At 58.0% G+C, this 57671-nt stretch carries 48 protein-coding genes and 1 pseudogene (1 of these 49 only partly in view); 22 read left to right on the forward strand and 27 right to left on the reverse strand.

Translation table 11 applies throughout. The annotated features are described in order from the left end of the window. The 3 genes from BY447_RS12765 to ubiU form a co-directional block, all read right to left on the reverse strand. Positions 1 to 25, reverse strand: the 5' end (the start) of a protein-coding gene (locus BY447_RS12765; RefSeq protein WP_013359916.1) for a luciferase-like monooxygenase. 986 nt of this gene lie to the left of the window's left edge; 25 of the gene's 1011 nt are visible here — the first part of the coding sequence; its start codon is at positions 23 to 25; the stop codon falls past the left edge of the window. 115 nt (positions 26 to 140) lie between these two features. Next, complete coding sequence (locus BY447_RS12770; RefSeq protein WP_110331243.1) at positions 141 to 1019, reverse strand: U32 family peptidase; 879 nt, start codon at positions 1017 to 1019, stop codon at positions 141 to 143. A gap of 9 nt (positions 1020 to 1028) precedes the next feature. Beyond that, the gene (ubiU, locus tag BY447_RS12775) at positions 1029 to 2024 is read right to left on the reverse strand and encodes a ubiquinone anaerobic biosynthesis protein UbiU (RefSeq protein ID WP_013359918.1); all 996 of its coding nucleotides are present in this window, start codon (positions 2022 to 2024) and stop codon (positions 1029 to 1031) included. A 204-nt stretch (positions 2025 to 2228) separates the two neighbouring features. Between ubiU and ubiT the strand changes: the two genes are divergently transcribed. Together ubiT and BY447_RS12785 are read left to right on the forward strand one after the other, a co-directional pair. Then, entirely contained in the window at positions 2229 to 2753 is a 525-nt protein-coding gene (gene ubiT / locus BY447_RS12780; RefSeq protein WP_013359919.1) for a ubiquinone anaerobic biosynthesis accessory factor UbiT, read from the forward strand. Next, positions 2747 to 3253: a GNAT family N-acetyltransferase gene (locus BY447_RS12785; protein WP_013359920.1), complete on the forward strand. Its 507-nt coding sequence runs from the start codon at positions 2747 to 2749 to the stop codon at positions 3251 to 3253. The genes ubiT and BY447_RS12785 overlap by 7 nt, the downstream gene beginning before the upstream one ends. On the opposite strand, the gene BY447_RS12790 is transcribed toward BY447_RS12785, so the two are convergent. Then, positions 3237 to 3530 (reverse strand): GIY-YIG nuclease family protein, encoded by a 294-nt coding sequence (locus BY447_RS12790; protein WP_013359921.1) that lies wholly within the window; start codon positions 3528 to 3530, stop codon positions 3237 to 3239. The genes BY447_RS12785 and BY447_RS12790 overlap by 17 nt on opposite strands. Before the next feature lie 76 nt (positions 3531 to 3606). On the opposite strand from BY447_RS12790, the gene BY447_RS12795 reads away from it, so the two are divergent. Then, the gene (locus BY447_RS12795; RefSeq protein WP_013359922.1) at positions 3607 to 4035 is read left to right on the forward strand and encodes a YhbP family protein; all 429 of its coding nucleotides are present in this window, start codon (positions 3607 to 3609) and stop codon (positions 4033 to 4035) included. A 35-nt stretch (positions 4036 to 4070) separates the two neighbouring features. Here the strand turns inward: BY447_RS12795 and BY447_RS12800 are convergent, their stop codons facing one another. Further along, positions 4071 to 4592 (reverse strand): type 1 glutamine amidotransferase domain-containing protein, encoded by a 522-nt coding sequence (locus tag BY447_RS12800; RefSeq protein WP_033731332.1) that lies wholly within the window; start codon positions 4590 to 4592, stop codon positions 4071 to 4073. Between the two features lie 146 nt (positions 4593 to 4738). Here BY447_RS12800 and BY447_RS12805 point away from each other — a divergent pair, with 146 nt between their 5' ends. After that, the gene (locus tag BY447_RS12805) at positions 4739 to 5374 is read left to right on the forward strand and encodes an NAD-dependent epimerase/dehydratase family protein (protein ID WP_110331244.1); all 636 of its coding nucleotides are present in this window, start codon (positions 4739 to 4741) and stop codon (positions 5372 to 5374) included. Here BY447_RS12805 and nrdG read toward each other — a convergent pair. Both nrdG and nrdD read right to left on the reverse strand, forming a co-directional pair. Further along, entirely contained in the window at positions 5366 to 5833 is a 468-nt protein-coding gene (gene nrdG, locus BY447_RS12810; RefSeq protein ID WP_110331245.1) for an anaerobic ribonucleoside-triphosphate reductase-activating protein, read from the reverse strand. The two genes, BY447_RS12805 and nrdG, sit on opposite strands and share 9 nt — an antisense overlap. Beyond that, positions 5830 to 7968 (reverse strand): anaerobic ribonucleoside-triphosphate reductase, encoded by a 2139-nt coding sequence (gene nrdD, locus BY447_RS12815; protein ID WP_110331246.1) that lies wholly within the window; start codon positions 7966 to 7968, stop codon positions 5830 to 5832. The genes nrdG and nrdD overlap by 4 nt, the downstream gene beginning before the upstream one ends. Before the next feature lie 161 nt (positions 7969 to 8129). Between nrdD and BY447_RS12820 the strand changes: the two are divergent. Continuing rightward, positions 8130 to 8399: pseudogene (locus BY447_RS12820) on the forward strand (beta-N-acetylhexosaminidase); the annotation flags it as partial. A 33-nt stretch (positions 8400 to 8432) separates the two neighbouring features. On the opposite strand, the gene galR reads toward BY447_RS12820, so the two are convergent. Beyond that, a complete protein-coding gene (gene galR, locus BY447_RS12825) occupies positions 8433 to 9434 on the reverse strand; it encodes an HTH-type transcriptional regulator GalR (protein ID WP_003851033.1) in 1002 nt (333 codons plus the stop codon). A 191-nt stretch (positions 9435 to 9625) separates the two neighbouring features. Here galR and BY447_RS12830 point away from each other — a divergent pair, with 191 nt between their 5' ends. The 8 genes from BY447_RS12830 (at position 9626) to lplT (ending at position 26692) form a co-directional block, all read left to right on the forward strand. Next, positions 9626 to 11899 carry a molybdopterin guanine dinucleotide-containing S/N-oxide reductase gene (locus BY447_RS12830; protein WP_110331939.1) on the forward strand — a complete coding sequence of 758 codons (2274 nt, stop codon included), beginning with the start codon at positions 9626 to 9628 and terminating at the stop codon, positions 11897 to 11899. 278 nt (positions 11900 to 12177) lie between these two features. Next, entirely contained in the window at positions 12178 to 13917 is a 1740-nt protein-coding gene (locus BY447_RS12835) for a penicillin-binding transpeptidase domain-containing protein (RefSeq protein WP_095706306.1), read from the forward strand. Between the two features lie 427 nt (positions 13918 to 14344). Beyond that, a complete protein-coding gene (locus BY447_RS12840) occupies positions 14345 to 15553 on the forward strand; it encodes an efflux RND transporter periplasmic adaptor subunit (protein WP_110331247.1) in 1209 nt (402 codons plus the stop codon). Then, positions 15550 to 18777 carry an efflux RND transporter permease subunit gene (locus BY447_RS12845; protein ID WP_110331248.1) on the forward strand — a complete coding sequence of 1076 codons (3228 nt, stop codon included), beginning with the start codon at positions 15550 to 15552 and terminating at the stop codon, positions 18775 to 18777. The genes BY447_RS12840 and BY447_RS12845 overlap by 4 nt, the downstream gene beginning before the upstream one ends. Continuing rightward, entirely contained in the window at positions 18774 to 21875 is a 3102-nt protein-coding gene (locus tag BY447_RS12850) for an efflux RND transporter permease subunit (protein ID WP_110331249.1), read from the forward strand. Before BY447_RS12845 ends, BY447_RS12850 begins: the two co-directional genes overlap by 4 nt. Positions 21876 to 21878: 3 nt before the next feature. Continuing rightward, complete coding sequence (locus BY447_RS12855) at positions 21879 to 23264, forward strand: efflux transporter outer membrane subunit (protein ID WP_110331250.1); 1386 nt, start codon at positions 21879 to 21881, stop codon at positions 23262 to 23264. Positions 23265 to 23354: 90 nt separating this feature from the next. After that, positions 23355 to 25505, forward strand: a complete 2151-nt coding sequence (aas, locus tag BY447_RS12860; protein ID WP_110331251.1) for a bifunctional acyl-ACP--phospholipid O-acyltransferase/long-chain-fatty-acid--ACP ligase — start codon at positions 23355 to 23357, stop codon at positions 25503 to 25505. Beyond that, positions 25502 to 26692 carry a lysophospholipid transporter LplT gene (lplT, locus tag BY447_RS12865; protein ID WP_013359936.1) on the forward strand — a complete coding sequence of 397 codons (1191 nt, stop codon included), beginning with the start codon at positions 25502 to 25504 and terminating at the stop codon, positions 26690 to 26692. The genes aas and lplT overlap by 4 nt, the downstream gene beginning before the upstream one ends. A gap of 49 nt (positions 26693 to 26741) precedes the next feature. On the opposite strand, the gene ridA is transcribed toward lplT, so the two are convergent. The 4 genes from ridA to argF form a co-directional block, all read right to left on the reverse strand. Continuing rightward, positions 26742 to 27128: a 2-iminobutanoate/2-iminopropanoate deaminase gene (ridA, locus tag BY447_RS12870; RefSeq protein WP_110331252.1), complete on the reverse strand. Its 387-nt coding sequence runs from the start codon at positions 27126 to 27128 to the stop codon at positions 26742 to 26744. Positions 27129 to 27200: 72 nt separating this feature from the next. Then, on the reverse strand, positions 27201 to 27665 hold the full coding sequence (gene pyrI / locus BY447_RS12875; RefSeq protein WP_010251684.1) for an aspartate carbamoyltransferase regulatory subunit: 465 nt from the start codon (positions 27663 to 27665) through the stop codon (positions 27201 to 27203). Positions 27666 to 27676: 11 nt separating this feature from the next. Next, positions 27677 to 28612, reverse strand: a complete 936-nt coding sequence (gene pyrB, locus BY447_RS12880; protein WP_033781687.1) for an aspartate carbamoyltransferase — start codon at positions 28610 to 28612, stop codon at positions 27677 to 27679. 317 nt (positions 28613 to 28929) lie between these two features. Next, complete coding sequence (gene argF / locus BY447_RS12885) at positions 28930 to 29937, reverse strand: ornithine carbamoyltransferase (protein ID WP_110331253.1); 1008 nt, start codon at positions 29935 to 29937, stop codon at positions 28930 to 28932. A gap of 160 nt (positions 29938 to 30097) precedes the next feature. On the opposite strand from argF, the gene rraB reads away from it, so the two are divergent. From rraB to BY447_RS12905, 4 genes are all read left to right on the forward strand, one after another. Beyond that, positions 30098 to 30520: a ribonuclease E inhibitor RraB gene (rraB, locus tag BY447_RS12890; RefSeq protein WP_013359940.1), complete on the forward strand. Its 423-nt coding sequence runs from the start codon at positions 30098 to 30100 to the stop codon at positions 30518 to 30520. A gap of 54 nt (positions 30521 to 30574) precedes the next feature. Continuing rightward, positions 30575 to 31336 carry a tRNA isopentenyl-2-thiomethyl-A-37 hydroxylase MiaE gene (gene miaE / locus BY447_RS12895; RefSeq protein ID WP_033781691.1) on the forward strand — a complete coding sequence of 254 codons (762 nt, stop codon included), beginning with the start codon at positions 30575 to 30577 and terminating at the stop codon, positions 31334 to 31336. 291 nt (positions 31337 to 31627) lie between these two features. Continuing rightward, positions 31628 to 33043 (forward strand): hypothetical protein, encoded by a 1416-nt coding sequence (locus BY447_RS12900; RefSeq protein ID WP_323859488.1) that lies wholly within the window; start codon positions 31628 to 31630, stop codon positions 33041 to 33043. Positions 33044 to 33056: 13 nt separating this feature from the next. Then, positions 33057 to 33845 carry a histidine phosphatase family protein gene (locus BY447_RS12905; RefSeq protein ID WP_110331255.1) on the forward strand — a complete coding sequence of 263 codons (789 nt, stop codon included), beginning with the start codon at positions 33057 to 33059 and terminating at the stop codon, positions 33843 to 33845. On the opposite strand, the gene BY447_RS12910 is transcribed toward BY447_RS12905, so the two are convergent. From BY447_RS12910 to pepA, 4 genes are all read right to left on the reverse strand, one after another. Next, positions 33840 to 34352, reverse strand: a complete 513-nt coding sequence (locus BY447_RS12910) for a GNAT family N-acetyltransferase (RefSeq protein WP_013359944.1) — start codon at positions 34350 to 34352, stop codon at positions 33840 to 33842. The genes BY447_RS12905 and BY447_RS12910 overlap by 6 nt on opposite strands. Before the next feature lie 76 nt (positions 34353 to 34428). Next, the gene (locus BY447_RS12915) at positions 34429 to 37284 is read right to left on the reverse strand and encodes a valine--tRNA ligase (protein ID WP_033781700.1); all 2856 of its coding nucleotides are present in this window, start codon (positions 37282 to 37284) and stop codon (positions 34429 to 34431) included. Between the two features lie 5 nt (positions 37285 to 37289). Next, positions 37290 to 37748 (reverse strand): DNA polymerase III subunit chi, encoded by a 459-nt coding sequence (locus BY447_RS12920; protein WP_008925453.1) that lies wholly within the window; start codon positions 37746 to 37748, stop codon positions 37290 to 37292. 65 nt (positions 37749 to 37813) lie between these two features. After that, positions 37814 to 39325, reverse strand: a complete 1512-nt coding sequence (gene pepA, locus BY447_RS12925) for a leucyl aminopeptidase (RefSeq protein ID WP_009092357.1) — start codon at positions 39323 to 39325, stop codon at positions 37814 to 37816. Between the two features lie 268 nt (positions 39326 to 39593). Between pepA and lptF the strand changes: the two genes are divergently transcribed. Both lptF and lptG read left to right on the forward strand, forming a co-directional pair. Beyond that, positions 39594 to 40694: an LPS export ABC transporter permease LptF gene (gene lptF / locus BY447_RS12930; protein WP_033731353.1), complete on the forward strand. Its 1101-nt coding sequence runs from the start codon at positions 39594 to 39596 to the stop codon at positions 40692 to 40694. Next, a complete protein-coding gene (gene lptG, locus BY447_RS12935) occupies positions 40694 to 41770 on the forward strand; it encodes an LPS export ABC transporter permease LptG (RefSeq protein WP_033781702.1) in 1077 nt (358 codons plus the stop codon). Before lptF ends, lptG begins: the two co-directional genes overlap by 1 nt. Positions 41771 to 41866: 96 nt before the next feature. Here the strand turns inward: lptG and BY447_RS12940 are convergent, their stop codons facing one another. From BY447_RS12940 to BY447_RS12965, 6 genes are all read right to left on the reverse strand, one after another. After that, entirely contained in the window at positions 41867 to 42976 is a 1110-nt protein-coding gene (locus BY447_RS12940; RefSeq protein ID WP_110331940.1) for a M20 family metallopeptidase, read from the reverse strand. Beyond that, positions 42976 to 43731 carry a glutamine amidotransferase gene (locus BY447_RS12945; protein ID WP_110331256.1) on the reverse strand — a complete coding sequence of 252 codons (756 nt, stop codon included), beginning with the start codon at positions 43729 to 43731 and terminating at the stop codon, positions 42976 to 42978. Before BY447_RS12945 ends, BY447_RS12940 begins: the two co-directional genes overlap by 1 nt. Before the next feature lie 12 nt (positions 43732 to 43743). Beyond that, on the reverse strand, positions 43744 to 44823 hold the full coding sequence (locus BY447_RS12950; protein ID WP_110331257.1) for a phosphotriesterase family protein: 1080 nt from the start codon (positions 44821 to 44823) through the stop codon (positions 43744 to 43746). 3 nt (positions 44824 to 44826) lie between these two features. Next, the gene (locus BY447_RS12955; RefSeq protein ID WP_187266233.1) at positions 44827 to 45828 is read right to left on the reverse strand and encodes an ABC transporter permease; all 1002 of its coding nucleotides are present in this window, start codon (positions 45826 to 45828) and stop codon (positions 44827 to 44829) included. A 22-nt stretch (positions 45829 to 45850) separates the two neighbouring features. Further along, positions 45851 to 46597 carry an ATP-binding cassette domain-containing protein gene (locus BY447_RS12960; protein WP_162470140.1) on the reverse strand — a complete coding sequence of 249 codons (747 nt, stop codon included), beginning with the start codon at positions 46595 to 46597 and terminating at the stop codon, positions 45851 to 45853. 376 nt (positions 46598 to 46973) lie between these two features. Continuing rightward, positions 46974 to 47996 carry a LacI family DNA-binding transcriptional regulator gene (locus BY447_RS12965; RefSeq protein ID WP_110331259.1) on the reverse strand — a complete coding sequence of 341 codons (1023 nt, stop codon included), beginning with the start codon at positions 47994 to 47996 and terminating at the stop codon, positions 46974 to 46976. Between the two features lie 325 nt (positions 47997 to 48321). Here BY447_RS12965 and BY447_RS12970 point away from each other — a divergent pair, with 325 nt between their 5' ends. Next, the gene (locus BY447_RS12970; protein ID WP_110331260.1) at positions 48322 to 49272 is read left to right on the forward strand and encodes a substrate-binding domain-containing protein; all 951 of its coding nucleotides are present in this window, start codon (positions 48322 to 48324) and stop codon (positions 49270 to 49272) included. On the opposite strand, the gene BY447_RS12975 is transcribed toward BY447_RS12970, so the two are convergent. Next, positions 49265 to 50146, reverse strand: a complete 882-nt coding sequence (locus BY447_RS12975) for a ribokinase (RefSeq protein ID WP_110331261.1) — start codon at positions 50144 to 50146, stop codon at positions 49265 to 49267. The genes BY447_RS12970 and BY447_RS12975 overlap by 8 nt on opposite strands. Before the next feature lie 29 nt (positions 50147 to 50175). Here BY447_RS12975 and BY447_RS12980 point away from each other — a divergent pair, with 29 nt between their 5' ends. Continuing rightward, positions 50176 to 51021, forward strand: a complete 846-nt coding sequence (locus BY447_RS12980; RefSeq protein WP_033781718.1) for a BtpA/SgcQ family protein — start codon at positions 50176 to 50178, stop codon at positions 51019 to 51021. 315 nt (positions 51022 to 51336) lie between these two features. Here BY447_RS12980 and BY447_RS12985 read toward each other — a convergent pair whose 3' ends face one another. Next, positions 51337 to 51966 (reverse strand): NADPH-dependent F420 reductase, encoded by a 630-nt coding sequence (locus BY447_RS12985; RefSeq protein ID WP_110331262.1) that lies wholly within the window; start codon positions 51964 to 51966, stop codon positions 51337 to 51339. Positions 51967 to 52068: 102 nt separating this feature from the next. Here BY447_RS12985 and BY447_RS12990 point away from each other — a divergent pair, with 102 nt between their 5' ends. Continuing rightward, the gene (locus tag BY447_RS12990) at positions 52069 to 52977 is read left to right on the forward strand and encodes a LysR family transcriptional regulator (protein ID WP_110331263.1); all 909 of its coding nucleotides are present in this window, start codon (positions 52069 to 52071) and stop codon (positions 52975 to 52977) included. Positions 52978 to 52986: 9 nt separating this feature from the next. On the opposite strand, the gene BY447_RS12995 is transcribed toward BY447_RS12990, so the two are convergent. From BY447_RS12995 to BY447_RS13005, 3 genes are all read right to left on the reverse strand, one after another. Then, a complete protein-coding gene (locus BY447_RS12995; RefSeq protein ID WP_110331264.1) occupies positions 52987 to 54267 on the reverse strand; it encodes a DUF445 domain-containing protein in 1281 nt (426 codons plus the stop codon). A gap of 26 nt (positions 54268 to 54293) precedes the next feature. Continuing rightward, entirely contained in the window at positions 54294 to 55796 is a 1503-nt protein-coding gene (locus tag BY447_RS13000; RefSeq protein WP_110331265.1) for a helicase HerA-like C-terminal domain-containing protein, read from the reverse strand. Between the two features lie 121 nt (positions 55797 to 55917). Next, complete coding sequence (locus tag BY447_RS13005; RefSeq protein ID WP_110331266.1) at positions 55918 to 57495, reverse strand: ABC transporter substrate-binding protein; 1578 nt, start codon at positions 57493 to 57495, stop codon at positions 55918 to 55920. Positions 57496 to 57671 lie beyond the last annotated feature (176 nt).

Below are 57671 nucleotides of genomic sequence, written 5' to 3' on the forward strand. Positions count from 1 at the left end.
GGCGAAGAGGTTTTTTATCAGACATGACTACTCCCGTTGTATGGCGCAGGCGTAAAAACCTGCACCATTTAGTATTACGCATCATTCCTTATATTAAAACTGCTAACCTCAGCAGGAATATAGCCGGTATGTGCTTTTACTCAGGATGCCAGCGTCATACCTGCCAGTTTGCGCCAGTAACCGTTACAATCGCAGCCTTTCGCGACCATAAGCGGGGCCTGACCGTTTTCATTAGCGCGGAAACGGTCAATCTCCGCCAGCGTCGACGTATCCTGCGGCGAGAGTCTCACGCAATCGACCTGGCCACGCATTCCCGCCAGATCGTTACCCAGGTTATAGCAGTAGCCGCTCATGGTCTGAATGCCATTGAGGACGAACACCTGCTGTCCCTCCTGAGAGTTGACGCGGCGGCCTGTCGGATAGTTGATGCAGCAGGTTTCACAGTCATCTTTCGCGCGGTTTTCAGAGCGGGCGGTGAAGCAGCGCGCTGACAGCGCCAGCGGCAGATGACCGTAGCCCATCACCTCCACTTCAAACTGCTGCCGGATACCCCGTGTTTCGCACTGCGCCAGCAGCTGTAGCAGCCAGTCACGCGACATCTCCACCGGCATACACCAGCGCGTCATGCCCTCTTTGACCAATAGTTGCAGCGTGTCGGCGTTATAGACATTCAGCGTCGGCCCGGCAACAAACGGCAGATGGCGCTCAGCGGCCATATTGACCGTGCCGATATCATTGGCTTCAATCAGGAACTCGCCGTTTTCTACATAGCGCTGCAGCTCTTTCAGCTCAGAAGGGGATTGCAGCAGCGCCAGCGTGCTGAGTACGACCTGTTTGCCGCTGGACGCCACGTCACGCGCCAGCGCCATCCAGCGGGCATAGGGCGTGGCGCGGCGTTTACTGCACACCGCCTCGCCGAGATAAATAATATCCGCACTACTGCGGACAGCCTGCTGGTAGAAATCTTCCAGCGTATCGGTCGGCCAGTACCAGAGCACCGGCCCAAGGGCATATTGCATCATGACTCCTTATTGCCATTCACGGTGATAAGCACCCAGCGTGGTTTGCGTGCCTTCGGAGAGATCGCCCAGCGTCTGCATCCACTGTGGCGCGACGTCAAACTGTTCCGGCTGCGCCTTGCAGCGATCGATCGCCTGACGCCAGACGCGCGCCACATCAGCGACGTAGGCGGGACTGCGCTGGCGGCCTTCGATTTTCACCGAGGCAATGCCTGCCCGCAGCAGCTCCGGCAGCAGTTCCAGTGTGTTCAGACTGGCAGGCTCCTCCAGCACGTGATAACGCTGATTGTTAACCTCATAGCGTCCTTTGCAGAGCGTCGGGTAACCGGCGCTCTCATCGGGCGCGTAGCGATCGATTAGCACCTCATTCAGGCGTGACTCCATGCCCTGTGGCGTCTGCTGCCAGCGCACAAATTTAGCCGGGGAGCAGGCACCTGCGCTGTTAGGCGATTCGCCGGTCATCCAGGAGGAGAGATAGCAGCGGCCTTCCGCCATAATGCACAGGCTGCCAAAGGCGAACACCTCCAGCGGCACCGGCGTGCTGCGCGCCAGTTGTTTAACCTGATGAATCGACAACACCCGCGGCAGCACCACGCGCTGCAGATTGAAGTGGCGATGATAAAAGCGAATCGCCTCAAGATTGGTTGCCGAAGCCTGCACAGAGAGATGACGTTCAACCTGTGGATAATGCTTCGCGGCATACTCCAGCGTGGCAATATCGGCCAGAATCAGCGCGTCGGCTCCGTTTTGCGCCGCCACATCAATCGCCCGCTGCCAGCGTCCCATGCCATCCGGGTGGGCAAACGTGTTGATCGCCACATGCAGTTTGCGCCGATGCTGATGAAGATAGCGCGCCGCTTCAGCCAGCTTTTTATCGGTGAAGTTCAGGCCCGCAAAGTGACGGGCATTGGTGTCATCTTTCAGCCCCACATAGACCGCATCCGCGCCATTCTCTGTAGCGGTGCGCACTGCGGGTAAGTTTCCTGCCGGGCAGAGCAGTTCCATAGGTGTTCCTCTCAACATGCGATGGGCGTCGAGTCTAGGCATCTGGTCCGGCGAGCGTGTTGATTTGGGGCAGTGAAATTCCAGTTCATCCGGCCTGGCGGCGCTTTTTTTCCCTCTATAGCCGCGTTTTTTATTGATCCCGGATGAGGCGCGCAGAAAAGGATATGGCAATATACGTAAAATTTTCTGAAGGGAGTGACGAAAGTGTTAGAGCGGATACATGCCCATTGTGTGAAAAATGGTCCAAAAATCTTAGGGTTACCCGTAGCGCTTACCCCATTCCCGGTCAAAAAGTTGCTGCTGCAACAACTCTTAAACTGGCAATTTCGCCATGCTTTGGCTGAAGGTGAGTTAGACTTTCTGAACGGTCGCCTGCTGGGTATCGGGATTGCCGATCTCAATCTGCAATGGATAACCACGCTGCAGGATGGCCGACTGGCGGTATTGCAACAGTCCGAAGCGGATGTCTGGTTTCGGGGCAATGCCAACGATCTGTTGCTGGTGGCAGCACGTAAAGCAGATCCCGACATGCTGTTCTTTCAACGCCGTCTGGTGATTGAAGGCGACACAGAACTGGGACTTGAGGTGAAGAACGTAATGGATGCTATTGAACCCGAGGCTATGCCCACCGCGTTACGCACGGCTATTGAGCAGATGGCGGCATTTGTCGACGCCGGCATGAAACAGGACGCGAAGGCCGCACAGGCACGCGCGGGTGCCGCATGTTGATCCGTAGCGAAATTGGTGTTGATGCCGCAGGCATCGACGTACTGCTCAGACGCTGCTTCAGTACCTCCGCCGAGGCGGAACTGACTCAGGCGCTGCGTGAAGATGGCCTGCTGACCCTGGGCGTGGTCGCCACGGATGATGAGGGACAGGTGCTGGGTTATGCTGCATTCAGTCCGGTCAGCGTTCAGGGCGACGATCGCGGCTGGGTGGCGCTGGCACCGCTGGCCGTTGATGAGACGCTGCGCGGTCAGGGCATTGCCAGCAAGCTGATTTATGAGGGGCTGGATACGCTTAATGAATTTGGCTACAGCGCGGTCGTGGTGCTGGGCGATCCGGCGCTGTTCAGCCGGTTTGGTTTTGAATCGGCTGCACGCCATGGCCTGCGCAGTCGCTGGCCGGGAACAGAGACAACGTTCCAGGTCTACCGTCTGGCGGACAATGCTTTTGACGGCGCGGAAGGGCAGATCGACTACGCCGAACCTTTTAATCGCCAGCCGTAATACCCAGCCAGCTCTCCAGACTGATCGGCTGACCCGCCACCAGCAGTAACTTCTGCTGACGGGTCAGTTGTTTAACCTGATACTCCAGTCTGGAGGCGCTGGCGCGATCGCCCGCCTCACAGTGAAACACCAGGTCCAGCGGACCTTTGCCCCGTAGCGCGCGGGCGCCGCGTCCGCTCTGGTGCTGAGCAACCCGGCGCACCACATCCGTGGTAATGCCGGTGTACAGGCTCCCTTTCGCCGTCCGGACGATGTAGAGTTGCCACTGCTGAGCCATACGTAATCTATTCCCAAAAAAAGGTGCCGGGCAGTGTAGCGCGCTTCACGCTCCGGTGCACCGCCAGGAGTTTATCTTGTCCGATCACGCCCATCTTGTTCGCTACCTCCGAAAGCAGCATGTGCTTTCACTCTGCTGTACCGCCGACGATCAACTCTGGTGCGCTAACTGCTACTACGTCTTTGATGAGACGCGCATGGCCTTCTGGATCATGACCGAACCTGATACCCGCCACGGTGAACTCATGGTGCTGAATCCGCAGGTTGCAGGCACCGTAAATGGTCAGCCCAGAACTGTCCTGCTGATTAAAGGGGTGCAGTATCGTGGCCGGGTCACACGGCTGGATGAAGCATCAGAGCAGATCGCCAGAGCGGCTTACCAGAAACGTTTTCCGGTCTCACGCAAAGTGTCGGCCCCGCTGTGGGAGATTGAGCTGGATGAGGTGAAGATGACGGATAATGCGCTGGGATTCGGCAAGAAAATTGCCTGGCAGCGGGAGAAATAGATACGCCCCTTTCAGCAGAAAAGGGCGTGGCGGATTTACAGCGCTTCGAGGATCCGCAGGGATTCACGGTTAAAGGCCGGTAAATCGTCCGGCGTACGGCTGGTGACCAGCTTATCGCCATCCACGACCACTTCCTTATCATGGAAGTCAGCACCGGCATTGATCAGGTCAATGGCAACGGCTTTAACGGTAGTCATCTTGCGACCGCGCACGCCGTTCGCGCTAATCAGCAGCTGTGGACCGTGGCAGATGGCAAAGATCGGTTTGCCGCTGGCGACAAACTCTTTGGTAAAGGCAACAAAACGATCGTCGCCGCGCAGCGCGTCAGGCGAGTGGCCGCCTGGCAGCAGCAGGGCATCAAATTCCGCCGGGCTGACGTCATCAATGCTGCGGTCGATGGTCACTTCCGCTTCGCCTTTCTTGCCTTTAACGACATTACCAGCCTGTTTCTCAATGGTCACCACCTCAAAACCAGCGCCTTTGTAGGCTTCCGCAGGTGAGGTAAATTCTGAGTCTTCAAATTCATCGGTAATCAAAACCGCAACTTTCTTGCTCATCTTTTTTCCTCCTTAAATTTGTGGAGCGCGAGGCGCGCTATCCGGATATCGTTGTAAGCCTGGTCGCTGAGCGTGAGAACGCAAGCCAGCCCGTTAAGATCAGCTATCTTTTAAGCTGTCAGCAGTGAAATAAGGACGAATCTGAGATGAATCGCGTATTACTGACCGGTGCCACCGGCTTAGTCGGGTCGCATCTGCTGCGCTTACTGATTGAGGATCCGCGTGTTGATGAGATCATCGCGCCCACCCGCCGGCCACTGCCCGTAATGCACAAAGTGGTGAATCCGGTAGAGGCCGATCTCACCGATGTGCTGGAGCCGCTGCAGAGTTCGCTGGATACGGTGTTCTGCTGCCTGGGCACCACACGTAAGCAGGCGGGCAGCAAGCAGGCCTTTATTCACGTCGATTACACGCTGGTGGTGGACAGCGGGTTATGCGGATTACGTCTGGGGGCGAAGCAGATGCTGGTGGTCAGCGCGCACGGTGCCAGCCGTCACTCACCGTTTTTATACAATCGCGTCAAAGGCGAAATGGAGAATGCGCTGCGCCATCAGGGCTGGCCGCGCCTGACGCTGGTGCGGCCTTCACTGCTGCTGGGGGATCGCGCGCAGAAACGACAGGGCGAAAGCCTGGCGGGACCGCTGTTTTCGCTGCTGCCGGGCAACTGGCGGGCGGTTCACGCACGCGACGTGGCACGCTGTCTGCATCAGCAGGCATTCATGCCGGGTAGTGAGAGCGTCAGCATCATTGAGTCGGGCGATATCACGCGTCATTCAGCGTAACTGCCAGACGATCTGATTTCGGCTGCCGCGCCATTGCAGCGTGGCATCCTTCTCCTCTTCGACAAAGCGGCCATCGATCAGCACGTCGAGATAGTCCAGCACGGCACGCTGTGCCGCATTCAGCTCCTGCATCCGGTAGCCGGTCCAGAGCCAGATATCTTTACCGGGGCATGTCTTTCGCACCCGTTTCACCAGACGGCGAATGTGCGGCACGTTATGCGGATGAAGGGGATCGCCACCGCTCAGCGACAATCCCTGGCGCGGAATGCGTGTGTCCTGCAAATCCGCCAGCAGTTGCTCTTCCATCGCCAGCGTAAAGGGCACGCCGGAGTCAGTGCGCCACGTACTCTGGTTGTAGCAGCCGCGACACTGATGTTCGCAACCGGCGACAAACAGCGAGCAGCGGGTGCCGGGGCCATTCACGATATCTACATCGTAGTAGCGGTGAATATGCATCATCCCAGCGGTCCTTCGGCCAGATGCTTAACGCGACGCTGCACTTCCTGCTGCTTACCGACGTTAAAAGGTCGCGCATCCGGGCTGCCCAGATAGCCACAGACCCGCCGTGTCACAGAGACGCGTGCCGGATCGTGATTGCCGCAGTTCGGACAGGTAAATCCACGGCTGGTACAGGTGAACTCGCCGTTGAAGCCGCACTCGTAGCACTCATCAATCGGCGTATTGGTACCGTAATAGGGCACGCGGTCGTAGCTGTAATCCCAGACATCCTCCAGCGCTTTGAGGTTGTGCTGTACGTTCGGGTATTCGCCGTAACAGATGAATCCACCATTCGCCAGCGGCGGATAGGGCGCTTCAAAGTCGATTTTATCGTAAGGATTCACCTTCTTCTCGACGTCGAGATGGAAGCTGTTGGTGTAATAACCCTTGTCGGTAACGCCCGGTACCACGCCAAACTGCGCCGCATCCAGTCGGCAGAAGCGGTCACACAGATTCTCACTCGGCGTGCTGTAAAGGCTGAAGCCGTAGCCTGTTTCCGCTTTCCAGCGGTCGGTGGCGGCGCGCAGATAGGCGATGATCGCTACGCCTTTGGCGCGCAGTGCCGCGTCATCGTAAGGGTGCTGGTGGCCGCCGCTGAGCGCATTCAGGGTTTCGTGCAGGCCGATGTAGCCCAGCGACAGTGACGCCCGGCCATTACGGAAAATAGGGCCGACTTCATCATCAGCATTCAGCCGGACGCCGCAGGCCCCTTCCATGTAGAGGATGGGCGCGACGCGTGCTTTGGTCTTCTCCAGACGCGCCACCCGCGTCATCAGCGCCCGCTTAGCCAGCAGCAGGCGGGCATCAAGCAACGTCCAGAATCGGGCTTCATCCCCAGCCGCCTCAAGCGCAATGCGCGGCAGGTTCAGGCTAATCACGCCGATGTTGTTGCGGCCCTCATGAAGCTGCTCGCCATTCTCTTCATAAACGCCCAGGAAGCTGCGGCAGCCCATGGGCGTTTTGAACGAGCCGGTGACTTTCACCACCTGATCGTAATTGAGGATGTCGGGATACATCCGCTTGCTGGCACACTCCAGCGCCAGCTGCTTGATATCGTAGTTAACGTCGCCCGTCCGGCGGTTGACGCCTTCACGAATGCTGAACACCAGTTTAGGGAATACCGCAGTTTTACGATTTTTGCCCAGTCCGGCCAGCCGGTTGCGCAGAATCGACTGCTGAATCAGCCGCGCCGCCCAGTCCGTTCCCAGGCCGAAACCAAAGGTGACAAACGGCGTCTGGCCGTTGGCGGTGTGCAGGGTATTCACCTCGTACTCCAGCGACTGAAAGGCGTCGTAGCACTCTTTCTCCGTACGCTGACGTGCATACTGTTCAGCCTGCGGAATCTGCCACTGTTCAGCGATCGCCAGATGCCGGGCATAGCTCTGCTCAACAAACGGGGCCAGCACTTCATCAATGCGGTTAATGGTGGTGCCGCCGTAAATGTGGCTTGCGACCTGGGCGATGATCTGCGCCGTCACAGCAGTGGCGGTGGCGATCGATTTAGGCGGCTCGATCTCAGCGTTGCCCATTTTAAAGCCATTGGTCAGCATGCCTTTCAGATCGATCAGCATGCAGTTAAACATCGGGAAGAAGGGTGAATAGTCGAGATCGTGATAGTGGATCTCGCCGCGCTCGTGCGCCAGAACGATATCCCGCGGCAGGATCTGCTGCTGCGCGTAGTGCTTCGCCACGATCCCGGCCAGCAGATCGCGCTGTGTCGGGATCACTTTGCTGTCTTTGTTAGCATTTTCGTTCAGCAGCGCCGCGTTGGTCTGATCGACCAGACCGCGAATGGCGTGGTGTAACTGGCTCTGGCGATCTCGGGCGACATCGCGATCGTGGCGGTATTCAATGTAGGCGCGTGCCAGCTGCGGGTAAGGACCCGCCATCAGCGTCTCTTCTACCGCACACTGAATCTCACTAATATCCACTTCGGGACGATCCGCCAGCCGCAAAGCAACGCGCTCGGCGACCTGCGCGCACCAGGCCGCATCGTCGACCTCTGCTGCCCGTGCCGCCGCCATGACAGCCTGCTCGATACGCTGCGCATCAAAGCCTGTCCGGCATCCATCGCGCTTGATTACCACCGTCGCCATTTCTCTCTCCGTAAACTACATATGGGGTTCGGGAGGATTCTATTCCCTACATGTAGTGATTGCTGAGAATTAATGCGCTCTGATTTGACCTGAAGCAAGGAAGCCTCAACCCGGCAGAAAATTCCGACCGACGTAAAAAATCGGGTTCGGGTTCAGGTTTCCTGCAGCGCTGGCAGGCCAATGCGACGGCGGTAATGCCGATCGTCACCAGCAGCGCGACGCTGAAGCCGCTGGCACACAGCGTGCAACAGACTGAAATGCTCAGCGCCATGGGCTTCGCGCTGGTGAATGCTTACGTCCGTAATCAGGCATCTGGTGCCACTGAAGTGGCCGGGATGCAGGCGACACTGGATGCCGCCGCAGAGATGCAGGATGAAACGGTGATAGCGCTGGTCAGGCCGCTGGAGACGCTGCTGCGTGCCTTTCAGTAAACGCGATGGCTGGATGAACCGGCCACCGCGGCGTCAGGCCGGGCCGCTGACCGAGTGACGGCGCACCAGCGTCGGGCTGAACATGTGAGTGACTTCCGGCAGCGGCAGATCGTTGGCCAGGGCCAGGGCGAGCTGAGCGGCCTGCTGCGCCATGGTGACAATCGGATAGCGGACTGTCGTGAGGCGTGGTCGCACATAGCGCGACACCAGCACATCATCGAAACCGATCAGCGACATCTCTTCCGGCACGCGGACGCCGTTATCGCTCAGCACCGCCAGCGCGCCCGCCGCCATGGAGTCGTTGTAGCAGGCGACGGCGGTGAAATTTCTGCCGCGTCCCAGCAGTTCTGTCATCGCCTGCTCACCGCCCACTTCGTCCGGTTCGCCCCAGGTCACCAGCCGATCGCTGCACGGCAGACCGTGCTCTTTCAGCGCATCGTAGTAACCCTGCAGGCGATCTTCGGCATCAGAGATGGTGTGGGTTGAGCAGATAAAGGCGATATTCTGGTGGCCGAGCTGGATCAGATGGCGGGTCGCCAGCCAGGCACCGTAGCGATCGTCGAGCGCAATACAGCGCTTTTCGAAGCCTTTGATCAGGCGGTTCAGCAGCACCATACCCGGCACCTGCTTCATCAGCACTTCCAGTTCTGCGTCGGGAATTTTCTTGGCGTGCACTACCAGCGCCGCGCAGCGGTGACGCATCAGCTGTTCAATCGCCTGCCGCTCTTTTTGCTCATTATGGTAACCGTTACCAATCAGCAAAAAGTTACCGGTGTCGCCTGCCACCTCATCCACGGCTTTCACCATTGCGCCAAAAAAGGGATCGGAGACGTCGCCGACAATCAGGCCGAGTGTTTCGGTCGATTGCTGCGCCAGCGCGCGTGCGTTGGCATTCGGGTGATACTGAAGCTGCTCCATCGCCTGGCCTACGGCCTGTCGGGAGCTGTCGCTGGCTTTGGGAGAATTATTGATTACACGGGAGACTGTGGCGACAGAAACGCCAGCCAGTCGCGCAACATCCTTTATGGTAGCCATGCGTTGACCTGCTTTGGGGAAAACGTTTACACATCGCATCAGTGTTACGGAAAAGGGCGGACACATCAACCCGACAGAATGCCAGCGTTGTCGCAAAAAGGGGCAAAATCAGACCCACAGGCACATCTTCTGCTGAGACGTCGCCCCATGTTATGCTCAGTTCCCCACCTGGCTACCGTGAAAAAACAACGATGAAAACCAAAGTGCCACATCTGGCGCACTGGGGCGCGTTTACCGCCGTCACTGAAAACGATCGTCTGACTGGCTGCGAACCTTTCTTCGCCGATGCCGATCCGTCGCCGATGATCCACACTATTCCCGAGCTGGTCTATTCCGACAAACGCATTCGCCAGCCGATGGTGCGCCGCTCGTGGCTGAAGTCACGCGAGAAGAGCGACCGCACGCTGCGTGGCCGGGAAGATTTTGTCGCCGTGGACTGGGAAACCGCGCTGGATCTGGTGGCGGAAGAGAATCGCCGCGTCCGCGATCGCTACGGTGCATCGGGTATTTTCAACGGCTCCTACGGCTGGTCATCGGCCGGACGCGTCAATCACGCCCGCACGCTGGTGCGTCGCTTCTACTTTCAGGGTGGCGGGGGCGTCGATCAGCAGGGTAACTACAGCTGGGGCGCGGCGCAGTTCTTCCTGCCCTATGTGATCGGCACCTATATGCCGCTGACCGGGCGCGTTACCGAGTGGCCGCAGGTGGTGGAGCACGCCGAAATATTTGTCGCCTTTGGCGGGCTGGCGCTGAAAAACGCCCAGGTCGCCTCAGGAGGCGCAGGGCAGCACAGCCTGAAACCGGCGCTGATGCAGCTGGCGGCTAAAGGCACGCCGGTCATCAACATCAGCCCAATGCGCGATGACTGCCCGGAATTTGTGAACGCCGAATGGATCCCGATTCGCCCCAACACCGACGTGGCGCTGATGCTGGCGCTGGGTCATGAGATCACCCAGCGCGGCGTGGTTGACGAGGCGTTTCTCGCCAGCCACTGCACCGGCTGGCCGCAGCTGCGCGCCTATCTGCTGGGCGAAACCGACGGCGTGGCGAAAACCGCCGGCTGGGCCAGCCGTATCACCGGCATTCCGGCTGACCGCATCGTGCAGCTGGCGCAGCAGCTGACCGGCAAACGCAGCTTTATTACCTGCTCCTATTCCGTGCAGCGCGCCCATCGCGGTGAGCAGCCTTACTGGATGATGATTGCGCTCTCCTCAATGCTCGGTCAGCCTGGCCTGCCGGGCGCAGGGTTCTCCTTTGGTCACGGGTCGATGAACAGCGTCGGCAACCCGCGTCAGGAAGGGCCAGCGCCGATGATGAGCACCGGCCCGAATCCTTCGGGACTGTCGATTCCGGTGGCGCGCATCAGCGATATGCTGCTCAATCCCGGCCAGCCCTATCGCTTCCAGGGCGAAACGCTGCACTATCCCGACATCCACATGGTGCACTGGGCGGGCGGCAATCCGTTCCACCATCACCAGCAGCTGAACCGGCTGGTGGAGGGCTGGCAACGGCCCGATACGGTGGTGGTGCAGGATATCGTCTGGACGCCAGCGGCGCAGATGGCGGACATCGTGCTGCCCGCGACGACCACACTGGAGCGCAACGACATCGGCGGCTCCTCACGTGACCGCTTTGTGCTGGCCATGCATCAGGCGATTAAGCCGCAACATCAGGCGCGCAACGACTTCGATATTTTTGCCGATTTAGCAGAGCGTCTCGGCTATCGCGACACCTTTACCGAAGGACGAAACGAGATGCAGTGGATCGCGCATCTCTATCAGCAGTGCGCCACCGCGCATCAGCGCAAAGGCATCGATTTCCCCGAGTTTGATGAATTCTGGCAGCGCGGCTTTGTGGAAATTCCGGAAGGCGGCAAGCCCTATCAGTTTATGGAGGATTTCCGTGCCGATCCGCAGGCGAATCCGATCAAAACCGCCAGCGGCAAAATCGAGCTGTTCAGCCAGACCATTGCGGACTACCAGCTGGACGATTTCGCCGGTCATCCGGAGTGGCGTGAACCGCAGGAGTGGCTCGGTTCGCCCGTGAGCCGTGACTATCCGCTGCACATGATCTCCATTCAGCCGTCCGACCGGTTACACAGCCAGCTGGATGCCACCGACACGGTGCAGAGCAACAAAACCGCCGGCCACGAAACGCTCTGCATGCATCCAGTGGATGCGGCCGCGCGCGGACTGGTGGAAGGCGATGAGATTGAGGTGAGCAACGCCCGTGGTGTGATGCTGGCGGGTGTGCGCATCACTGAGGGTGTAACGCAGGGCGTGGTGATTATCGCCACCGGTGCCTGGTTTGATCCTGGCTTCGGCAGGGCATGGCAGCCTTTCGATCGCGCGGGTAACCCCAACGTGCTGACGCTCGACATCGGCACCTCGTCGCTGACGCAGGGGCCAAATGCCATGAGTTGCCTGGTGGAAATCAAAAAACATCAGGATTGCACAATAGCGTAAGGATCTCATGGCTGGTTACATTTTGCGGGTAACTGTTGCGTTTAGGCGATGGCAGCCGATCAATCCCCTTTGCTACATTCAGGGTCCCAGAGGTATTGATGGGTGAACATCAATAGATTTTCTTGATTACACCAACCTGCGCAGATGCGCAGGTTTTTTTTGCCCGCAATCTGCCGTCGATAACGAACTGATACACAGTTTTCCTGTTATACGGCCAGCGCTTTCTTTATAACTGCTGGCACCAGCCCCTTTCTCTTTATTTTGCGCAGCGGAATGCCATGCCCCGGATTAAAAAACTACTGGGAAAAGACCAGATAAAAGCGCCCTTTAACCCTTTTCGTTTTCGGCTGATCTGCCTCGGTGTCACGACCTGCCTGGTGGTGCTGCTGGCGCGCGTCGCGGACCTGCAGTTCCTGAATCAGCCGATGCTGGAGCACGAAGCGGATCAGCGATCGCTGCGAACCGTCACGCTGCCCACCAGCCGCGGCACCCTGCTGGATCGTAACGGCGAAGCCCTGGCGCTCAGCGTGCCATCGCGCGACGTGATTGCCGATCCACTTCGCGTGCTGGAGAGCAACCCCGATTTTACCAGTGCCAAATGGGCCTATCTTGCAGCGGCGCTGAACACCCGTCCTGAAGAGCTGGCGGCGCAGATCACCGCCAACCCGAAACGTCGCTTCCTCTATCTGGGGCGTAAAGTCGAACTGGGTATCGCCAAAGACATTAAAGAGCTGAAGCTGAAAGGCATCAGTGAAGTTTATGACGACAGCCGTTTCTATCCGATGAGTGAAGCCTCTGCGCCGCTGATCGGCATCGTTGGCGCGGATAACGTCGGCCTGAACGGGCTGGAAAAAGGCTTTGATAAGGTGTTGCAGGGCGAGCCGGGTAAAGAAGTTTATCGTCAGGATGCGGCGGGCAATATCATCGCGATGATCAACTATCAGCCGCCGACCCAGCCACCAACGGTGCAGCTCAGCATCGACAAATATGACCAGTACACGCTTTACAGCAAACTGCGCGACGGCGTGCTGATCAACAAGGCGGACTCGGGTGCTGCCGTGCTGGTGAAGATCGACACCGGCGAGATTCTGGCGATGGCCTCTTATCCGTCGTTCAACCCCAACAACTATGAAGGGGCCACTCCGGCGCAGATGCGTAACTCGGCCATCAACGACAGCTACGAACCGGGATCGACCGTGAAGCCACTGGTGGTGATGGAAGCACTCGAGCGCCATCTGGTTCGTCCGGACTCGGTGATCGACACCACGCCTTACAGCGTGAACGGCCACCTGATCCGCGACGTTGGCCACTGGCCGCGCCTGACCATGACCGGTATTCTGCAAAAATCGAGCGACATCGGGGTCTCTCACCTCGCGCTGGCGATGCCCGCGGAAGCGCTGGTGAATACCTATCATGCGTTTGGCCTGGGCAAACCCACCGGATTAGGGCTGACCGGCGAAAGCGTCGGTTACTTCCCGCTGCACCGTGCCCGCTGGGCTGACATTGAGCGGGCCACCTTCTCCTTTGGTTATGGCCTGCGCGTCACGCCGCTGCAGATTGCACGCGAATACGCCACGCTCGGCTCTTATGGCGTTTACCGTCCGCTGTCGATCACCCGCGTCACGCCACCGGTTATGGGACGGCAGGTTGCCAACCCTGAAACGGTGAAAGAGGTGGTGCATATGCTGGAGAGTGATGTCCTGCCGGGCGGAACCGGACTGAAAGCGGCGGTGCCGGGCTACCGTCTGGCAACCAAAACCGGTACGGCGGAAAAGATGGGCACCAGCGGCAAGTATGATGGCGGCTACGTCAACTACACCGCCGGTATCGCGCCCGCCAGCCATCCTGAAGTGGCGCTGGTGGTGATGATCAACCATCCGACGGCGGGCGATCACTTCGGTGGTTCGGTTGCTGCGCCGGTATTCGGCAACATCATGGGGCCGGTACTGAAACATATGAACGTTGCGCCGGATGCCATCTACACCAAACCTGCGGCCAGCCCTTCGGATAAATCTTAGTTAGATCAGAGTGTAAGCGAGGCGTGAAGGATAGTCACACCTCGTTGCACTTCCCCGAATTCGGTTGCGTTTTCCCGCTGTCTCCGCGCGGTCAATTAGTGCGAGTATAGCCATCCCAGAGGTATTGATGGGTGTGAAAACAACACCGCTTCGGCAGTGAGACCCTGTTATTACACCGACCCACGCAGATGCGTGGGTTTTTTTTGCCTGCGCACCGGACCCCTGCCTTTTCGGCTGTATCAACCGCCGTTAAATCATCATCGTTCTTAACGAAACCCTGACAGTTTGCCGGTAGAAACGCGCGTCGCCTTTCACCGATAATGGCCGCCGTGACGCCTGGCGTTTTTTTGCTCGCCACAGCCGGTTTTCACTGCCGCATTCCGCACGTTCCGGGATTTCTTTTTCTGCTTATCTGAAGAGTTCGACGATGACTCACCTTTCTCGCCCCGCGCGTTCCTTTGGGCTTAAATGGCTGCTCCTGTTGCTGGTTATTGCGATTGTCGCGGGCGTTATCTGGCGTCTGCTCTCTTCGGGGCACGGGCCGGGTGAGGGAATGCCGCCGGGCAGACCGGGTGCGCCTGGCATGATGGGCGGCGGGGCGACGCTGGTTCACAGCGGGGTTGCCAGCACGGCGGATGTACCAGTATGGCTGAATGCGCTCGGCACGGTGATCCCCAACGCCAGCGTGACGGTGACCAGCCGCGTTGACGGTCAGCTGGAGCAGGTTTTCTTCACTGAAGGGCAAAAGGTCAGCGCCGGGCAACTGCTGGCGCAGATCGATCCGCGCAGCTATCAGGCGACGCTGAACCAGTATCAGGCTGAACTCAGCGAAAACCAGGCGCTGCTGAAAAGTGCCGAGCTGACGCTGGCGCGTTACCGCAAACTGGCGGCGCAGGATGCGCTGGCGCGTCAGGATCTGGACAGTCAGATTGCCACCGTCGGGCAGTATCGCGGCGCTGTCGCCGCCGATCAGGCGCAGATTGCCAGTGCGAAGCTGAGCATTGAGTATGCCCGGATCACCGCTCCGATCAGCGGGCGCGTCGGCCTGCGTCAGGTCGATCCCGGCAACATGGTACAGAGCTCCAGCAGTACCGGCCTGGTCACCATTACGCAGATGCAGCCCGCTGCCGTGACCTTCAGCGTGCCACAAAGCGACATCCCGGCGCTGGTCAGCGTGCTGCATCAGGGACAGAGCCTGCCCGCCACGCTGTTCGATCAGGACAATCAGCATCCGCTCGCCAGCGGCGAAGTGAAGTTCATCAGCAACCAGATCGACACCGCCACCGGCACCGTGGCGCTGAAGGCGATGTTTGCCAACCAGGATGAAGCGCTGTTTGCTAACCAGTTTGTGAATATCAGGCTGCAGACCCGGGTGCTGAAAGGCGTGACGGTGATCCCGGCGCAGGCGCTGCAGCTCAGCAGCGATGGCAGCTTCGTCTTTGTGATCAACAAAGATCACACCGTCACGCGCAAAGCGGTCACCACCGGCCCGGCGTTCGGCGACGATCAGCAGGCGATCCTCAGTGGCGTTTCGCCGGGCGAGCGGCTGGTAACGGAAGGGATCGATCGTCTGACCAGCGGCAGCAAAGTCACGCTGGCGGATGAGACGTCCGCTGCCGGTGCTGTATCGAAATGAACCCGTCTCGCCTGTTTATTCTGCGTCCGGTCGCCACCATTCTGCTGATGGTCGGCGTGCTGATCGCGGGCATCTTCGCCTATAAATTCCTGTCGACCTCGGCGTTGCCGCAGGTCGACTATCCGACCATTCAGGTCACCACGCTCTATCCTGGCGCCAGCCCGGATGTCATGGCGTCGTCGGTCACCTCACCGCTGGAGCGCCAGCTAGGGCAGATGGCGGGGCTGAGCCAGATGAGCTCCACCAGCGCCAGCGGCTCGTCGATCATTACTCTGAAGTTCAGCCTGGATCTGTCGCTGGATGTCGCCGAGCAGGAGGTGCAGGCGGCCATTAACGCGGCAAATAACCTGCTGCCTGACGAGCTGCCTAATCCGCCGACCTACAAAAAGGTCAATCCGGCGGACAGCGCGGTGGTGACGCTGGCAGCCAGTTCAGACACGCTGCCGCTGACAGAGGTGCAGGATCTGGTGAATACCCGGGTGGCGCTGAAGCTGTCGCAGATTTCCGGCGTCGGTATGGTGACGCTGGCGGGCGGTCATCAGCCCGCGATTCGGGTGCAGATGAACCCGCAGGCGCTGGCGGCGCATCATCTGACGCTGGAGGCGGTGAATACGCTGATCGGCAACAGCAACGTCAATGGCTCCAAAGGCGGCTTTGACGGCAAATATCATTCGGTCACCATCGACGCCAACGATCAGCTGCGCACCGCCGAAGAGTACGGCAACCTGATCCTCACTTACGAGAACGGCGCGGCGCTGCGCCTGAAAGATATCGCCCATATTGAGCAGGGTCCGGAGAACAGCTTCCAGTCCGCATGGGCCAATAACCAGCCCGCGATTGTCATCAGCGTGCAGCGCCAGCCCGGCGCAAACGTTATTCAGGTGGTGGACAACATCAAGGCGCAGCTTCCCGCACTGCAGGCGGCGCTGCCGGACGGGGTAAAGATGACCATTCTCTCCGACCGCACCCAGACCATTCGCGCCTCAATCAGCGACGTGCAGTTTGAGCTGATGCTGTCGATTGCGCTGGTGGTGATGGTGACCTTCCTGTTCCTGCGCAACGTGGCCGCCACGCTGATCCCGAGCGTGGCGGTGCCGCTGTCGCTGGTTGGCACCTTTGGCGTGATGTATCTGGCGGGCTTCAGCCTGAATAATCTGTCGCTGATGGCGCTGACCATCGCCACCGGCTTTGTCATCGATGACGCGATCGTGGTGGTCGAGAACATCTCCCGGCGGCTGGAGCAGGGCGAGTCACCGATGGAGGCGGCGCTGAAAGGCTCACAGCAGATTGGCTTCACCATCATTTCGCTGACCTTTTCCCTGATTGCGGTGCTGATCCCGCTGCTGTTTATGGGCGATGTGGTCGGGCGGCTGTTCCGGGAGTTCGCGATTACGCTGGCGGTGGCGATCCTGGTGTCGATGCTGGTGTCACTGACGCTGACCCCTATGCTGTGCGCGTATCTGCTGCGGCACATTCCGCCAGAGCAGCAGTCAACCTTTGCCCGCAAGGGCGGCGCGCTGTTTGACCGGCTGGTGCGCGGCTATGACCGGCTGCTGACCATGGTGCTGAATCATCAGAAACTGACGCTGCTGGTGGCGCTGGCGACCTTCGGGCTGACGGCGCTGCTCTATCTGATGGTGCCGAAAGGCTTCTTCCCGACGCAGGATACCGGGCTGATTCAGGGCGTCACCGTTGCCTCTCAGGATGTCTCGTTTAACGCCATGGCCTCGCGCCAGCAGGCGCTCTCTAAACTTATCCTGACAAACCCGGCGGTGGAGAGCGTCTCATCGACCATCGGTATCGACGGCACCAACACCAGCCTCAACAGCGGACGGTTGCAGATCAACCTTAAGCCGTTTGGCTCACGCGATCTCAGTGCCAGCGAAGTCATCAGCCAGCTGAACCAGGCGACCGCCAGCGTGCCGGGTATCCGGCTCTATCTGCAGCCAGCGCAGGATCTCACCGTCAACGATCAGGTATCGCCGAGTCAGTATCAGTTCACCCTCGACGACGCCGACAGTGAAAATCTGGTCCGCACGTCGCCGAAACTGGTGGCTGCCTTGCAGCAGCGGCCCGAATTTAATGGCGTGGTGAGTAACCTGCAGGATCAGGGGCGTGTCTCTTACGTGGAGCTGAACCGCGACAAAGCGGCGCGCTTCGGCATTACCGCATCGGACGTGGACACTGCGCTCTATAACGCGTTTGGTCAGCGTCTGGTCTCGACCATTTTTACCCAGTCGAATCAGTATCGGGTGGTGCTGGAAGTGGCGCCGGCTTACCAGCAGGGGCCGGCGTCGTTTGATGATGTTTATCTGCAGCCGTCCACCAGCAGCAGTTCAACGTCGTCATCCACCAGCACGACGTCATCTGCCTCTTCGTCCACCTCTTCATCCACCTCTTCATCAACGTCGACGTCCACCTCAGGTTCGGACAGCACTACGGCCAGCAGCGGGATGGTGAAACTCACCTCTATCGCGACGATTCATCAGCGCACCGGCTCGCTGATGCACATGCGGCTGAATCAGTTCCCGGCGGTGATGATCTCCTTCAACCTTAATCCAGGCTACTCGCTGGAGGATGGCCAGCGGGCAATTGCGGAGGTGCGCCAGCAGCTGCAGCTGCCGGAGAGCACCACGCTGCGCTATCAGGGGGAAACCTCGGCGTTCCAGAGCGCCACCGGCAACACGCTGTGGCTGATTCTGGCGGCGCTGATCACCATGTATGTGGTGCTCGGAATCCTCTACGAAAGCTTTATCCATCCGGTCACGATTCTCTCTACGCTGCCGTCGGCGGCGGTGGGCGCCCTGCTGACGCTGCTGCTGGCGGGCACGGAGTTCAGCCTGATTGCGCTGATTGGCGTCATCCTGCTGATCGGCATCGTGAAAAAGAACGCCATTATGATGATCGACTTCGCACTGGAGGCGGAACATCAGCAGCACCTGAGCGCGCGTGAGGCGATTCATCAGGCCTGCCTGCTGCGCTTCCGCCCGATCCTGATGACGACGATGGCGGCGCTGCTCGGCGCGCTGCCGCTGATGCTCGCCTCCGGCTCGGGTGCCGAACTGCGGCAGCCGCTGGGGCTGGTGATTGTCGGCGGGCTGATTGTCAGTCAGGTGCTGACGCTCTTCTCCACGCCGGTCATCTACCTCTGGTTTGACGGGCTGGCACAGCGCGGCAACGCCTGGGTGAAACGCCGTCAGCAGCAGGCGCGGAGCGGGCAATGAATCTGACCCGGCTATTCATCTTTCGTCCGGTGGCGACGCTGCTGCTGACGCTGGCGATCCTGCTGCTCGGCGCGCTGGGCTACCGGCTGCTGCCGGTGGCACCGCTGCCGCAGGTCGATTTTCCGACCATCATGGTCAGCGCCAGCCTGGCGGGAGCCAGCCCGGAAACGATGGCGGCGACGGTCGCCACCCCGCTGGAACGTTCGCTCGGGCAGATTGCGGGTATCAGTGAGATGACCTCCAGCAGTTCGCAGGGCTCCAGCAGCATCATCCTGCAGTTTGAGCTGGACCGTGATATCAATGGCGCGGCACGCGACGTGCAGGCGGCGATCAACGCGTCGCGCAGCCTGCTGCCGAGCGCGATGGCCTCGCTGCCGACCTATCGCAAAGCCAACCCGTCGGATGCGCCGATTGTGATGCTGGCGCTGACCTCTGCCACCCGCACGCCCGGCGAGCTTTACGATCTGGCGGAGAGCAAGATCGAACAGGCGATGGGACAGGTGCAGGGCGTGGGCGAAGTGTCGCTGATGGGCAGCGCCTTACCCGCGGTGCGGATTGATCTGCAGCCGCTGAAGCTGACCCATTATGGCATCTCGCTGGAGACGGTGCGTGCCGCCGTTGCCAACAGCACCACCAATCTGCCCAAGGGAATCCTGCAGGGCAGTGACCAGTCGTGGCTGGTGGACAGCAACGGCCAGCTGGAAAAGGCCGCCAGCTATCGCGATCTGATCGTCACGTATCAGCAGGGCAAGGCGGTGCGGCTGCGCGACGTTGCCACGGTCTATGATTCGGTGGAAGATCGCTACCAGGCGGGATTTCTGAATGCCACGCCTGCGGTGATGATCGGCATCAAACGTCAGGCGGGCGCTAATATGCTCGAAACCATCGACGCGATAAAAGCGCAGCTGCCGCTGCTGGAAAAGAGCCTGCCCGCGGACAGCCAGCTGAAAGTGGTGGTTGACCGCTCGCCCGGCGTGCGCGCCTCGCTGTATGATACCGAAGAGACGCTGCTGATCGCGGTGCTGCTGGTGATTGCGGTAGTGTTTATTTTCCTGCGCAATCTGCAGGCGGTGATCATTCCGGCACTGGCGCTGCCGGTGTCGCTGATCGGCACCTGTGCGGTGATGTACCTGCTGGGTTACAGCCTGGATAACCTGTCACTGATGGCGCTGATTATCTCCACCGGCTTCGTGGTGGATGATGCGATCGTGGTGCTGGAGAACATCACCCGTCACATTGAGCGCGGGCTGAGCCCGCTGCGGGCGGCGCTGCGCGGGGCGCAGGAGGTGAGTTTCACCGTGCTGTCGATGACCGTGTCGCTGATCGCGGTGTTCATCCCGATCCTGCTGATGGGCAGCATTGTCGGACGGTTGTTCCGCGAGTTTGCCGTGACGCTCACCGTGTCGCTGCTGATCTCGCTGTTTGTCTCGCTCAGCCTGACGCCGATGCTCTGCGCACGTCTGCTGAAACCAAAGCCGCCCGTCAGCCAGCGGCCGCATCCGCTTTATCAGTTTATTGAAAATCAGCTGAACCGCCTGCTGGCCGCCTACGGACGCGGGCTGGCCTGGGTGATGCGCCATCAGAAACTGACGCTGCTGAGTCTGCTGCTGACCGTGCTGCTGAATGTTTTTCTGTTTACCGTAGTGCAGAAGGGCTTCTTCCCGAATCAGGACACCGGGCTACTGATGGGCGCGCTGCGCGCCGATCAGAACATTTCATTTCAGGCGATGAAGCCGAAAATGCTGATGTTCACCAAAATCATTCAGGAAGATCCGGCGGTCGAGAGCGTGATGTCGTCGATGGGCAGCGGGATGTTTGGCTCCCGTAACAGCGCCAACTTCTTCGTGCGGCTGAAGGACTTTGACCAGCGCGATGCCACGGCCACCGAAGTGGCCAACCGGCTGACGCGTAAAACCAGCCACATCGCCGGGGCGCAGATGTTCCTGATGGCGGCGCAGGATCTGCACATTGGCGGACGCAGCGCTAACGCCACGTATCAGTACAGTCTGCAGGCAGACGATCTTGATCTGCTGCGGATCTGGACGCCGAAAGTGCAGGCGGCGCTGGCGGCGATCCCCCAGCTTAACAGCGTGGATTCCGACTCGCAGACCGGCGGTCAGGAGGTGGAACTGACGATTGACCGTGACCGCGCCACCCGGCTGGGCGTCAACGTGAAAATGCTGGATACGCTGCTGAACAATGCCTTCAGCCAGCGGCAGATCGCCACGCTCTATCACACCCTGAATCAGTATCACGTGGTGATGTCGCTGCAGGACAGCGATACCGCGAATCCGGAGACGCTGCAGCAGCTCTATGTGATTAACGACAGCGGTGACCGCGTGCCGCTCTCCGCCTTTACCCGCTTCAGCGGCGGCAATGCACCATTGTCGGTGGCGCATCAGGGCCAGTCAGCGACCAGCACGGTGGCGTTCAATCTCAATGATGGCGTTTCACTGGAGCAGGCGCAGGGTCTGATTAAACAGGCGATGGCGAAGCTGGGCCTGCCATCGACCATTCATGCCGGTTTTGCCGGTACTGCCGCCGCCTTTTCCCAGCTGACCGCTACCATGCCGTGGCTGATTCTGGCGGCGCTGGCAGCGGTCTATATCGTGCTCGGCGTGCTCTACGAGAGCTACATCCATCCGCTGACCATTCTTTCGACGCTGCCGTCTGCGGGCGTCGGCGCGCTGTTACTGCTACTGCTGACCAACACGCAGCTCACGGTGATCGCGCTGATTGGCATCATCCTGCTGATTGGCATCGTGAAAAAGAACGCCATCATGATGATCGATTTTGCCATCGACGCGGAACGGCGGCAGGGCATGTCGCCGCAGCAGGCGATCACCCAGGCGTGCCTGATGCGCTTCCGGCCGATCATGATGACTACGCTGGCCGCGTTTTTCGGCGCGTTGCCGCTGGCGCTGGGCAGTGGCGGGGATGCCGATCTGCGCAGTCCGCTGGGGATTGCCATCGCAGGCGGTCTTGCGCTCAGCCAGCTGCTGACGCTGTTTACCACACCGGTTGTTTATCTGTGGCTCGACCGTCTGGGTCGTGCCACTCAACGTCAATGGCGTCGTCTGCGCCATGCGGAATCCTGATCCATGAAATCTCTTATCCCGTTTATTGTGCTGCTGCTGGCTGGCTGTAGCGTTGGTCCCGATTATCAGCGCCCGGCGGTGGCGATGCCGGTTCACTATAAAGAGACGAAAGGCTGGCAGCAGGCGACGCCGCTGGATGCGCAAAGCAAAGGCGAATGGTGGGCGGTCTATCACGACGCCACGCTGGGCGGGCTGCTGAGCCAGGTCAGCGTGTCGAATCAGAATGTGGCGACCTATGCCGCGCAGTACCGGCAGGCGCAGGCGCTGGCGGCGGAGTCTCGCGCGGCGCTGTTTCCTTCGCTGGGCTATGACGGCAGTGTGACGCGCAGCGGCAGCCATGCAACCAACAGCAGCGTTCGCACCACCAGCAGCAGCCATCAGGCGGAGCTGAGTGCCAGCTGGGAACTGGATCTGTGGGGCAAACTGCGGCGCACGCTGGAGGAGGACCGCGCCAGCGCCGCGGCCAGTGCGGCGGAACTGGCCAATATCACCCTGAGCGCCCAGTCTGAGCTGGCGCAGGACTATTTCCAGCTGCGCATCATGGATCAGAAAATCGCGCGCTATCAGCAGAGCGTTGACGCCTATCAGCGCTACCTGAACGTCATTACCAGCCAGTATCAGGCGGGCACCGCGTCGCGGGCGACTCTGGCTCAGGCGCAGCTGCAACTGGAGAATGCCAGCGCCTCGGCGCAGGATTACCAGTGGCAGCGCGCGCAGATGGAGCACGCCATTGCGCTGCTGATCGGCAAAGCCCCCGCCGACTTTAGCCTGGCCGCCGCGCCGCTGACCGCCACGCTGCCCGCGATTCCGGCGGCCCTGCCGGGCGAGCTGCTGCAGCGCCGTCCCGACATTGCATACGCCGAACGCAACATGGCCGCCGCCAATGCCGCCGTGGGTGTGGCGGTGGCTGGTTACTATCCCGACCTGACCCTGAGCGCCAGCGGTGGCGTCAGCGCTTCGGTGCTGCATTCGCTGTTCTCACTGCCGAACCGCGTCTGGTCGCTGGGGCCGGAGCTGAGCGGCACGCTGCTTGACGCGGGCGCGACCTCTGCCAAAGTCGATCAGGCGCGGGCGAGCTGGGATGCCAGCGTCGCGACCTATCGTCAGACGGTGCTGTCCGCGATGCAGGAAGTGGAAGATAAGCTGGTGGAGCTGAACACGCTGCAGGGCGAAATCGCCGCACAGCAGCGCGCCACCGATGCTGCACAGACCTCGGCGCGGGTGACGCGTCTGCAGTATGAGGCGGGTATGATTAACTACCTGGATGTAGCGACCACTGAGAACAGCAGCCTGAGTGCGCAGCAGAGTTTGCTGACGCTGCAGAGCACGCAGTGGGTCAGCAGCGTGGCGCTGATTGCCGCGCTCGGCGGTGGCTGGCAGGCCCCCTGAAGCCGCGTCAGACTGCCGATAATTCGGTTGTCGAACCGCGTCAAATCCTGCATCGTGAGGGGCTAATTTTCACGATGCTAAGGAACCGGCATGGCTTTCACACTTTTACGCCTGATATTTCGCCTGTTATGGCGGGTCGAACTGCGTGGCGACGTCGCCGAACTGCATAAGCAGAAGGTATTAATCACGCCGAACCATATGTCGTTTCTTGACGGCATGCTGCTGGCGCTCTTTTTACCGATTAAACCGGTATTCGCCGTCTACTCGACCATCAGCGAAAGCTGGTTTATGCGTCTGATTAAACCCTTTATCGACTTTGTGCCGCTGGATCCGACCCGGCCTATGGCGCTGAAGCAGCTGGTACGGCTGATTGATACGGGCCGTCCGGTGGTGATCTTCCCGGAAGGCCGGATAACCGTGACCGGATCGCTGATGAAGATCTACAGCGGGGCCGGCTTTGTCGCCGCGCGTTCAGGCGCGAATGTGGTGCCGATGCGCATCGAAGGCGCTGAATACACGCCGTTCGGTCGTCTGGCGGGCGTGTTCAAACGTCGCCTGTTCCCGCGCATCACCCTGACCATTCTGCCCGCGACCCGCATTCCGATGCCGGAGGCGAAACGGGCGCGCGACCGGCGCGTGCTGGCCGGGGAGCATCTGCATCACGTGATGATGGAAGCGCGCATGGCGGTGCGTCCGCGTGAAACCCTGTTTGAGGCGTTTCTGGCGGCGCGGACACGCTATGGCGCGTTTAAGCGCTGCATCGAAGATGTGAATTTCAAACCCGACAGCTACACCGGACTGCTGAAGAAGTCGCTGGGCGTGGGCCGTATTCTGGAGCGCTACAGCCAGCCGCGAGAAGTGGTGGGGCTGCTGCTGCCCAATACCACTGTGACAGCAGCAGCGATTTTCGGGGCTACGCTGCGCGGGCGCGTTCCGGCCATGCTCAACTACAGCGCGGGCGTTAACGGCATGCGGGCTGCACTGACCGCCGCGCAGATCAAAACCGTCTTCACATCACGGCAGTTCCTGGACAAAGGCAACCTGTGGCATCTGCCGCAGGGGCTGGACGATGTGCAGTGGATCTACCTGGAAGATCTCAAAGATACCGTCACCGGCAAGGACAAGCTGTGGATCCTCGCGCATCTGCTGATGCCGCATCGCGCCCAGTTGCCTCAGCAGCCGGAAGACGCCGCGATGGTGCTGTTTACCTCCGGCTCTGAAGGCAATCCCAAAGGCGTGGTGCATTCACATAAAAGCCTGCTGGCGAACGTCGAGCAGATCCGCACCATCGCGGACTTCACCCCGCGCGACCGCTTTATGTCGGCGCTGCCGCTGTTCCATGCGTTTGGTCTGACCGTCGGGCTGTTTACGCCGCTGATGACCGGCGCACAGGTCTTCCTCTATCCCAGCCCATTGCACTATCGCATCGTGCCGGAGCTGGTCTATGACCGTAACTGCACCGTGCTGTTTGGCACCTCAACCTTCCTGGGCAACTATGCACGCTTTGCCGCGCCCTATGATTTTGCCCGTCTGCGCTATGTGGTCGCGGGTGCGGAGAAGCTGCAGGAGAACACCCGTCAGCTCTACATCGAGAAGTATGGTATTCGCATTCTCGAAGGCTACGGCGTAACCGAGTGCGCACCGGTCGTGGCGATTAACGTGCCGATGGCGGCGAAGACGCACACCGTGGGGCGCATTCTGCCGGGCATGGATTCACGACTGATGTCGGTGCCGGGCATTGAGCACGGCGGACGCCTGCAACTGCGTGGGCCGAACGTGATGAAGGGCTATCTGCGGGTCGAAAATCCTGGCGTGCTGGAAGCACCGGCCGCCGACGATGGTGAAGGCAATATGGAAGCGGGCTGGTATGACACCGGCGATATCGTCAGCTTCGATGAAGGCGGCTTCTGCCAGATTCAGGGCCGTGCCAAACGCTTTGCGAAGATTGCCGGTGAGATGGTGTCACTGGAGATCGTCGAGCAGATCGCCCTTAAAGCGTCACCGGACAAACAGCACGCCGCTTCACTGCGCCCGGATGGTCAGCGTGGTGAGGCACTGGTGCTGTTCACCACCGATGCTGAGCTGGCGCGCGACAGGCTGCAGAAAGCGGCCCGCGAGCTGGGTGCACCAGAGCTGGCACTGCCGCGTGATATCCGTGTCATGAAGCAGCTGCCGCAGCTGGGCAGCGGTAAACCCGACTACGTCACGCTGAAAAAAATGGCGGAAGAGGAGCAGGCATGAGCCTTGATCGTAATGCGCCGCTGATGTCGCGCGGCATGATTGCCGTGATTATCGCCCAGTTCTTTTCGGCCTTCGGCGATAACGCGCTGCTGTTTGCCACGCTGGCGGTGCTGAAAAGTCAGTTCTATCCCGAGTGGAGCCAGCCGGTATTACAGATGCTGTTTGTTGCAGCCTACATTCTGCTGGCACCGTTTGTCGGGCAGGTGGCGGACAGCATGGCGAAAGGGCGGGTGATGATGCTCGCCAACAGCCTGAAGCTGCTGGGCGCGCTGGTGATCTGCTTCGGCTTCAATCCCTTCCTCGGCTACACGCTGGTGGGCGCGGGCGCAGCGGCCTACTCACCGGCCAAATATGGCATCCTCGGTGAGATCACCCACGGCGAGAAGCTGGTGAAAGCCAACGGGCTGATGGAGGCGTCGACCATCGCCGCCATTCTGCTTGGCTCGGTGGCAGGCGGTATGCTGGCTGACTGGCATATTCTGGCGGCACTGGGGATCTGTGCGCTGACCTACGGCATCGCCGTGATCGCGAACCTGTTTATCCCGAAACTTCAGGCGGCACGGCCGGGTCAGAGCTGGCAGTTTGGCGTGATGACGCGCAGTTTCTTCAGTGCCGCTGCGCTGCTGTGGCGTGACGCAGAGACGCGCTTCTCGCTGCTCGGCACCAGCCTGTTCTGGGGCGCAGGCGTGACGCTGCGTTTCCTGCTGGTGCTCTGGGTGCCGGTGGCGCTGGGCATCAATGACAACACCACGCCAACCACGCTGAATGCCATGGTGGCGATCGGCATTGTGATTGGCGCGGCGGCGGCGGCGAAGCTGGTCACGCTGGAGACCGTGCGTCGCTGTATGCCAGCCGGTGTGCTGATTGGCGTGATGGTGGTGGTCTTCGCGCTGCAGCATTCCCTGATGAATGCCTATTTAGTGCTGATGCTGATTGGTGCGCTGGGCGGTTTCTTTGTGGTGCCGCTGAATGCGCTGCTGCAGGCGCGCGGCAAAGAGAGCGTCGGGTCAGGCAATGCGATTGCGGTTCAGAACCTGGGCGAGAACAGCGCCATGCTGATCATGCTGGGGCTCTATACGCTGGCGATTAAGGCGGGAGCCCCTGCGGTGGCGACGGGCGTCGGTTTTGGCGTGCTGTTTGCGCTGGCGATTACGGTGCTGTGGCTATGGCGACCGGCTAAGCGGTAACAAATTCGCCGCCTCTCTCCGGCTTACGCGGGAAGAGGCGGCGTGAGGCTTAGCGACGGACGGCAATCGCTTCGATTTCGATCTTCACATCTTTTGGCAGACGCGCCACTTCAACACAGGAACGCGCCGGGAAATTAGCCTCATGCTCGGTGAAAAACGCTTCATAGGTCGCGTTGACCGTGGCGAAATCATTCAGGTCCTTCACGAACACCGTGGTCTTCACGATGTCACCCACCTTCAGACCCGCGGCTTCAACAATCGCCTTCACATTTTCCAGTGACTGACGCGCCTGTGCGGCAATGTCATCTGCCACCTGGCCAGTCGCCGGATCGACCGGGATCTGACCTGATGTGATGATCATCCTGCCCAGATCGACACCCTGAACATAGGGACCGATAGCGGCAGGGGCTTTTTCAGTACTGATTTCACGAGACATCATGGCTCCTTTGATTATGTCGTCAGGCGGCGATGCCGCCGGTGTTGCCCATTATAAGGTCGGGCAGGGCGATTACCAGTGACCCAGCACCACATGACGGGCGAACTCTTTCTCGCAATATTTGCACTTCAGATGCACATCGTCGGCACGCTGCTTCACGGCAAAGCTGGAGAAGACCGGCTCGCTGCGGCTGATGCAGTTGCTGTTGGGGCAGGTCAGCACCCGTTCAACGTGATCCGGCAGCGTCGGGGCGATCTTCGCTACCACTTCGTAGTCGTCGATGCGGTTAACCGTGGCGTGCGGCGCATAGACCGCCAGCTGATTTACCTGATCGTCGGTGAGAAAGGTGTTCTCAATTTTGATCAGATCTTTGCGGCCCATCTCGCCCGACGGCAGATTCAGACCGATGGTAATGCGCTGATCGGTTTCGGTCAGCCGGAACAGGGAGAGCAGTTTAAAACCGATCTGCGCCGGAATATGGTCGATGACCGTGCCGCGTTTGATCGCTTCGACCTGCAATTTGTTGTCCTGCGTCATGGGGGTTCTCCTTACAGGGCGAGTTCGCTGTTTAAAACCAGTGCCAGCAGAGCCTGGCGCGCATAGATGCCGTTACCCGCCTGCTGGAAATACCAGGCATACGGGGTTTTATCGACATCGGTGGTGATCTCGTCGATGCGCGGCAGCGGGTGCAGCACCTTCATGTTGTCGCGCGCTGTGCTGAGGTCGGCAGCGCGCAGAATGAACTGTGCTTTAACGTTGGCATATTCGGACGGGTCGAGCCGCTCTTTCTGCACCCGGGTCATGTAGAGGATATCGAGCTGCGGCATCACCTCTTCAAAACTGTCGTGCCGTGACCAGGCGATGTTCTTCTCATCCAGCATATCGGTGATATAGGCCGGCATCGCCAGCGCATCGGGTGCGATGAAAAAGAAACGGTTGCCATCAAATTTCGCCAGCGCCTGCGTCAGGGAGTGCACGGTACGGCCATACTTCAGGTCGCCGACCATCGCCACATTCAGCTGATTAAGACGGCTCTGCGTCTCCTGAATGGTGAAGAGATCGAGCAGCGTCTGGGTCGGATGCTGGTTTGCGCCGTCACCGGCATTAAGAATCGGGATGCCGCCGGAGAACTCGGTCGCCAGTCGCGCCGCGCCCTCCTGCGGATGACGCATCACGATCGCATCAACGTAGGTGCCGATGACAGAAATGGTGTCGGCCAGGGTTTCGCCTTTTTTGCCCAGCGAGGTATTACTGCCGTCCGCAAAGCCCACCGCTGACGCGCCCAGGCGATGGATTGCAGTTTCAAACGACAGGCGGGTACGGGTCGAGGCCTCAAAGAAGCAGCTGGCGATCACCTTGTGCTTCAGCAGTTCCGGCTGCGGACGGGCTTTCAACTTTGCGGCGGTGTCCAGTGCCAGTTCCAGCTCTTCACGACTGAGGTCGTTGATTGAAATAATGTGCTTGCGATATAGCGGGTTAGGCATAGCTCTCTCCTCTGCGCGGCCGGATTGCGGACAAAAAAAAGCCCCTGCTTAAGGGGCTTTTTTAAGATCGGGTCGATGACCGAAAGAAACAGCAGCGCCGCCTGCGGTCAGGCGTGATTGAACGTTAAATTGTCCGCTGTGCTGTCGCATATTTCCTCCGGCAAATTGGGCCGCATTATACCCGTTCGCGGTGGGGCGGCAAGAGGAAAACGTTTGCGCCTCGGTAGCAGCTAAGCACGCATGGGCCGTCAGACGGGTGACGCGCTCTTCACCAGCGGACGTGACTCAGCGTCCTCAGCCCGTCTGAACCTCTTCGATCAGCGTTGGCCCAGCGTGGCGACCATCACCGCTTTGATAGTGTGCATCCGGTTCTCGGCCTGGTCGAACACAATGCTGTGCGGCGACTCAAATACCTCGTTGCTCACTTCCATGCCGTTGGGCAGATCGTACTGCTCTGCCATCTGCTGGCCCAGCGTCGTCTGGTCGTCGTGGAAGGCGGGCAGACAGTGCAGGAATTTCACCTGCGGGTTGCCGGTCAGATCGAGCATCGCCCGGTTAACCTGATAGTCACGCAGCAGGGCAATACGCTCGGCCCAGACTTCTTTGGCTTCGCCCATCGACACCCAGACGTCGGTGTAGATAAAGTCAGCGCCTTTTACGCCATCAGCAATATCTTCGGTGAGGGTAATGTTGCCACCGGTCTGCTGCGCAGCGTCGCGGCACTGCGCCACCAGTTCGTCCTCTGGCCAGCAGCTTTTCGGGGCCACCAGACGCAGATCCAGACCGACCTGAGCGGCGGCTTCCAGCATGGTGTTACCCATGTTATTGCGCGCATCGCCCACATAAACCAGCGTCATCTCGCTGAGTTTTTTGTCCGGCAGATGCTCCTGCATGGTCAGCAGGTCAGCCAGCAGCTGGGTTGGGTGAAACTCGGTGGTCAGACCGTTCCACACCGGCACACCGGCGTGTTCTGCCAGCGTCTCTACCAGCTCCTGACCGTAACCGCGATACTGAATGCCATCGTACATGCGGCCCAGCACCCGCGCGGTGTCGCGCATTGACTCTTTGTGGCCGATCTGACTGCCACTCGGGCCAAGATAAGTCACGTTTGCACCCTGATCGTAAGCGGCAACTTCGAAAGAGCATCGGGTACGGGTCGAGTCTTTTTCGAAGATGAGCGCGATGTTTTTACCTTTCAGATACTGCACTTCGCTGGCGTTTTTTTTCGCCTGTTTTAATTCAGCAGACAGGGAGAGCAGGTGATCGATTTCGGCGGGGGTAAAATCCAGAAGCCTGAGGAAATGGCGCTGATACAGCTGACTCATACAACACTCCGGTAATCATCAAAATGAATTAAAATTCAATTTAACCGTATGAATATTCATTTTCAAGTCTGGAGCTAATAAACTTTTCGTTTTGTGTAGTGGCGCGACAGGCAGTGTGGGAAAATAATTGATTATTGCCGAACTCAGAGAGGACATTGTCATGGCATATGAAGCATTACTGGAAGAGCAGCAGGAAGAGACACGGCAGATTATCGAAGAGCTGCTGGAGGATGGCAGCGATCCTGATGCGCTCTATACCATCGAGCATCATCTCTCATGCAATAATTTTGATTCACTGGAAAAAGCCGCGGTTGATGCATTCAAGCTGGGTTATGAAGTGACCGAGCCGGAAGAGCTGGAGCTGGAAGATGGCACCACCGTGATGTGCGTCGACATCATCAGCGAATCTGCGCTGAAGCCTGAACTGATTGATGTGCAGGTTGAGCAGCTGGTGAACCTGATTGGTAAGTACAACGTCGACTACGACGGCTGGGGCACCTATTTCGAAGACCCTGATGCCGAAGATGAAGACGAAGATGACGACGCCATCGAAGATGAAGATGATGATGGTATTCGCCACTAAGTAGCCGGGGCGGAGCGTTCTCCGCCTGTCACTTCTGCCACCCCTTTTGACATCATGAATTACGCACCCTTACTTGAACCGATCTATCAGTTTCTGCACTGCCGCACGCCACAGGCCTGGATTGACGAGGCGCGCAAGCCGGAAAACCTGACTCTGCTGTTAACCGACCATCTGGTGTGCGAGCTGAAAGCTGCCCAGACCGCGGTGTGGCTGATCCGCAAATATGTCGCCGACAAACCCAGCGGCGACGCCATTCTGGCGTGGCTGAAGCCCTATGAAGATTTTATTTTCCGCGAAGATGGCGACAGCGACTTTATCAACGCCCATAAGAACCTGACAAAAAGCGTTATTGTGCGCAATGCGCTGCCGTGGGCGGATGAGCTGGTGGAGAAGATGGTGCTGCTGATTAAAGAGGAGCTGCATCACTTCTATCAGGTGTGGGAAATTATGCAGTCGCGCGGGCTGGTCTATCAGAAGATTACCTCCAGCCGCTATGCCAAATCGCTGCTGCGCGAAGTGACCACCCATGAGCCGGAAACGCTGGTGGATAAGCTGATTTGTGGCGCTTACATTGAGGCGCGATCCTGCGAGCGTTTCGCCAGCCTGGCACCGTATCTTGATGATGAACTGGCGAAGTTCTATATTTCGCTGCTGCGCTCCGAAGCGCGGCATTATCAGGACTATTTAATGTTGGCGGCACAGATTGCCGGTAAAGATATCGCGCCGCGGGTTCAGGCGATTGGCGTGACAGAAGGGCGGTTAATCAGCGAACCCGACAACGAATTACGTTTTCACAGTGGCGTACCGGCATGGTAAGCCATGCCTGATGACACACCTCTCAGGGTGTCACCTTATTTTCTCCATTTTTCCCGTTGTTCTTTTTAATACTTTATCATTTTCACTTGCGTAGCCTTGCCTGAAATAAATGTTCAGGTAACGTATTAATTTAATAACTCCGGCTTTGTCGGGCGTTTTTCTGTGCCATGCCTCACATAAACTATTTTTCCCGCTGACTTCCGCGCTATATATAAATATATTCCAGATAGTGAATCGGGATTGTTATTCTTAAAAGCAAAACCCGGCGCGTGACCTTTTTACCAGAAGGTTATGCGTCGGGTTTTTTATTGGACACTGAACGGTGTTTTTATCTTTTTTGTATCACTTTTAATAAATGTCGCAGGGAGGGTGTCAATCATGAAGGAGAAGGTCTTATTTCCGTTATTGACTTCGCTAATATTAATGGCGTTCCAGGCAAAGGCTGATTTCTCCGAAGCGTCTGCCTCCTTCATCCGGAATAGCCTCTGGCAGGAGGCTGGGCTTGATCTGAAACTACATAACCACTGGAAATACCTTAAGGAGAACGAAGCACAACCTGTGGCGGTTCATAATGCCTGGGGACAGGCACTGGCGCTGGACTTTCACTCCGGGTATTTATGGGACCGGATTGGGTTTGATACAACCTACACCCGGGCTGTCAGGCTGGGTGCCAGTGACTACTTTTCCACGCGCGGGCTGCTTTATGATAGCGGCGGCAACATGAAAAAAGAGGATGCCCACGGCTTCAGTAAATTTGGCCAGCGTTATCTGAAGCTGAAGCTGGGTGATCGCGCGCTGGCGCTGAAGGCAAAGGCCGGATGGCAGGAGCTAAAAAATATCGGCGTGCTGACTTCAACCGATCGGTTATCACGAAACAGCTACGCGGGCTACCGTGGGGCGCTGAACTGGCGAAATACGCAACTCGATGTGGGGGTTTTCCACAAAACCCTACGCCATGACTCGGCTAAAACGCTCAACCTGCAAACACAGTCCGGCCGCAAAGTTGATGCTATTTATACGGGTGCGCTGAGCTATAAAGATGAACAAAGCGCGCTGGTCTACGCTTTTGGGGAAGCCAAAGATTACCAGCGTCGCCATGTGATTGAGGCCGCTTATACCCTCTCACCACGCTGGCATTTTTCCTCGCAGATTTATGGCAGTCAGGGGCTGGAAAATTATAAGAATATGCCTGCCAGCAAACGAAGTTTTGATAAACATGCCTGGCACTACGTGGGTGAAGCGAAGTGGACACAGGATGCCTGGACCCAGAGGTTTGCTGTCGCCTGGACCTCAGCCCCTAAAAAAAATGCGGTAGGATATTATGTCCGGCATTTAACAAAAAACAGCCGTGGACGTTTCAGTTCACTGACCTCTGCCGGTAAAGACTATACGCGTGATAAAGAGCTGGCGCTGGTTTCATTAAGTCAGTATCAGATCTCACGCGGCATAAAAAGCGGAATACAGCTCAACTATGGTCAGTTTCATTATCGCAATAATCTGGTGCGAACCGGTGAGGTAGCATTAATTAATCGGTTCAGTAACTGGCATCCCTCTTTTAAAGATCTCACCCTCTCAACCCTGTTTGGCTATGGCTGGTCCTATAAAAACAGTAAAGAGACACCCCGACTAAATGCCCGCGGGCACTTTATGCGCTCTGATAACCTCTCAGCTGAGATTGTTATTGAATATAAGTTTAATATTTTTTAATCAGGAGAAAAATATGAATATTTTAATTAAAATTCTATTTGTGACCGTGGCGATAGCCTCCGGTTTTTCCGGCGTGGCCTGGGGAGCCGACGTTATGCTCTATGTCACCCGGCATGGCAAGACGATGTTTAATACGGTTCATCGTGCACAGGGGTGGGCTGATACACCGCTGACGGCCTCCGGTGCAGCGGTAGCAGAGCAACTGGGGCGAGGGCTGCAACCTTTAACGTTCGTCGCGGCCTGGTCAAGCGATTCGGGCAGGGCGAGAGAAACCGCCCAACTCGCGATGAAGGCCTGGAAGAAGGTGCCGGTGCTTAACGAGGATAAGCGGTTGCGGGAAGTCTGTTTTGGGCTTTATGAAGGCGACCTGGATAAAAACATGATTACTGCTGCGGCGCTTAAGGCGGGCTATGCATCGGATGCGGCGTTACTGGATGCGTTCAGCACAGGTAAGATTCATATGGATGGCATTATAGACGCGATCCACCAGGCGGAAGCATCAGGTACGCCATCGCTTGCAGGCATCAACTCTACCGGGCAGGCCGAAACCTATGAGCAGGTTGCTAAGCGCATGCTTGAGGGTATCACCGCGATCGCAAAACAGGCTCAGCAGCAGGGCGGCGGCAACGTTCTGGTCGTCAGTCATGGAATGGCAATCTCAACACTGCTGCAGGCGCTGGGTGATACCTCATTACATGCGCAACTCAGTAATGCCAGCGTTACGTTGCTGCGCTACACCGACAGCGGAAAGTTCGCCATTGAGGCCGTCAATGATATGCGTTACGTCGAACGTGGCCTATAGTGCTTTCAGCATCCGTACTTCGCAGTCGACATGACCGGTGCAGCCCATCGCGCTGTCGATATGCTCAAAGCCCAGCGACTCATAGAGTTTGATGGCCCGCGTCAGGCTGGCGGTGGTTTCCAGATAGCAGCGACGGAAGCCGTGGCTGCGTGCATATTCTATCGCCCTCAGCGCCAGTTCGCGCGCCAGGCCCTGACCGCGCACCTCTGGCAGAAAGTACATCTTTTGCAGTTCGCAGATATCGGGCGCGCTGCAGGCCAGAGGTGCAACCCCGCCGCCGCCGACCACTTTGCCCTGATACTCCACAATCCAGTAGGCGCTCTGTTCTGCACTATAGAGCTCAAACAGCTGGTCGAGCTGCGGATCGGAGACGGTGTAGCCCTTGTCAGCCGTCAGGCCGAACTCCGCAGAAACATCACGGATCACCTGGGCAATATGCGGATTATCGGCGGCCGTAATTGGCCGCACCTGGAGGTCAAAACGCGGGATGGTACTGGTCGTCATCATCTCTTCCGGATTTGTACGAGGTCAATAAAAAAGCCGGGCAAGCCCGGCTTTATGAATAAGCTGTCAGCTAAGACGCTTACAATGCCGCAATGACCGCCTGCTGTTCAATCAGTTTTGCTTTTGATTGTTGCAGGTCTGCCACGCGTTCGCGCTCTTTCGCGACGACCGCTTCCGGCGCACGTGACACAAAGCCTTCGTTTGCCAGCTTGGTCTCAATCTTCTCGATCTCGACATCCAGCTTAACCAGCTCTTTCGCCAGACGCTCCAGCTCGGCGGTTTTATCCACCAGATCTGCCATCGGGATCAGCAGCTCTGCGCCTTCAACCAGTTTGGTCACCGACACCGGGCCTTTCTCGCCCGCAGGCAGAATGGTCAGGCTTTCCAGACGCGCCAGGCGCGACAGGAAGTTGCGGTTAGCCTCAACGCGACGCAGTGCCGCAGGTGAGCAGTCACGCAGCAGCACATCCAGCGGCTTGCTCAGCGCGATGTTCATCTCGGCACGGATATTACGCACCGCGACGATCGCCTGCTTCATCCATTCGATGTCCGCTTTCGCTTCGGCATCTTCTTTCGCCGCATCGTACTGCGGGAAAGGCTGCAGCATAATGGTGTCGTCGCTGATATTTTTCAGCCCCTTCACGCGCTGCCAGATGGTTTCAGTGATAAACGGAATGATTGGATGCGCCAGACGCAGCAGCGCTTCCAGCACGTGAACCAGCGTATGGCGGGTGCCACGCAGTTCAGCTTCACTGCCGCTGTTCATCACCGGCTTGGTCAGCTCCAGATACCAGTCGCAGAACTGGTTCCAGGTGAAGTCATACAGCAGGTTAGCCGCGATGTCGAAACGGTAGCTATCCAGCGCTTCACGGTATGCTTTCACCGTGTTGTTGAACTCGGTCAGGATCCAGCGATCCGCCAGCGACAGCGTCATCTCGCCGCCATTCTGTCCGCAATCCTGGTCTTCGGTGTTCATCAGCACGAAGCGGCTGGCGTTCCACAGCTTGTTACAGAAGTTGCGATACCCTTCCAGGCGCTTCATGTCCCAGTTGATGTCGCGACCGGTTGAGGCCAGCGCCGCCAGAGTGAAACGCAGCGCATCGGTGCCTGATGGCTCGATGCCGTCCGGGAACTGCTTCTCGGTACGTTTGCGGATCTTCTCCGCCAGCTGTGGCTGCATCATGTTGCCGGTGCGTTTTTCCAGCAGCGCCTCCAGCGAAATGCCGTCGACCATATCCAGCGGGTCAATCACGTTGCCCTTGGATTTCGACATCTTCTGACCTTCTTCATCGCGGATCAGACCGGTCATGTAGACGGTTTTGAACGGCACCTGCGGTTTTCCGTTTTCATCTTTGATGAAGTGCATGGTCAGCATGATCATGCGGGCAATCCAGAAGAAGATGATGTCGAAGCCGCTGACCAGCACGCTGGTCGGATGGAAGGTGCGCAGCGCTTCGGTGTTTTCCGGCCAGCCCAGGGTGGAGAAGGTCCACAGACCTGAGGAGAACCAGGTATCCAGCACGTCATCATCCTGACGCAGCGCCACATCGGCGGCCAGGTTGTTCTCGGCGCGAACTTCATCTTCGGTACGGCCAACGTAGACGTTACCGTTGTTGTCATACCACGCCGGGATGCGGTGACCCCACCAGAGCTGACGGGAAATACACCAGTCCTGAATATCACGCATCCAGGAGAAGTACATGTTTTCATACTGCTTCGGCACGAACTGGATGTCGCCGTTCTCAACGGCTTCAACGGCGACTTTTGCCAGCGGCGCGGTACGCACATACCACTGGTCAGTCAGCATCGGCTCGATCACCACGCCACCACGATCGCCGTAAGGTACGGTCAGATCGTGCGGCTTGATCTCTTCAAGCAGGCCCAGTTCATCGACGGCGGCAACGATGGCTTTACGCGCGGCAAAGCGTTCCATATTCTGGAAAGCGGCCGGGATCTCATCGGAACAGGCATCGCTGGCTTCGCCGTTGGTGTCATATACCTGAGCGCGGTCGCGGATATCACCATCGAAGGTCAGGATGTTGATCATTGGCAGCTTATGACGACGACCCACTTCGTAGTCATTGAAGTCATGCGCCGGGGTGATCTTGACGCAGCCGGTGCCTTTTTCCATGTCAGCGTGTTCGTCGCCAACGATTGGGATCAGACGGCCAACCAGCGGCAGCAGCACAAATTTGCCAATCAGATCTTTGTAACGGGGATCTTCCGGGTTAACGGCCACGCCGGTATCGCCCAGCAGGGTTTCCGGACGGGTGGTGGCAACGACCAGGTAATCTTTACCGTCGGCGGTTTTTGCGCCATCAGCCAGCGGATAGCGGATATGCCACATCGAGCCTTTGCTCTCGCGGTTTTCCACTTCCAGATCGGAGATCGCGGTGCGCAGCTTAGGATCCCAGTTCACCAGGCGTTTGCCACGGTAGATCAGGTTCTCTTTGTAGAGGCGAACAAACACCTCTTTCACGGCGTTGGAAAGGCCATCGTCCATGGTGAAGCGCTCGCGCTCCCAGTCGACGGAGTTACCCAGGCGGCGCATCTGGCGGGTAATGGTGCCGCCGGATTCCGCTTTCCACTGCCAGATTTTCTCGATGAACGCATCGCGGCCATAGTCCTGGCGCGTCTTGCCCTCTTCAGCCGCAATTTTGCGCTCAACCACCATCTGCGTGGCGATGCCCGCGTGGTCAGTACCGGCCTGCCACAGGGTATTTTTCCCCTGCATGCGCTGGTAACGGATCATGGTGTCCATGATGGTTTGCTGGAAGGCGTGACCCATGTGCAAGCTACCGGTGACGTTCGGCGGCGGGATCATGATGCAAAAGCTTTCCTGGCTGGTATCGCCATTCGGTTTGAAGTAGCCCTGCTTTTCCCAATGCTCGTAAAGCGGCTGCTCGATATCTTGCGGGTTATATGTCTTTTCCATTTCTGCTATGTCGTTTGCGGCTGTGGTGGCGCTGCCGTATTCAATTGGAATCCAACGCTGCGATACGCTTTGTAGCGGTCGCGCGCCAGTTGTTTGAGAGCGTCCTCGTAAGGAACGAAGTCTATCACTTCATGGAAAGCAGTAGCAAAATCTGCGAAGTGGGGCAGCAGGCTAATCAGCAGGTCGCGCTGTGAACTGCCGCGACGCTGTGGCCAGGCCAGCTCGACCGGCGCACCGTAGCGCGGACCTTCACCCGCCAGGTTGTGCGGCACGAAGGCGTTTGCCGGTCGTTGCCACAGCGCTTCGTCGAGACGAATGGCTTGCTGTTCATCTTCGCAGGCGATCAACACCCGCTTTCCGGCCCGCCAGCGTGTTTCCGCCAGATTGCACACCAGCGCTTCAACGGCACTCAGGCCATCGCTCGTTGCATCGGTTTCCAGCACGTAGAAGGTTGCGTTTTTCATCGGTTAGCTCATCAGAAGATCAGGGGCAGATTCAGATCCGCCCCTGCTGTCAGAAAAGAGGGCGCTTAGTCGTCGCCGTTCAATCCTGCCCGATTCAACAGAAACTGCGACAGCATCGGCACCGGACGTCCGGTCGCGCCTTTGGCCTTGCCGGAACGCCAGGCGGTACCGGCGATATCCAGGTGCGCCCAGTTATATTTGCGGGCAAAGCGTGCCAGGAAGCAGGCGGCGGTAATCGCGCCACCAGGACGGCCACCGATGTTGCCCATATCGGCAAAGTTGGACTCCAGCTGCTCCTGGAACTCATCCGCCATCGGCAGACGCCAGGCGCGATCGCCCGACTGTTCCGAGGCGCTGATGAGCTCATGCGCCAGCGGATTGTGGTTCGACAGCAGGCCGCTGATGTGATGGCCCAGCGCAATCACACAGGCACCAGTCAGCGTTGCCACGTCAATCACTACTTCCGGGTCGAAGCGTTCCACGTAGGTCAGCGCATCGCACAGCACCAGACGGCCTTCGGCGTCGGTGTTCAGTACTTCAACCGTCTGGCCCGACATGGTGGTCAGCACGTCGCCCGGACGCATCGAGCGGCCATCCGGCATGTTTTCACAGCCCGCCAGCACGCCCACTACGTTCAGCGGCAGATTCAGCTCGGCCACCATCCGCATCACGCCATAGACGGCGGCCGCGCCGCACATGTCATATTTCATTTCGTCCATGCTGTCGGCAGGCTTGATAGAGATGCCGCCGGAGTCAAAGGTCAGCCCTTTGCCCACCAGCACAATCGGGCGCGCTTCAGCGTCGGGATTGCCTTTGTATTCAATCACCGACATCAGCGATTCATTCTGCGAACCGGCACCGACGGCGAGATAGGCGTTCATGCCCAGCTCTTTCATCTGCTGTTCGCCGATCACGCGGGTCGTCACATTTTTGCTGAAGGCATCGGCCAGCTGACGCGCCTGCGACGCCAGATAGGCTGCGTTACAGATGTTTGGCGGCATGTTGCCGAGATCTTTAGCGGCTTTCATGCCGGCAGCGACCGCTAATCCATGCTGGATCGCGCGTTCGCCGCTGGTGAGTTCACGGCGGGTCGGCACGTTAAACACCAGCTTGCGCAGCGGACGACGCGGCTCGGCTTTGTTACTTTTCAGCTGGTCGAAGTTATAGAGCGCCTCTTTTGAGGTCTCCACCGCCTGACGCACTTTCCAGTAAGTATTGCGGCCTTTGACATGCAGCTCGGTCAGGAAGCAGACCGCTTCCATGGAGCCGGTGTCGTTCAGCGTATTAATGGTTTTCTGAATGACCTGCTTGTACTGGCGTTCATCCAGCTCACGCTCTTTACCGCAGCCAATCAGCAGAATACGCTCGGACAGGATATTTGGCACATGATGCAGCAGCAGTGTCTGGCCCACTTTTCCTTCCAGCTCGCCGCGGCGCAGCAGGGCGCTGATGTAGCCGTCGCTGATTTTATCCAGCTGCTCGGCAATCGGTGACAGACGACGCGGTTCGAAAACGCCAACGACAATGCAGGCACTGCGCTGTTTTTCCGGGCTTCCGCTTTTTACACTGAACTCCATGCACTCTCCTGAATCTTAAAGACAACGGCCGCTGCTGCCGCTAGAATGTAGCGCGCTCATGACCCATTTATTCATCGTCGCAGCATGACATTCTGCCGCTGGAGGTCATAATGAATCAGGGTGACAAGATGTTGTTTTTTCACCACCCGGACGCGTTTTTCATACAAATTTAGCTACGGCGACGGCCATTGATGAAGAAAAATGGCTGATAAGCGTTGAAACTAGCGATTTTCCTGCAAAAAGACAAGTTTTCACAGGCGTACTAAGCGTGATCATCATTAGATATCTGGTTCGGGAAACGCTCAAAAGCCAGCTGGCTATCCTGTTTATCCTGCTACTCATCTTCTTTTGCCAGAAGTTAGTCAGGATCCTGGGAGCCGCGGTGGATGGCGAAGTGCCGACAAACCTCGTTCTGACCTTGTTAGGACTCGGTGTGCCTCAAATGGCACAACTTATACTGCCCTTAAGTCTGTTTCTGGCGATCCTGATGACGCTGGGGCGTCTCTACACGGAAAGTGAAATTACCGTGATGCACGCCTGCGGCCTGAGTAAGGCCGTGCTGGTAAAAGCGGCGATGGTACTGATGCTGTTTACCTCGGTGGTGGCAGCGGTGAACGTCATCTGGCTGGGGCCATGGTCATCCCGCTATCAGGATGAGGTGACGCAGAACGCCAAAGCAAACCCAGGTGCTGCGGCGATGGCCGCCGGGCAGTTCCAGACATCCAGCGACGGCAGCGCCGTGCTGTTTGTCGAGGATGTGAAGGGCAACAACTTTGGCAACGTATTCCTGGCGCAGTTACGGCCAAAAGGCAACGCGCGTCCTTCGGTGGTGCTGGCTGACAGCGGTCACATGGAGCAGCATAAAGATGGCTCGCAGGTGGTAACGCTGGATAAAGGCACCCGCTTTGAGGGCACCGCACTGCTGCGTGATTTCCGTATCACCGACTTCACTAACTATCAGGCCATCGTGGGCTATAAAGCGGCAACGCTCGATCCTAACGATGCCGAGCAGGCCAGCATGACCGACCTGTTCGCGAATAAGACACCGGATTTCCAGGCCGAGCTGCACTGGCGTCTGACGCTGGTGTTTGCGGTGCTGGTGATGGCGCTGATGGTAGTGCCGCTCAGCGTGGTGAACCCGCGTCAGGGTCGTGTGCTATCGATGCTGCCCGCCATGCTGCTCTATCTGATCTTCTTCCTGTTGCAGAGCTCGCTGAAGTCGAGCGGAGCGAAAGGGCGGCTCGATCCGGCGCTCTGGATGTGGGTGGTGAATATCAGCTATCTGGTGCTGGCGGTGCTGCTTAACCTGTGGGATACGGTGCCGATGCGTCGGATTCGCGCCCGCTTTACCCGCGGAGGGTCGGTCTGATGTTTCGCGTACTTGACCGCTATATCGGTAAAACCATCTTTAATACCATCATGCTGACGCTGTTCATGCTGGTGTCGCTTTCCGGCATCATCAAGTTCGTCGATCAGCTGCGTAAAACCGGCCAGGGTAGTTATAGCGCGCTGAGTGCCGGTTATTACACCCTGCTCAGCGTGCCAAAAGATATTGAGATTTTCTTCCCAATGGCGGCCCTGCTGGGTGCGCTGCTGGGATTGGGCGCGCTGGCGCAGCGCAGTGAGCTGGTAGTGATGCAGGCGGCGGGCTTTACCCGCATGCAGGTGGCGCTGTCCGTGATGAAAACGGCGATTCCGCTGGTGCTGCTGACCATGGCAATTGGTGAGTTTGTTGCGCCTTCGGGCGAGCAGATGGCGCGTAACTATCGGGCGCAGCAGCTTTATGGCGGCGCACTGGTCTCAACGCAGAATGGTCTGTGGGCGAAAGATGGTAATAACTTCATCTATATTGAGCGCATCAAAGGCGACAATGAAATTGATGGTGTGAGCATCTATAACTTCAACGATCAGCGTCGTCTGCAGAGCGTGCGTTACGCGGCGACGGCGACCTGGGATGCGGCTAAAAAGCGCTGGATGCTGTCACAGGTCGATGAGTCAAACCTGACCGATCCGAAGCAGATTACCGGTTCACAGAGTCTGAGTGGCGAATGGAAAACCAATCTGACGCCAGACAAGCTGGGTGTGGTGGCGCTGGATCCTGACGCGTTGTCGATTCGCGGTCTGCATAGCTACAGCAAGTATCTGAAGCAGAGCGGTCAGGAAGCGGGACGTTATCAGCTGAATATGTGGAGCAAGATTTTCCAGCCGCTGTCCGTCGCGGTGATGATGCTGATGGCGCTGTCGTTTATCTTTGGTCCGCTGCGAAGCGTGTCGATGGGTGTGCGCGTCGTAACCGGTATCAGCTTCGGCTTCCTGTTCTACGTGCTGGACCAGATTTTCGGCCCGCTGAGTCTGGTTTACGGCCTGCCGCCGATTCTGGGGGCGATTCTGCCGAGCTTTGCGTTCTTTGCTATCAGCATGTTTATGTTGATTAAGCGGCGCTGACCGTCATCACGCAAATGGCCGCCTCTCAGGGCGGCCTTTTTTATGGCAGGCACTGTGCGTCAGTTTATTCGTCCAGTCGTCTGATGCATCTCTCCATTACCTCATCCAGTCGTTAATCAACGCACCATACAACACTTCCGCTTCCGCTAACCGGCTCAGTAGGCAGTATTCATCGGTCTGGTGCGCCATTGACGGCTCGCCGGGACCGAGGATAATGCAGGGCGGCGAACCCAGCGCGGGTAACAACAGTGACGCATCTGTAAAGTAGGGCACAATGCGCGGTGTCAGCGGGGCGTCATGTAACGCCTGACAATGCTGATAAACAGAATGAATCCAGGCCTGATTGTCTTCGCTCAGCACCGCCGGCAGATCCACCAGCGTCGTCACCGTTACGCTCTCTCCCAGTAAGGTTGTCAGTTGCTGACGAATGGTGGCGTGCTGCAGATTGGGTGCGCTGCGGATATCCACGTCAAAATGTGTGCGATCGGGCACCGAGTTAATGTTCAGGCCGCCTGCAATGCGTCCGACGTTAATGGTCGGCTGCTTCATCAGCGGATGGGGTGCGCCAGGTGAGAAGTGCTGAATCTTTCCCAGTGCCTCCGCCGCCAGATAAATGGCATTGATGCCCAGTTCCGGCATTGCGCCATGGGCTGTTTTCCCGCGGGTTTCACAGCGTAGCCATAGTGCTCCTTTGTGGCCGATAACCGGATAGTTGGCGGTAGGCTCGCCGACAATCAATGCGCCAATATCAGGCAGGTCAGCGGTATCAATCAGCGCCCGCGCGCCGTCACAGCCCGTTTCCTCCCCACCGGTGATCAACAGCACTACGCCGGAACCCTGCAGAATCGCCTGCTGATTCGTCACGCAGGCAACAGCAAACGCCGCGACAGCGGCCTTCATGTCACTCGACCCGCGCCCGTAAAGTCTGTCACCCACGATTTCACCGAAAGGATCGTACTGCCAGTCAGCATTGCCGAGCGGGACGGTATCCAGATGGCCGGTAAACGCCAGCTGCGGTCCGGGCTGACTGCCAGGCAGACTGGCCATCAGGTTCAGGCGGTTTTCACCGAAGGAGGACAAGGTGACGTCAAAGCCCTGTTCCATCAGCCAGTTCGCCAGAAAGTGCATGCAGGCCGCTTCATTGCCCGGTGGATTAATGGTGTCAAAGCGCAGCAGCTGCTGCGCCAGCGTCTGGCTTTGGCTCATCATCCGCGCACCGTTAACCAGTCCAGACAGTTGATCCACAGCTGGCGATAACCCTGCCACCGGGCAAATTCCTGCGGCAGCCAGTGCGCAGACATATCGCTGGTCCAGACCAGTGAGCGACCCTGCTGATACTCGCGCACCGCCAGTAGCGGATGTGACGTACCATCAATGGTTGCCAGCAATGTGCCTTCAGGGTGCATTTCTACTTCGTTATAACCCAGCAACCACGGCCATTCGTCTGGCATATCGGTGAACAGCGCGTGGGATTCCGTCACGCTGGGGTAAACGCCTTCGGGCGTTTCGATACGGTCATCCCAGGCCAGGCAGCGCACCGGCAGGACTTTCTCAACTGCCGTGTTGCGATAGCGCGCGCCGCCATTAATACCCTGAAAACTAAAGTAGCCGCCCACCATCATCAGCGCGCCGCCCGCGGCCACATAGTCGTGAATCAGCGTCAGACGGTTCGCCGTGCGCTGGCTCTTCAGCCAGGTATCCGGGTGCAGCAGCAATGTATTCGCGCCGATGTCGGAGAGAATGATCGCGTCCCACAGCTGAAGCCCGTCCGGTGTTAAAGGAAACTCGGTGGCGGCAGCATGGGCGGGCATGTAGGTAATGGCATAATCACTGTCGGTCAGCGCCGCCATAAAGTCGGTTGCGCCATTATGCCAGGTAGCGGTGGCAAACTGATCGAAGCCTTTGACGTGAACAGACGTGCTGGTCCAGGACTCGCCGACCAGTAAAATTTTCTTCTGCATTACGGTTCTCCCTTACCCACCAAAAACGCGCTGTGGGTTAGCAATCAGTAAGGTTTCAAGTTGTTCGCCGCTCACGCCGTGGCGTTTCAGACGCGGAACAAAATGTTTAAGGATGTAGCCATAGCCATGACCGCCGTAGCGGGTCAGCATGGTTTTCAGGAACACGTCCTGCGACAATAAAATCTGTTCAATAAAGCCGTCATCGATCAGCTCGCGAATAGCACGGGCATTCTCCTCATCGGACGGTGACTGTGCGGACTCGTCGGCATAGTAATAGCTCATGCCGATCATGTCGTACTCCAGAAAGGCTCCGCGCTGCGCGAGTTCGCGCTGGTAACGTTTGTCGGCGAAGCTGGGGTTCATGTGACACAGCACCACATGGCGCAGGTCTGCCCCTTCATCTTCAAGGATATCCAGCACCTGATGGCCTAATCGTGCCCAGCCGGGCAGGTGCACCTCAACCGGCACACGTGTCGCGGCACTGGCACGGCCCGCCGCCCGCAGGGATTTCTCCTCGTCGGGCGTAAAGCGGCTGGACACGCCAATCTCGCCGATCAGGCCAGCCAGCACCTCGGGTTTTTCCTCCCTGCCGCCGAGGTCGTAAATCAGCTTCTCAGTCAGGGCTTCGATGCTGATCGTTTTCACCCAATCCGGATGCGACGGTTCCAGATATAACCCGGTGCTCATGATGATATTCAGCCCGGTCAGGCGTGCGATGCGTTGCAGTGCTTTGGGATCGCGGCCAATGCCAATATTAGTGGGGTCCACCACGGTATCGCCGCCCAGCGCCCGGAACTTCATTAGCTCCTCAACCGCTAAATCGACATCAAACAGCTGGCAGTTATCGCGGCTGATGAGGGGATTAAGCGACAGCTCGCCCAGGTTTTCGATGCTGACGGGCTTTTCCGCCAGATGACGATCGCTACAGCAGCAGGGCGGCACCCATTTGCCGGACGCATCCAGCAAAATATGTTCGTGCATCAGCGTCACACCCATCTCACTGACAGGGAGCGGGCCGAGTACGGTCATCACATAGCCGCTGTTGATGCCCAGCGGCAGGGGATCAGGATGACGAAAAATCGAATGTTTCATCAGCTATCCTTTCGCCGCCGATCGCGTCGGGTTGAGAATGCGGGTGTTCAGCCAGATCGCCAGCAGAATAATCGTACCGGTGGCGATCTGCGTGTAAAACGGGGAGATATGCGACAAAATCAGGCCGTTCTGGATGATGGCAATCGACAGCGCGCCTAACAGCGTGCCAATAACGGTGCCGAAGCCGCCGAACAGACTGGTACTGCCCAGCACCACCGCAGCGATCACCTGCAACTCAAAGCCTTCGCCCTGATTAGAGGATCCGCTGCCGAGACGGGCGGTGATGATCATGCCCGCCAGCGCTGCCGCCATGCCGCTGAGGATGTAGACCTTCATGGTCACAGCTTTGGTGTTAATCCCGCTACGGCGTGCGCCTTCCGCATTCGCGCCAATTGCCGTGACATAACGACCAAAACGCATATGGTTCAGCACGATATGGCCGACCACCAGCACCACGATGCCAATCAGTGCGGGCATCGGAACGCCCAGCACCCAGGCGCGTCCCATAAAGGCGAACAGGCTGTCGGCAGGGATAGGAATGGAGTAACCCTGGGTGACCAGCAGCGCCACGCCGCGCACCACCGCCAGCGTCGCCAGCGTGACGATAAAGGCCGGGATGCCTTCGTAAGCAATAAAGAAGCCGTTGATGGCACCGACCAGCGCGCCCAGCAGCAGACCGCCCAGCAACACCACCGGCCAGGGCAGGCCCCAGTTATTCAGGGCGATAGCGGACAGCGCGCCGACCAGCGCCAGTGTCGATCCCACCGAAAGATCAATCCCACCGGTGGTGATCACCAGCGTCATGGCCGTGGCGACGATCAGCAGCGGCGCACTCTGACGAATGATATTCAGCCAGTTCGCGCTGCTGAGAAAGTTGCCGGTGATCAGGGAAAACACCACGCAGCAGAAAACGAAAAACAGCGCGATGCTGACCACGCCAGAGTGGTTGTGCAGAAGGCGACGCGGCAGCGAGTGCTGTGCCATACGGGAACTGCTCAGATTCATAATAGTCATCCTGTTACCTCGCTCAGTGCGCTGCGGCCGAGCGGGCGACAAATTTCTCACCCACGATCAAATTGACGATCTCGGTCAGATCCGTTTCGGCCACCCGGCGTTCCGCCACGTTAGTGCCTTCATACATCACCATGATGCGATCGCAGACCAGGAACAGATCCTGCAGGCGATGCGTGATCAGGATGACACTCACGCCACGTGCCGATACCCGCCGGATCAGCTCCAGCACCGCCTCTACTTCGGCGACGGCCAGCGCGGCGGTGGGTTCATCCATGATCAGCACTTTGGGATCGAAGGCGGCGGCGCGCGCAATGGCAATCGCCTGGCGCTGTCCGCCGGATAAATTGCGCACCAGCAGTCGTGTGTCCGGAATAGAAATCCCCAGTCCCTTCAGCATCTCCCGTGCGTCAGCGTGCATTTTCTCTTCATCCAGAAACGGAATGCCGAGAATCGATTTCATCGGCTCACGTCCCATAAACAGATTGCCTGCCACATCGACGGTGTCGCACAGCGACAAATCCTGATAAACCATCTCGATATGGCAGCGGCGTGAATCCGCCGGGTTGCTGAAATGCTGAGCCTCACCATCAATACGAATCGTGCCGCTGGTCGGTACGACCGCACCTGACAGCACCTTGGTCAGGGTGGATTTCCCCGCACCGTTGTCGCCCACCAGGCCCAGTACTTCACCCGGCGCCAGTTGCAGATTGACGCCGCGCAAAGACCGTATCGCGCCGTAGGTCTTGGTAATATTCACCATCTCTACCCGTGTCAGGGCAGTTTGTGCTTGCTGCATGTGATTACTCCCATCACCATTAACGGGACCGTTACTCTGTATGCAAAAAAGGGTTATCCGGCACGGTTTACGCCCATGTAAACCGGTTTACCTGCAGAATAAAACCTTTGTCACAACACACAGAACAACACGCTACAACGATATTTGTTTGCCGGGTAAGACATTGCAGCTTCCGTGCCAGCCTGGGAACAGGCGCTACACTCGCGGTCTAACCTTTTGTAATGAAGAACATTTAAATGTTAACTTCAGGTAAACCGGTTTACTTACTATAATGCTGAGAAATTAAAAAGCGCGTTATTTGCGCTAAAACTGTGCGCTTTTGCGCCATTTCGGGACGTTGTTAACACATTTGTATTGAATCGCGCGCCACCCATTCTACTGGCAGACGGGTTTCGGCGGGGACGGGGAGGTCGTCATTCAGAATGCGCAGCATGATCTCTACCGCCGTGCGGCCCAGTTCACGGGCGGGCTGGCGGATGGTTGAAATACGGGGTTGGGTAAAGTCAGCATAGGTCGCGTCATCAAAGCCGACCAGCGACAGCGCGTCGGGCGCGTTGAGTCCACGCGCGCGCAGGCCATCCATCAATCCCAGCACGAGAAAATCGCTCGCGGCAAAGACGGCAGTAGGGCGTTTAGCGCGGCTAAACAGCTGTTCCAGCGCCTGTTTACCGAACTCACGCTGGTATTCGCCGTACATCACCCATTCGGGCGGGATACACAGGCCAGCCTGCTCCATAGCGGTGCAAAACCCCTGGAAGCGTTCGCGCACACTCATCAGTTCGTCCGGACCGCCGACAAAGGCGATATGCCGGTGACCCGCAGCGATCAGCTTTTCGGTAGCAATCCGGCCACCCTGAACGTTATCGACAAACACCTTGGGCACTTCGCTGCCAGGAATGTCCTCATCCAGCAGCACGATGCGCTGGTGGCGGTTAATTTCTTTGCACAACAGGCCGTTATCAGGATGGTTGGTGGTAAACAGCAGGCCGTCTACCTGGCAGGTATCCAGCCAGCGGATAAACTGGCTCTCTTTGTCTGGATGGTTGCGGGTAATACACAGCACCAGGCTGTAGCCATGGGCAGAGGCGGCTTCTTCGGCGGCATCTGCCAGTTCGGCAAAGAAGGGATTGGTAATATCAGGCAGCACCAGCCCCAGGGTTTCACTACCGCCCTTACTCAGGCGGCGTGCCAGGCTGTTACCGCGATAATCCAGTTGACGAATCGCCGCTTCGATACGGTCAATCGTCTCCTGCGGCAGCATAATGCTTTGATTCATATAGCGGGATACGGTCGCTTTTGACAGTCCGGCCAGTGCTGCGACATCGGATAACAGCACCCGTTTTTTACTCATATCACCTGCCACTTTGCCCGGAATCGGCTATCAGTTAACACCGTTGCGCGCAGCGAATACAGTTTTTTCCATAACCGCTGACGATAAAATAATCGCTTGACAAAATTTAGCCAGAAGCGAATGTTAGAGGCAGTTTACCGCATTACCCGGGAGTCACTCCCAAACCCGATTAATTCCTTTCACACGTGCACCATAATGGACGGTGTACAGAAAGTCGATTCTTCAGGTCCTGGCTCAAGCAGCCATTCATACGATATTTGCCCGCCAACACTATTCCCTCTGCATTTCGATGCGGAGATCAACTGGTTATCGCTCATTCCCGACGAGGAATTTTAAGATGATGGCATTTAACACCAGAAAACTGCGTGCTGTTGCGCTGGCAACCGGCTTACTGTCTGCGGGTTCATTATTTTCACTGGCGCAGGCCGCTCCCACTTATGCGCTGGTTCAGATTAATCAGCAGGCCCTGTTTTTTAATCAGATGAACAAGGGCGCCCAGGAAGCGGCTAAAGCCAGCGGTAAGGACTTAGTGATCTTTAACGCCAACGATAATCCCGTGTCGCAAAATGATGCAATCGAAAATTATATTCAGCAGGGCGTGAAGGGCATTATGGTGGATGCCATTGACGTCAATGGCATTATGCCCGCTATAAAAGAAGCGGCCGCTGCTAAAATACCGGTGATTGCGATTGATGCGGTATTACCTGCTGGCCCTCAGGCGGCTCAGGTGGGTGTGGATAATCTGGAGGGCGGCAAAATTATTGGTAAATATTTTGTCGATTATGTAGCGAAAAATATGGGTAGCAAAGCGCGATTGGGCATTGTGGGTGCGCTGAACTCGGCCGTGCAGAACCAGCGTCAGAAAGGGTTTGAAGACACCATTAAGAGCAATCCGGGTATCACCGTGGCGGATGTGGTTGATGGCCAGAATGTGCAGGATACCGCGATGACGGCGGCAGAAAACCTGATGACCGGTAACCCGGATTTAACCGCTATCTACGCGACCGGTGAACCGGCACTGCTGGGTGCGATTGCTGCCGTTGAAAACCAGGGGCGCCAGAAGGAGATCAAAGTCTTTGGCTGGGATCTGACGTCAAAAGCGATTAGCGGCATTGATGGCGGTTATGTCACGGCCGTGCTGCAGCAGGATCCGAAAAAGATGGGTGAAGAGGCAGTAAAAGCCCTGAACACGCTTGCGTCGGGAAAAACCGTGTCAAAAACCATTCTGGTGCCGGCCACGGTGGTGACCAAAGCTAACGTGGATAGCTACCGCGTGATGTTTAAGTAATCGCTGACTCGCCGCCTGTATGAAGCAGCGCGGCGAGTTCCTCTGCGGTGGGGAAAGCCTGCAGTGTCCCATGACGGCTGACGGTCAGCGCAGCAGCCTGACTGGCATGAATAAGCGCTAATGCATCAATTTCACCCCCACGCAGTATCGCGGACGCCAGCATCACGGCCAGAAAGGTATCGCCTGCGCCGGTGGTATCGACGGCATTGGCGGGTTGTGCCGGGTAAAACGTTCGCTGGTCGCCTTGTGTCAGCCAGGCACCCGCGCTACCGAAGGTGGTCACTAACGTTGTCACTGCGCGGGGCTGCAACTGTTGCGCTTCGTGCTGATTGACCACGGCGATATCCACCAGCGGCCAGCAGGAGGCAAAACCGGCGTGCACGGGTGAGGGATTAAATACGGTGATCAGGCCGTGGGATTTGGCCAGGCTGAACAGCGCATAGGTTTTATCGGGCGAGAAATTGCCCTGCTGCACCAGCAGATCGCCCGGACGCGCGCTGGCAAGATGGTGCTTAAGCGTATCGATGTCCAGCGCATCTGCCGCCGTTGTACTGGTAATAATGGCATTATCGCCATCGGCGCTGTGCAGAATAAGCGAGGTATCGCTCAACGCAGTCATGGGCTGCGTGGGCAATAACGTCACGGGCTCGTTCATGAGCTGCTGACGGATCCATTTTCCATTACTGTCATAACCGGTCGCGGCAATTAAATACGTTTCAATGCCGCAACGGGATAAAAGTATCGCCTGATTCGCGCCTTTACCGCCGATATCCTGCGAACGTTGATAACCGTGAACAGAGGCGCCCTTAGCCGGAATATCAGTAACAGACCAGGTTTCATCGACAGTAATATTACCAGCCACATAAACACGCATAGTGTTTTCCTGAACAGGATAAAGAAGCGATGGTTGCTATATCAGCAGAAAAAATTGATGCAATACAAGCGATATTTTCACGCCCTAAAGCGGTTATTGGCGTCATTCACTGTGACCCTTTTCCGGGGTCGCCAAAATATCGCGGCAAACCCGTCAGCGCGATAATTGATCGTGCATTACGTGATGCGGAAAACTATATTCTTGGCGGCGTTCACGGCCTGATTGTGGAAAATCATGGCGATATTCCTTTTTCAAAACCTGAGGATATTGGCCCGGAAACGCCGGCGCTGATGGCGGTAATTACGGAAAAAGTGCGGGAGCGTTTCGGCGTGCCGCTGGGCATTAACGTGCTGGCGAACGCAGCCTTACCTGCTTTTGCCACCGCGCTGGCGGGCGGGGCGGATTTTATCCGCGTCAATCAGTGGGCCAATGCGTATATCGCCAATGAAGGCTTTATTGAAGGGGCCGCCGCAAAAGCGCTGCGCTACCGAAGCCAGCTTCGCGCCGAACATATCCGGGTGTTCGCCGACAGCCACGTTAAACACGGCAGCCATGCGATAGTGGCCGATCGCTCCATTCAGGAGCTGACCCGCGATGTCGATTTCTTCGAAGCGGATGCGGTTATCGCCACCGGACAACGTACCGGTGACAGCGCCACGCTGGAGGAAATCGACGAGATCCGCGCCGCCACCACTTTGCCGCTGCTGGTGGGGTCGGGCGTGACGCCTGCCAACGTCTGCCAGATTCTGGAACGCACGCAGGCTGTGATTGTGGCCAGCGCGCTCAAAGTCGATGGCGTCTGGTGGAACGATGTGGATCGGGACAGGGTAAAACATTTTATGGCCGTGGCGCAGGCTGCGCTGGATCAAGCGTAGTCACCGTTTATCACCTGGCGCAGACCACAAAAAACCCTGCTGATGAGGCGTAATGCTTGTCAGTTAAGCTTTTAAGAACGCCGCAGCGGGTAACGCTGCGGTTTCTTTTTTACCGCCCGCGGATAATGCTTCTTTAAGGATTTTCACTCAGCCACTGGATCGTTCAACCGATCATTTCTGTCTTAACTGATCGGCATTACACGAAAGCGGCCTTTTTAGTTGGCTAACCGTGCCAGCTCAGGGAGCATACGTTTATTAGCCGTCTTCGACTGACGGTTTCAGCCGCTTTTCTCTATACCCACAGGCTGTTTATGCTTAGCGCCGGGTGGTCTCCAAAAGTGTCCTGATAAGTTGTTCTCTGTTGAGTGCGACACAATAGGCGGGTGTCGCACGCTCGAAACGCCAGCCTTCCGCTAACGCGCCCGCATCCACCGCATCAAACCCAAAGGCATCATAAAGCGCCGTGACGATAGCCTTTCCTTCGCTGTCATCTCCCGCCAGAGGTAGCGCCTGACGGTTCCGATCGCCCGGGGGCAGGCCCTGGGTTTCCAGATCGGTCATGCGGATGGCATTAAATGCCTTGGTGATCCGGCTGCCGGGAAGCTGGCGGGCAAGCCGTTCACTGGTGCTGATGCCACCACTAAGTAGCTCTTCGATGTCGCCATCGCGGTCGGGATAGTAATTGACCGCATCAAGCACGATTTTTCCCCGTAACTCCGCTGCCGGAAGTTGCTCAGTTGCCGTGAGCGGCACAGCGATCACGACCACTTCGCCGAAGTTTGCAGCCTCGGTAGCAGTACCGGTTTCGCAACCAATCATCGGTTTCAGACTGAACAGCGTTCGTGGATCACGCGAGTTGCTGAGCATCACCTCATGTCCCGCTTTAATTGCCAGTTTTGCTATCGCCCGGCCAACAAAACCTGCGCCAATAATGCCTATTTTCATGGGTTTTTCCTCGATGAGTTTTCACGTCCTGACCTTAATTAAAAACAGGAGGTGAATAAACCTACAAACGGACGCAATATAAACAACCAAAAGGAGGGAATGATGGATCGACTTACCAGCATGAAGGTATTTGTTACTGTTGCGGAATCAGGTTCGTTTGCCGCCGCCGCCGGGCAATTGCTCATCTCACCGCAAATGGTGGCGAAGCATATCGCGGCGCTGGAGAGGCATCTCGGCACGCTACTTCTGCATCGCACCACGCGACGACAAAGCCTGACGGATGTGGGCCGCAACTATTACGAACGCTGCAAAATCGTGCTGGCAGAAGTGCAGGAAGCGGATGCGATCGCGCTGGATATGCAGCAGCGGCCATCCGGTACGCTGAAGGTCAGCGCCCCGGTCACCTTTGGTTCTTTCAGCCTGGCGCCGTTTGTGACCCGCTATCTTGATCGGTTTCCTGAAACGCAGGTCGATCTTGAACTCAGCGATCGGCTGGTTGATCCCTTTGAAGAGGGTTATGAGGTGGTGCTCCGGATTGGTGCGCTGGCGGACAGTTCGATTATCGCCCATCCGTTGCAGCCCTATGAGCTGATAGCCTGCGCGTCACCCGCCTATCTGGCGCGGCGCGGCGTTCCTGCCACGCCAGCAGATCTGGAGAACCACGCCTGTCTCGTTTATGGCATCTGGTCACCTTCAAAACCCTGCCGCTGGGTGTTTACCCGGGCGGGTAAGGTCGAAGAAGTACATCCGCAGGGGAGAATGCGATCAAATGACTGGAAAGCGCTCCTTCATGCGGCGCTGGAAGGCTATGGCATTACCCTGGGACCGGCCACCATTCTGGCTGAAGAGATAAGACAGGGACAACTGGTCCAGGTGCTACCCGATTATGCCGGGCCAGCACGTCCCATGCATGTGCTAATCCCGGCGGGCCGTCGCCAGACGGTGAAAATCCGCAGCTTTGTTAAGGCCATCATCACCGAGTTTGGCCTCTATCCACCTGCATCCGGCTAAACCAGGCGGTTATCGGCTCAGCAGCGGGAGTAACTGGGGCAGCTGCGACAGCAGATAGAGAATGAGCCCGATGGTGCCGCCGACCAGCGTACCGTTGATGCGGATAAACTGCAGGTCCTTGCCGATATTGAGTTCGATCTGCTGCGACATGTCGCGCGCATCCCAGCTCTTCACGGTGTCGCTGATGTGACGCGTCAGGAAGCTGGCAAACTCCGGCGCAACGCTGCGCGCCGCCTGTTCCAGATGCTGGTTCATGGAGTCACGCAGCGCCGGATCGGCCGCCAGGGTTTCGCCCAGCCACAGGGCCGCACCGCGCACTTTCTCCTGCACCCGCGAATCCTCACTGCTCAGATCCGCCTTGAGCCAGTTGCGCATATCATTCCACAGCTCGCCAATGTAGCGATTGAACGAGGCATCCTCTTTCAGCCAGCCCTTAATTTCTTCGGCGCGCTCCGCCATTTCCGGGTCGGTCTGCAGCTTAACGATCAGTTTATCAACTGCCCGGTTGAAGCCGAGGCGCAGCTCATGGCCCTGATCCAGCGCCACATCATCCAGCAGGGAATCGACCGCGTTGGCCACCAGCTCGGCGCTGTGTTCGCCCAGCCATTCGGTCGGCAACATTTTGGCTTTGATCGGATGCTCGCGTTTGAGCCAGCGCACCAACTGCATCGCAATAAACTCGCGGGTACTGGGTTTATGCAGCAGCTTCAGCAGCTGTTCAATGGCCGCATCCAGCAGCGCCTGATGACGGTTATTTTTGGTGAGGCTCTCCAGCACCATGGCGCTGGTCTGGGTGAGATCGACCTTGTCGATGGCGCGATGCACGGCGCGACGCATAAAGGTCTGGATCCGCGCGTCATCGGTCAGATCAAGGAAACCGCGCATCACCTGCAGCAGATGGCGGCCAACGCGGTCGGCATTGCCCGGCGCATTCAGCCACTGGGCCAGCAGGTTTGAAGGATCGTGCCGGCGAATCAGATTCAGCAGGGAGTCGGTATCAAGAAACTTCTCCTGCACAAAGCGCCCGAGGTTTTCACCGATACGATCTTTGTTGCGCGGAATGATAGCGGTATGGCGCGAGATAAAAGGCACCGGCACGCGCCGGAACAGCGCCACCACCGCAAACCAGTCCGCCAGTGCGCCGACCATCGCGGCTTCTGCAATCGCTTTGACGCCGCTGACCCAGAAGCCGGGCGGCAGGAAAAGGGTGACGATGAAGGTCGCGGCGGCGAGCAGCAACAGCAGCAGCGCCAGACGTTTCATCCGTTTGAGTTCGTAGTGTTTATCCATAACCTGATCTTAGCAGAGAGCGCGGTTCATCGGCGACGGCCACCCAGCAGGCTGCCGAGCACCCCACGGATGATCTGACTGGTGATCTGACGGGTGGCACTTTTCGCCATGGTCTGGACCACGCCATCGTGTTTGCCGCCGCGCGGGCCGGTATGACCAAACAGGATCTCTTTCAGACCACCGAGAATGCCATTATCGACCGCGACAGCATCGCCTTTGGCCGGGGGGGCGCTCGCCTCATCGCTGGCGGCCTGGAAGCCTTTCTGCAGCTTTTCAAACGCCGATTCGCGATCGATTTCGGTGTCATATTTGCCATAAAGCGGCGAATGGTTGATCAGGCCGTTACGTTCATCGCCGGTGACCGGTCCCATACGCGAGCCTGGCGCAATGACCATCGCGCGCTCCACCACCGACGGGCTGCCTTTGGCATCCAGGAAGGAGATCAGCGCTTCGCCGGTACCCAGCGCCTGAATCGCTTCCACGCTGTCAAACGCCGGGTTGGCGCGCAGCGTATCGGCGGCCGTTTTCACCGCTTTCTGATCTTTCGGCGTGAAGGCACGCAGGGCGTGCTGGACGCGGTTGCCGAGCTGTCCCAGCACCCGGTCGGGAATATCTGCCGGGTTCTGGGTGACGAACCAGACGCCGACGCCTTTGGAACGGATCAGCCGCATCACCTGCTCGATTTTCTCCAGCAGCACCGCTGGTGCGTCGGTAAACAGCAGGTGCGCCTCATCAAAGAAAAACACCAGCTTTGGCTGATCGAGATCGCCCGCTTCCGGCAGATGCTCGTAAAGCTCCGACAGCAGCCACAGCAGGCTGGTGGCGTAGAGTTTTGGCATCTGGTAGAGCTTCTCAGCAGAGAGGATGTTGATGACGCCTTTGCCGTTGCTGTCGACGCGCATCCAGTCGGCGATATCCAGCATCGGCTCACCAAAGAAGTGTTCCGCACCCTGTTGCTCCAGCGTCAGTAATCCGCGCTGAATCGCGCCGACTGAGGCACTGTTGATATTGCCGTAGTGGGTCTGGAAGTTTTTGGCGTTGTCACCGATATATTGCGTCATGGCGCGCAGATCTTTGAAGTCCAGCAGCAGCAGGCCCTGGTCATCGGCGATGCGGAAAATAATCTGCAGCACGCCGCTCTGGACTTCATTCAGGTTCAGCAGCCGCGCCAGCAGTAATGGACCGAGATCGGATACGGTGGCGCGCACCGGATGGCCTTTCTCGCCAAAGATATCCCACAGCACCACCGGATTGCTCTGCGGCTGCCAGTCGGTGACGCCGATTTTCACCAGCCTCTCCTGCAGCTTTTCGCTGAACTGGGCCGCCATCGCCACGCCGGTTAAATCGCCTTTGACGTCAGCCATAAAGACCGGTACGCCACTCGCAGAGAACGATTCGGCCAGCTTCTGCAGCGTCACGGTTTTCCCGGTGCCGGTCGCACCGGTAATTAAACCGTGACGGTTGGCCATTTGCGGTAACAGATGAAGTTCGACGTCTGGCGTACGGGCAATCAGTAGCGGGGAAGTCATGGTTTTCCACTCTCAGTCAAAGGATTATGCCTGAAGGATAGCAAGCGGAGCATAGACAGGAGGAGAACAATTCGTCAAAAGCGCGGCCGCTACTCTATGAGCAGCGGCCTGAAACGCGGGATTACTTCTGTACCTCTTCGAAATTGAGCAGGCTGACGCCAATGCCCTGCTGCAGGTGATTGAGGTTGCTGCGCACCGCCACCTGGGTCGCGCCCTGTAACAGAACCACAAACGGTGAATCCTGCTGGATGCGGGTTTGCAGCCCGGTATAGAGGCTACGGCGTTTAGCCGCATCGCTCTCTCCGGCGGCGGCGCGGGTCTGCGCACTCAGCTCCGGAATGGTCCAGCCGACGCGCCACGCCAGGGTTTTGCCGCCGCCTGGCACGTTAGAGGCAAAGGTGCTGGCGTTGGTGTTGGGATCGATGTAGTCCGCGCCCCAGTAAGTGAAGATGGCCTGGAAGTCGCGGCTGCGCATTTTGCTCCACAGCTCTGACTCCGCCACCGGCTGGATATCGAGCTGCACATCCGCTTTGGCAAAGCTCGCCTGCAGCGCCTGCGCCACATCAATAAACGGCGGCTGGTTCACCACCGTCAGCGCGATGTGGGTGCCCGGTTTGATGCCGCCTTTCTGCAGGATTTCCTGCGCCTTTTTCAGATCGTAATGGAACGGCGTGGTGTTCAGTGCACCATCGAAGCCGTCTGGCAGGAAGCTTTGATGGATGCGGTACTGACCTTTCAGCAACTGGTTTGCCAGGCTGTCATAGTCCACCAGCCAGCGTGCCGCCTGCCACAGGGCCGGATTGCCCAGCGCCGGTTGCTGCGCACTCTGAGTATTAAAGCCAACGTAGTAAACCAGGCTGGACGGGAAGGCGTCGACCCGCACATTGGGCACATTTTTCAGCGCGGCAATCTGATCCGGACCGAGCTGATAGGCGACGTCCACATCACCCTGCTGAATCAGCAGTCGGCGGCTGCCGGCATCGGCTACGCCCTTGAGCAATACCCGCTTCAGATGCGGCTTCTGCGTGCTGTAAGGGTTAGCTTCCAGCACCAGCGCCTGCAGCGGGACAAACTGTTTGATGGCATATGCTGCGCTGCCAGCCGAATGCGTTTTCAGCCAGGCATTGCCGTAATCATTGTTGCTGACGTGTTCCTGCGCCAGTTTACTGTCAACGATGGAGGCGACCGGTGCGGTCAGCAGGCGCAGCGCCAGATCGTTGCCGATCTCAGCGGGCCAGCGCAGCTCAAGCTGGTGGTCGTTGATCACGGTGAACTGCTGATCGATATTTTCGGGCTTCCAGCCAAACTCCCCCAGGATAAAAGAGGGCGCTTTGTTGAGTTTTACCGAACGGGTTAAGGAGAAGACCACATCCTGGGCGGTCAGTGGATGACCGCTGGCGAAATGGGCCTGCGGATTGAGGTCAAACACCAGGCTGTGCGGCGTTTTTCCGGCCTGCCAGCGTGTGGCGGCGAGTGGCGAGAGCTGCTGCGGGTTCTGATGATTCGGCTCCAGCAGCGTCTGATAGATATTGCGCAGGCTGCTGTTGCTGACGGTTTCAAAACTCTCCGCCGGATCGAAACTGATGATGCCATCGAGTGGCACGGCGACCACCAGCGTGTCGGCAGGCGTCGCGGCTTGTGCCGGATGAATCAGTGCCAGAGTAGTCAATAAAGAGAGTGAGAGTAGCGTTTTGCGCATCGAGAGTTATCCTGAGTCGTTGATCGCTCTACTCTATCGGGCACTGGATAATCTCAAAATGCCGGTTTGTTATGAGCTTTGCACAATTACATGCTTAGTTATTCAGGCAAAAAGACAAATTAAGATAATGTCCGTCAGTAATTATTTCAGCGTCATTTTACAGCAGGCGGAATAAA

The sequence above is a fragment of the Pantoea sp. JKS000250 genome, from assembly GCF_003201065.1.
GTDB lineage: Bacteria > Pseudomonadota > Gammaproteobacteria > Enterobacterales > Enterobacteriaceae > Pantoea > Pantoea vagans.

What these genes read in the sequence shown, in the direction of transcription:
- BY447_RS12960 (WP_162470140.1), bottom strand. Translation starts at nt 46,597, where the DNA reads ATGGTGAATATTACCAAGACCTACGGCGCGATACGGTCTTTGCGCGGC.
- BY447_RS12945 (WP_110331256.1), bottom strand. Translation starts at nt 43,731, where the DNA reads ATGCAGAAGAAAATTTTACTGGTCGGCGAGTCCTGGACCAGCACGTCT.
- BY447_RS12835 (WP_095706306.1), top strand. Translation starts at nt 12,178, where the DNA reads ATGCCCCGGATTAAAAAACTACTGGGAAAAGACCAGATAAAAGCGCCC.
- pyrB (WP_033781687.1), bottom strand. Translation starts at nt 28,612, where the DNA reads ATGCCTAACCCGCTATATCGCAAGCACATTATTTCAATCAACGACCTC.
- BY447_RS12805 (WP_110331244.1), top strand. Translation starts at nt 4,739, where the DNA reads ATGAATCGCGTATTACTGACCGGTGCCACCGGCTTAGTCGGGTCGCAT.
- BY447_RS12830 (WP_110331939.1), top strand. Translation starts at nt 9,626, where the DNA reads ATGAAAACCAAAGTGCCACATCTGGCGCACTGGGGCGCGTTTACCGCC.
- BY447_RS12915 (WP_033781700.1), bottom strand. Translation starts at nt 37,284, where the DNA reads ATGGAAAAGACATATAACCCGCAAGATATCGAGCAGCCGCTTTACGAG.
- BY447_RS12905 (WP_110331255.1), top strand. Translation starts at nt 33,057, where the DNA reads ATGAATATTTTAATTAAAATTCTATTTGTGACCGTGGCGATAGCCTCC.
- rraB (WP_013359940.1), top strand. Translation starts at nt 30,098, where the DNA reads ATGGCATATGAAGCATTACTGGAAGAGCAGCAGGAAGAGACACGGCAG.
- BY447_RS12850 (WP_110331249.1), top strand. Translation starts at nt 18,774, where the DNA reads ATGAATCTGACCCGGCTATTCATCTTTCGTCCGGTGGCGACGCTGCTG.
- BY447_RS12900 (WP_323859488.1), top strand. Translation starts at nt 31,628, where the DNA reads ATGCGTCGGGTTTTTTATTGGACACTGAACGGTGTTTTTATCTTTTTT.
- ubiU (WP_013359918.1), bottom strand. Translation starts at nt 2,024, where the DNA reads ATGGAACTGCTCTGCCCGGCAGGAAACTTACCCGCAGTGCGCACCGCT.
- BY447_RS13005 (WP_110331266.1), bottom strand. Translation starts at nt 57,495, where the DNA reads ATGCGCAAAACGCTACTCTCACTCTCTTTATTGACTACTCTGGCACTG.
- BY447_RS12975 (WP_110331261.1), bottom strand. Translation starts at nt 50,146, where the DNA reads ATGCGTGTTTATGTGGCTGGTAATATTACTGTCGATGAAACCTGGTCT.
- miaE (WP_033781691.1), top strand. Translation starts at nt 30,575, where the DNA reads ATGAATTACGCACCCTTACTTGAACCGATCTATCAGTTTCTGCACTGC.
- pyrI (WP_010251684.1), bottom strand. Translation starts at nt 27,665, where the DNA reads ATGACGCAGGACAACAAATTGCAGGTCGAAGCGATCAAACGCGGCACG.
- aas (WP_110331251.1), top strand. Translation starts at nt 23,355, where the DNA reads ATGGCTTTCACACTTTTACGCCTGATATTTCGCCTGTTATGGCGGGTC.
- nrdG (WP_110331245.1), bottom strand. Translation starts at nt 5,833, where the DNA reads ATGATGCATATTCACCGCTACTACGATGTAGATATCGTGAATGGCCCC.
- argF (WP_110331253.1), bottom strand. Translation starts at nt 29,937, where the DNA reads ATGAGTCAGCTGTATCAGCGCCATTTCCTCAGGCTTCTGGATTTTACC.
- BY447_RS12950 (WP_110331257.1), bottom strand. Translation starts at nt 44,823, where the DNA reads ATGAAACATTCGATTTTTCGTCATCCTGATCCCCTGCCGCTGGGCATC.
- BY447_RS12785 (WP_013359920.1), top strand. Translation starts at nt 2,747, where the DNA reads ATGTTGATCCGTAGCGAAATTGGTGTTGATGCCGCAGGCATCGACGTA.
- ridA (WP_110331252.1), bottom strand. Translation starts at nt 27,128, where the DNA reads ATGTCTCGTGAAATCAGTACTGAAAAAGCCCCTGCCGCTATCGGTCCC.
- BY447_RS13000 (WP_110331265.1), bottom strand. Translation starts at nt 55,796, where the DNA reads ATGACTTCCCCGCTACTGATTGCCCGTACGCCAGACGTCGAACTTCAT.
- BY447_RS12995 (WP_110331264.1), bottom strand. Translation starts at nt 54,267, where the DNA reads ATGGATAAACACTACGAACTCAAACGGATGAAACGTCTGGCGCTGCTG.
- BY447_RS12840 (WP_110331247.1), top strand. Translation starts at nt 14,345, where the DNA reads ATGACTCACCTTTCTCGCCCCGCGCGTTCCTTTGGGCTTAAATGGCTG.
- galR (WP_003851033.1), bottom strand. Translation starts at nt 9,434, where the DNA reads ATGGCTACCATAAAGGATGTTGCGCGACTGGCTGGCGTTTCTGTCGCC.
- BY447_RS12855 (WP_110331250.1), top strand. Translation starts at nt 21,879, where the DNA reads ATGAAATCTCTTATCCCGTTTATTGTGCTGCTGCTGGCTGGCTGTAGC.
- lplT (WP_013359936.1), top strand. Translation starts at nt 25,502, where the DNA reads ATGAGCCTTGATCGTAATGCGCCGCTGATGTCGCGCGGCATGATTGCC.
- BY447_RS12910 (WP_013359944.1), bottom strand. Translation starts at nt 34,352, where the DNA reads ATGATGACGACCAGTACCATCCCGCGTTTTGACCTCCAGGTGCGGCCA.
- BY447_RS12985 (WP_110331262.1), bottom strand. Translation starts at nt 51,966, where the DNA reads ATGAAAATAGGCATTATTGGCGCAGGTTTTGTTGGCCGGGCGATAGCA.
- BY447_RS12790 (WP_013359921.1), bottom strand. Translation starts at nt 3,530, where the DNA reads ATGGCTCAGCAGTGGCAACTCTACATCGTCCGGACGGCGAAAGGGAGC.
- BY447_RS12970 (WP_110331260.1), top strand. Translation starts at nt 48,322, where the DNA reads ATGATGGCATTTAACACCAGAAAACTGCGTGCTGTTGCGCTGGCAACC.
- BY447_RS12990 (WP_110331263.1), top strand. Translation starts at nt 52,069, where the DNA reads ATGGATCGACTTACCAGCATGAAGGTATTTGTTACTGTTGCGGAATCA.
- BY447_RS12845 (WP_110331248.1), top strand. Translation starts at nt 15,550, where the DNA reads ATGAACCCGTCTCGCCTGTTTATTCTGCGTCCGGTCGCCACCATTCTG.
- BY447_RS12770 (WP_110331243.1), bottom strand. Translation starts at nt 1,019, where the DNA reads ATGCAATATGCCCTTGGGCCGGTGCTCTGGTACTGGCCGACCGATACG.
- BY447_RS12800 (WP_033731332.1), bottom strand. Translation starts at nt 4,592, where the DNA reads ATGAGCAAGAAAGTTGCGGTTTTGATTACCGATGAATTTGAAGACTCA.
- BY447_RS12955 (WP_187266233.1), bottom strand. Translation starts at nt 45,828, where the DNA reads ATGAATCTGAGCAGTTCCCGTATGGCACAGCACTCGCTGCCGCGTCGC.
- lptG (WP_033781702.1), top strand. Translation starts at nt 40,694, where the DNA reads ATGTTTCGCGTACTTGACCGCTATATCGGTAAAACCATCTTTAATACC.
- BY447_RS12940 (WP_110331940.1), bottom strand. Translation starts at nt 42,976, where the DNA reads ATGAGCCAAAGCCAGACGCTGGCGCAGCAGCTGCTGCGCTTTGACACC.
- pepA (WP_009092357.1), bottom strand. Translation starts at nt 39,325, where the DNA reads ATGGAGTTCAGTGTAAAAAGCGGAAGCCCGGAAAAACAGCGCAGTGCC.
- BY447_RS12980 (WP_033781718.1), top strand. Translation starts at nt 50,176, where the DNA reads ATGGTTGCTATATCAGCAGAAAAAATTGATGCAATACAAGCGATATTT.
- BY447_RS12920 (WP_008925453.1), bottom strand. Translation starts at nt 37,748, where the DNA reads ATGAAAAACGCAACCTTCTACGTGCTGGAAACCGATGCAACGAGCGAT.
- nrdD (WP_110331246.1), bottom strand. Translation starts at nt 7,968, where the DNA reads ATGGCGACGGTGGTAATCAAGCGCGATGGATGCCGGACAGGCTTTGAT.